Genomic DNA, 55822 nt, shown 5'->3' on the forward strand with positions numbered 1-55822 from the left:
CGGATGTGACCACCGCGCTAACGGAACCGGTCGGGCCCGAAAGCGGTGAGCGAAGACACGGGCCATCCGGATGCGAACGAGCGTTAACCTGTTCCCGCGAACGTGAAGACGAAGGGAACGGCACAGATGCAGATCAACGGCACCGCGGCGCTCGTCACCGGGGGCGCGTCCGGCCTCGGCGGGGCGACGGCGAAGGCCCTCGCGGCCAAGGGCGCGCGGGTGTTCGCGCTCGACCTGGCCGCGTCGATCGAAAAGGCCGAGCAGCTCGACGGCGTCACCTACGTCGAGGCCGACGTCACCGACGTCGAGCAGGTCGAGGCGGCCGTCGCGACCGCGGCCGGGTCGGGTGTGCCGCTGCGGACCGTGGTGAACTGCGCCGGCATCGGGCCGTCCGCGCGCATCCTGTCCAAGAAGGGCCGGCACGACCTCGCGCTGTACGCGAAGGTCATCCAGATCAACCTGGTCGGCACGTTCAACGTGCTCACCATCGCGTCCGAGGCGATCGCCAAGACCGAACCGCTCGACGACGACGCGCGCGGCGTCATCATCAACACCGCGTCGATCGCCGCGTTCGACGGCCAGATCGGGCAGGTCGCCTACTCGTCGTCCAAGGGCGGTGTCGTCGGCATGACCCTGCCGGCCGCGCGCGACCTGGCTTCGCACGGCATCCGCGTGTTGACCATCGCCCCGGGCATCGTCGACACCCCGATGCTGGCCACGGTCAGCGACGAGTTCCGCGCGTCGCTCGCGGCCGGCGTCCCGTTCCCGAAGCGCCTCGCGCGGCCGGACGAGTACGCGCAGCTCGCGCTGTCCCTCATCGACCACGACTACCTGAACGGCGAGGTCGTCCGGATGGACGGCTCGCTGCGGATGGCCCCGCGCTGACCCCCGCAAGGGCGGGCACGTCCACGTGAAAGTGCCCGCCCCTGCGGTCAGCGGGTGAGGCGGACCTCCAAGCCGAGGCCGTCGGTCGTCACCGAGCAGCCGCCGAACGCGCTGTCCGCGGCCAGCGTCTCGAACTGCGCGGCCGTGAACGCGCGGCGCCGCAGCCAGCCGAGCGTCTGCCGCACGGTGAACCCGGCGACCACACCGACGTTCATGCCGGCGACCTCGCGATCGATGTCCGCGCCGGTGGCCTCGTGGTTGAGGTCGTGGATCACCGCGAACCCGCCCGGGCGCAGCACCCCGTGCATCTCGTTCAGCGCGGTCACCGGCTGCCGGAAGTTCTTGAACGCCGCCTGGCAGACCAGGAAGTCGAACGACTCGTCCGCGAACGGTGCGCGCGTGATGTCGCCCTGCCGGAAGTCGATGTCGAGCCCGGCGCCGTTTTCCCGGGCGATCTCCACCATCGTGTGGCTGATGTCGAGCCCGGTGACGCGGTAGCCGCGCTTGGCCAGCTCCACGGCGAAGAAGCCGGGGCCGGGCGCCACCTCGAGGACTTCGGCGCCCTCCGGCCAGCCGGCGGTGACTTCGGCCGCCTGCCGCCGGTACTGCGCGAGCTGGGCCTCGGTCCCCCGGTTCCTGGCGTACCAGCGGGCCTGGAACCCCTCCATCTCGGGCACTTTGTGCTTGCGGGTCGTCTCCATGGATCTCTCCTCTTCGGTTGGACCGAACCGAAGAGCACACCCGGTTTATCCTTGCGGTGCCACCTCGTGGCCGGGCGTGCTCGGTTCGGGGTCGAGGACCCCGGGCGGTGTGCCAGCACCTCCCGGGGTCCGTGCTTCTCCTATTCCGCCGGTTCCCCGAACTCCTCGGGGATCTCGCCGGTCTCGTACCAGCGACGCCAGGCTTCGACGCCCGGCATGCTGCCGCTGGTCAGTTCGTCGAGGAAGCCGCGCACCCAGCGCGCCTCGGCTTCCGTCATCGCGATGTCGTACTCGACCTCGATCAGGAACATCCGCGGCATCACCGGTCGCAGCTCGTCCAGCACGGCCCGCTGCCTGGCGGCCCGCTCGTCGAGCCGGCCGAGCCGCTCCCGCAGCCGGCTGACCGCCTGGTCCGGCCCCAGGACGCCGATCATCGACAGCCCCGACCGGAACCGCGGCGGTTCCGGGTCCACCGTGCCGACGAGCTCGCGGACCCAGTCCTCGTGCTCCTCGCGCCCGGCCGGGGTGAGCCGGTAGACGGTCCGCTCGGGCCGTCCGCCGTCCTTGACGCTTTCCACGGCCTCGACGAAGCCGTGTTTCTCGAGGTTGGCGACCACGGTGTAGAGCGAACCCCACTTGATCGGCATGTCCGCGTCCTTGCCGCGCTCCTTGAGCACGGTCGCCATCTCGTACGGGTGCATGGGCCGCTCCAGCACCACGGACAGCACGGCCAGGCCGAGCAGGTTGCCGACCTTCCGCCGCTTCATCCCCACTCCTCGTCTACGAGTACTCGCAGACGAGTATTACGGATGACACGTCAGCAGGCAAGTGTCTTAGTCGACAAAGCACCTCAGAGGTCGAACATGAACGGGACTTCGGCCTGCGCCCGCTCGTCGATCCACTCGCGCAGCGCCCGCGTCGCCAGGACGTCGTCCTCGTTGTAGCGCAGGAGCCGCTCGCGCTGGTCGTCGTCCGGCTTCTCGCCGTCCATGCCCACGGCGTCGCGGTACCAGCGCATCGACGCCTCGCCACCGGCCTCCGGATCACGCCACGAGAACCCGGCCACCGGCGCGATCACCTTCAGGCCCTTGCCGTGGGAGCACAGGAACTGGTCGGTGACGCTGCGGAAGAGGTCGACCCACTGCGCGGAATCCACAAAGGACTGGATGTCCGTCTTCGACGGGACGCCGGGGTGGTCGCCGAAGCGCTCGACCGAGCCGAACAGCCAGCGGTTCTCGGCGAGGGCGTTGTAGCAGTAGGCGCGGAAGGTCAGGCCGGCCGCTTCGGTGCGCTCGCGGACGTCGGTGAGCCACGCCCAGAACTCGGCGAAGGAGCGGGCCTCGTCGTCGGTCGGCAGCGGGTCCCACGTCGCGAAGGCGCGGTAGCCCTGCGGGACGCCGATGTCGGCACCGGTCAGCAGGCAGCCCCAGAGGTACGCGCCGGCGTCGCCGAAGCTCTCCATGTCGACGTCGACCTCGACGTCGGCGCGCGGCACCTCGACCCGGTCGACGCGGCGGACCAGCGTGAGGTCGGCCAGCCAGGCCCGGGCGAGCACGACGGCGTCCGGGAAGGTGACGCCGGTCCAGTTGACCTCCGGCAGCTCGCCCGCCGGATCGAGCGCGGCCAGCTTGTCCACAGTGGACACGCCGGCCCGGCGCAGCTCGACGGCGTCCTCGCCGCGGACGACGAGGCTGACGTCCCGGGTCTCGGTGAGCACGACCTCGCACGTCGGCCACCAGGGGCAGCGCCGGCACTCCAGCACGCGCGACGGCTCGGCGAGCGGCTCTTCGCCGTTCGCGGCGGCGGTGGCGATGGCCAGCCGGTCGGCGAACCGGGCCTGGTACTCGGTGAGCGCGGTGCGCCCGCCCGGCCAGGTGCCCGCGGTGAGGTCGTGCCAGACGACGACGTCGGCGTCGAGGCCGATGACACCGCCGAGGACGAGGGTCTCGTCGGCCTGCCCGAGCGTCTGCAGCATGCGGCGGATGTGCACCAGGCGGAGCTGGTCACGCGGCTGCGACCGGACCTTGCGGCCTTCGTCGGCGGCGCGGTGCGCCGGGTCGAGATCGGTCAGGTCGGTGACGACGGCGCCGGTGCCGCGGTCGGTGATGCGGTGGCGCACGACGAGCACCGGGACGTAGCCGCGGCCGGTGCGGACGAGCAGGTCGATGCCGCCGCGCCGGTGGCCGGCCGGGTCGACCGGCAGGAGCGCGCCCCAGATGTAGCGCGCGCCGTCGGCGAAGGCCTGCAGCGTCTGCTCGACGCGCTCCTGGGCGGGCAGGTCGCGGCCGACCTTCACCCAGTGGTCGTCGTTGGCGGCCATCAGCCGGGTGACGATGTCCTCGCGGTGGGCGGCGGCGTCGGCGATCCGCTGCTGGGCGGTGGGGTCGGGCGGGGAAAGCGGTACCTCGCGCATGGCGGGGTCGTGCTCGAGGTGCACGCGGCGACGGCAGCGGCTGACCGCGCCCGCGTCGAGTACCACCTCGGTGTTCATGGAGATCACTCTAGATTCCCACGGCCGAGCCGACATGCCCGCCACCCAGGCGACCAGTAAGTTCGACCTCGACACGTCGCAGGAGGTGCCATGGCGCGCAAGGCCAAGGTCGAGGGTGAAGCCAGGTTCACCCCTAAGAGGGCGAAGAACGCGGTCGCGGTGGCCAAGGTGCTCGGCCCGGCGGTGATCCCGGTGGTGGCCCCGCTGGCGGTCCGCGCGGCGGGCGCGGCCCGGGAGGCGTACGACCGCTATCAGGCCCGCAAGCTGGGCGTCTCGGTCGACCGGCTGGGCGAGTACACGGGCCGCGGCGCGGCCCTGCACGCCCGGATCGCGGGGATTGCCGAGGGCTGCCGGGACCTGCAGAAGTCGGAGAAGGCGTCCGACGCGGACCGCGAGTTCGCGAAGGGGGCATTGGGGACGCTGGAGCAGCTGTCGGCTTCGGTCCGGGCCGCGGAGCGGATGCCGACGGCGCGGCGGAAGTCGGTGCACCGGGCGGTGGCCGGGGAATTGGAGCGGCTGGAGGGCCAGCTGCTGCACCGGCTCGGAATCTGACCGGGCAGCGGTCCCCGGCGCCGTTGCACCGGGGACCGCGCCGGCTACTTCACGAAACCCTTCTTGACCATCCAGTCGTGGGCGACCTTCCCCGCGTCCTGGCCGTCGACGTCGACCTGCTTGCACAGTTCGACCATCTGCTCGTTGTCGATCGCCGCGCTCACCTCCTCCAGGGGGCCGCGGACCTCCGGGTGCTGGTTCAGCCACTCCGTTCGCAACGTCGCCACCGCGTTGTACTGGGGGAACGCCTTCTTGTCGTCCTCCAGCACCCGCAGGTTCAGGCCCGAAATGCGGCCGTCCGTCGTGAAGACCTCACCCACCGGGCAGGTTCCGCTCGCCACCGCCGAATAGATCGTGCCGATGCCGAAGTTCTTCACCGTCGGTTTCTGGAAGCCGTACGCCTTGACCGCCGCCGGGAAGCCGTCCTGGCGGCTGGTGAATTCCGTCTCCAGGCAGAACACCGCCTGGTCAGGCTTCTGCTTGATGAACGCCGCCAGGTCGGACGTCGTCTTCAAATTGTTCTGAGCGCCGTACGCCTCCGTCACCGCGAAGGCGTACTGGTCGTTCAGCGGCGAATACTTGAGCCACGTGACGCCGAACTTCTCCGCGTCCGCCTTGGCCGTCGCCTCGTACTGGGCCTGCTCGCCGCCCGGGACCGGGAGCTCGTTGCCCTGGTAGTTGATCCAGCCCGTGCCCGTGTACTCCCACGTCACGTCCGTCTGGCCCGACAGCAGGGCCTGCCGGGAGGAGTTCGACCCCTTGATGTCGGACAGGTCGACGACGTCCGCGCCCGCCGCCGTCAGGGCCATCTCGGCCATGTACGCCAGGATGATGTTCTCGGTGAAGTCCTTCGACCCCACCGTCACCTTCACGCCCTGCAGGGCCGGGATCGGCTGGATCGAGCCCGGCTTGATGTCGTACGGGACCGCCTGGTTGACCGTCAGCCCGCAGGACGACAGCGTCGCGCCCAGCAGCGCCACGACCGCCAAACGACGGAGTTTCATCGCAGCCCCTTCGGTCCGAAGTACTGTTCGGCGACCGCGCCCAGCCAGTCCACCAGCAGCGCCAGCGCCACGGCCAGCACCGAGCCCGTCACCAGGACCGGGGTCAGGTTCAGCTTGTAGCCGGTGTCGATGAGGAGCCCGAACCCGCCCGCGTTGACGAACATGCCGAACGTCGCCGTGCCGACCGCCAGCACCAGCGACGTGCGCAGGCCGGCCAGGATCAGCGGGACGGCCAGCGGGAGCTCGACGCGCCAGAGCACCGCGCCCGCCGACATCCCGATGCCGCGGCCCGCGTCGATCAGGGCCGGGTCGACCTGCTGGATGCCGACCATCGTGTTCCGCAGCACCGGCAGCAGCGAGTAGAACGCCAGCGGCAGCGCGGCCACCCAGATCCCGCCGGTCGCGCCGGTGACGATGAACCACAGCACCAGCACGCCCAGTGCGGGCGCCGCCTGGCCGATGTTCGCGATGGCCAGGAAGACCGGGGCCAGGAACCGTGCCCAGGGCCGGGTCACCAGGATGCCGAGCGGCACCGCGACCAGCACGACGATGGCGGTCACCACGAGCGTCATCAGCACGTGGTCCCCCAACGCCGTGAGCAGCGAAGACGCGTTGAGCGTCGCCCTTTCCGTCGCGGTCAGGTCGCTGGAGAACACCGAGACCAGCGTCACCGCGACGATCACCAGCACCGCGACCGGCTGGGCGAGCAGCCGGACGCGTTCCGCGCGCCGCGAGCCGGACTCGGTGCTGAAGCCGGTGTCGACGGCGGCCGTCATGCCGGCACCTCTTCGTCGTTCGTGTGCTCCTCGCGCAGCTGCTGGATGGTCGCGATCACCGTGTCCAGCTGGATGGTGCCCGCGTACTCGCCGCGCGCGCCGGTGACCGGCACCGAGCCACCCTCGGCGAGCATCGCCTCGAGCGCGTCCTGCAGCGTCGACTGGAGGCTGACGACGTCCCGCAGCGGCTTGCCCAGGTTGGCCAGCGAAGACGCCGACGTGAGCTCGCGGACGTGCACCCACCGCGTCGGACGGCGGCGCGCGTCCAGCACGAGCGCGAAGTGCTTGCGCGACGACTGGAGCTTCTCGCGCACCGAAGCGGGCGACTCGTCGGCGGTCACCGTGAGCGCGTCCTGCTGGAGCTCGACGTCGCGGACGCGCAGCAGCGTCAGCTGCTTCAGCGACGCGCCCGCGCCCACGAACCCCGCGACCGTGTCGTCCGCCGGGTTCGCCAGGATCGCTTCCGGCGTGTCGTACTGCAGGATCGTCGACTGGTTGCCGAGCACGGCGATCTTGTCGCCGAGCTTCACGGCTTCGTCGAAGTCGTGCGTCACGAAGACGATCGTCTTCTTCAGTTCGGTCTGCAGCCGCAGCAGCTCGTCCTGCAGGTTGCCGCGGGTGATCGGGTCGACCGCGCCGAACGGCTCGTCCATCAGCAGCACCGGCGGGTCCGCGGCCAGTGCCCGCGCCACGCCGACGCGCTGCTGCTGCCCGCCCGAGAGCTGGCGCGGGAAGCGGTCGCGGAAGTCGGCCGGGTCGAGCCCGACCAGGTCCATCATCTCCTCGACCCGGTCGTTGACCTTCTTCTTGTCCCAGCCGAGCAGGCCCGGCACCACCGCGATGTTCTGCGCGACGGTGAAGTGCGGGAAGAGCCCCGCCTGCTGGATCGCGTAGCCGATGCGCCGCCGGAGCGTGTCGACGTCCAGCTTCAGCGCGTCGTCGCCGCCGATGGTGATCCGGCCGGACGTCGGCTCGATCAGCCGGTTGATCATGCGCATGGTGGTCGTCTTGCCGCAGCCGGACGGGCCGACGAAGACGACGATCTTGCCGGCCGGGACGACCATCGAGAAGTCGTCGACCGCGGGGGTGCGGGTGCCGGGGTACCGCTTGGTCACGTGCTCCAGCTCGATTTCGACGCCGGAGACTTCCTCGTTCTCAGCCACGGACACCCCTCGAGATGGTGAAGCGCTTGATCAGGACGTAGACGCCGTCGAGCAGCAGGGCGAGGATGACCACCCCGACCGTGCCGGCGACGGCCTGGTTCAGGGAGTTCGTGCTCCCCGCGTTCGTGAGCCCGGAGAAGACCTCGGCGCCGAAGCCCGGGCCCTTCGCGTAGGCGGCGATCACCGCGATGCCCATCAGCATCTGCGTGGCCACCCGCATGCCGGTGAGGATCGCCGGCCACGCCAGCCGCAGCTCGACCCGGGTGAGCACGCCGAAGCGGCTCATCCCGATACCGCGCGCGGCGTCGGTGACCGCGGGGTCGACGCCGTCGAGCCCGACGATGGTGTTCCGGACGATCGGCAGCAGGCCGTAGAGCACCAGCGCGATCACGGCCGTCGTCGGACCGAGCCCCGAGAGGGGGATCAGCAGGCCCAGGAGGGCGAACGACGGGACCGTCAGGATCGTGCTCGCCAGGGCCGTGGCCACCGCCGAGCCGATCGGGCTGCGGTACACCGCGACCCCGATCAGCACGCCGAGGACCGCGGCGATGACGGTGCACTGCACCACCATGCTGGTGTGCAGGTAGGCCTCGAGCCACAGCTTGCCCGCCCGGTCGGAGATGTAGTCGAAGAGGTTCATCCGTGTCCGCTCTCCCGCCCTTCGCGCCGGCTTCACCCGAACGGGCTAGTCCCTGACCGACGGCTCAGTACCCGTGAGTCCGCCGGGCGAAACCCCCGTCTCCGGCCCACCGTGGCCCAGGTCACCGGGATCGGCAACAGATCGCCTGAACCAGGCCGAGCCGTGGGACGTGAACTCGGCGTGTGCTCACTTCACGGGATCACACGCTCACGGCGAGGCAAGTCCCTTAGGCTGCTCGTCATGAGCGATCCGGCCCGGCGTCCCGCCGTGCTGGGTGCTACCCGCGGAGTGTTGCTCGGTGTCAGCGCCGGAGCGCTCTCCGTCACCGCGCACCGGCTCGCCGACGGCGGCCTGCCGGACCCGGCGATGACCGCCCTGCTCGCCGGCCTGTTCGGCTGGACGGCGGCCGCGTTCGCCCGCAAGGCCCGCGGGCCGATCGCCACGATCACCCTGCTGGGGGCCGCCCAGCTGGTGATGCACCTGCTGCTCACCACGCTCGCCGACCACCACGACATGGCCGCGATGCCCGCGCCCACCGGCTTCGGCATGACCGCCGCGCACGCGATCGCGACCGTGCTCACCGCGCTCCTGCTCGCCCGCGCGGACACGATGCTCCTCACGGTGCTGGCCGTGCTGCGCGCGATCCTGCCGCGGTTGCTGACCCCGCTCCCGGTGCCGTCCGCGGCACCCGCACTCGTCCCGGCCCGCGTGGGCGGCCCGGACCACCTCGTCGGCGTCGACCTGCGCCGGATCCGCGGCCGCCGCGGGCCGCCCGGCCACTCCTGAAGCCCAGCTCGTCCCCGAAAACGGCCGGTCCCCGCACCGAGCCGTCCCCTTTTCTTGAGTTTCTCAGGAGTGAACCCATGTCCCAGCACGTCTTCAAGCGCGCCGGTTTCCTCGCCGCCACCGTCGGCATCGCCGGTCTCCTCGGCACGGGCGTCGCGTCCGCGCACGTCACCGCCAACGTCTACGGCTCGCAGCCCACGAAGGGCGGCTACGCGGCGATCGTCTTCCGCGTGCCGAGCGAGGAGAAGGACCCGATCACCACCACGAAGGTCGCCGTCGACTTCAAGGCGGACTACGGCATCGGCTCGGTGCGGACCAAGCCGGTTCCCGGCTGGACCGCCCAGGTGACGAAGTCCAAGCTGCCCGCTCCGATCACCAAGGACAACGGCACGCAGATCACCGAAGCCGTCACCGCGGTGACCTGGACCGCGCAGCCGGGCAACGAGCTCAAGGCCACCGACTACCAGGAGTTCTCGGTCAGCTTCGGGCCCCTGCCGACCAATGTGGACCAGGTCGAGTTCCCGGCCCACCAGACCTACAGCGACGGCAAGGTCGTGGACTGGAACCAGCCGACGCCGGCGAACGGCGAGGAGCCGGAGCACCCGACGCCGACCGTGAAGCTGGCCGCGAAGTCCGAGGGCGACGAGCACGGGATGGCCGCGAACACGGCGTCGACCACCGGCGAGCACACTGAGGCCGCGACATCGAACACGTCGGACAGCACGGCCCGCTGGCTCGGCGGGGCCGGCCTGCTCGTCGGGGCCATCGGCCTCGGCGTCGGGGCCGGCGCGACCATCCGGGCCCGCAAGGCCACGGCCAAGTCGGGAGGCAACAGCTAAATGCGCGGTGTGCCCATCGTTACCAATCCGACCGGCAGTCACGGCGGAAACCCTCGCCTGGCGCGGATCGGCTGCGGACCGTGCCCGCCTGCTTTCGGCCGGATTGGTAAGGCGCTCGTCGCGCTGGCGTTGACCGTGGTGGCCGTGTTCGGCACGGCCACCCCGGCGCTGGCGCACAACGTGCTGGTTTCCTCGGACCCGGCGAACGGCTCGTCCGTCGCCGCCGGCCCGGCGAAGATCAGCCTGACGTTCGACCAGTACGTGCAGGGCGCGGACGTCAACCAGATCGCGGTGAGCGGCCCCGGCGGCGGCCAGTGGGCCGAGGGACCGATCGGCGTGGTGAACAACGTCATCAGCGCGCCCCTGCGGCCGCTCGGGCCGGCCGGGAAGTACACCGTCGGCTACCGGGTGCTGTCCGCGGACGGCCACCCGGTGACCGGTGAGCTCACCTTCACCCTCACGACGGCGGGCACCGGCACGCCGGCCACCGTCGACGCCGCGCGGTCGCCGGGCAGCTCCTCCTCGGCGGCGCCGCAGTCGTCGTCGACCGGGGTGCCGATCTGGGTCTGGATCGCCGGAGCCGTCGTGCTGCTGGCCATCGGGCTGACCGTGGCCCTGCGCTCGGGCGGCACGGTCAGTCAGGAAAACCCGGCGGAGAAGAAGCAGTAGTTCAGATGCCCCAGGCCGAGACCACCGCGAAACCCCGCTATTCGACGCTGCTGTGCGTTGTGACGGCGGGCCTGCTGGGCGCCCTCATCGGCGTCGCGCTCACCGCCACCACCCCGGTCCCCGGCGTGGTGCAGCCCGGCGCGGTGGTCTCGGCCGGCATCCCGGTCGTGCGGGTCCTGCTCGACCTCGCCGCGGTCACGACGATCGGGCTCGCTCTGCTGTCCGTGCTCGTCGGCTACGACCGGCCGAAGCTGACCGAGCCCGTGATGCGGCTGGCGCGCCCGGCCGGGGTCGCGGCCGCACTGGTCTGGGCCACGGCCGCCGTCGTCGCGCTGATCCTGCAGACCGCGGAGTACAAGCCGGGTTCGTCGACGCTCGCGGCGTCCGACATCGGCCGGTACATCGCCGACGTCGGCGCGGGCAAGGCGCTCGTCATCGTCGCCGTGCTCGCGCTCGTCCACGCCGGGATCGGCGCGCTGGCGCTGCGCTTCGGCGAGAAGGTGCCCGCCGAGGTCCGGGTCGGGCTCGGCCTGTTCGCGCTGCTGCCGCTGCCGGTCACCGGGCACGCGTCGAACTGGAACTACCACGACTACACGATGATCTCGATGGAGCTGCACGTCATGAGCGCCGTCGCCTGGACCGGCGGCCTCGGCGCGATGACCGTGCTCCTGATCGCGAACCGGACGCTGCTGGCGCACGCGCTGCCGCGGTTCTCGAAGCTCGCGACGCTCTGCCTGGTCATCTCCGTGGCGACCGGGCTGTTCAACGGCCTGGTCGAGGTCTCGCTCAACCCCACCATCGGCTTCTGGACGGCGATCTTCACGACGCCGTACGGGCAGCTGCTCATCCTGAAGACCCTGTGCACCGGCGTCATCGCCCTGCTCGGCGCCAACGTCCGCTGGCGCCTGCTGCCGCGGATCGTCCGGCACGACCGGACGGCGCTCGCCGCGTGGGCGACGCTCGAGCTGACCGTCATGGGACTGGCGTTCGGGTTCGCCGTCGTGCTGACGCGGGCGCCGGTCGTCGCGTCCTGAGACGTCGTCGTCGCAGGTAGAACCGGCGCAAAGTCACCGCGAGTAGCTGCAAATTGCGCATTGGGATGACTGGTGATCCATTGGGGGTGACTGGTCGGGCAGAACTTTCTACCCAGAGCTGACGGCCTTTCTGATGCGACGAACGGTCATTTGCAGTCGGCGAATGCACGTGCAGACTGTGGTCTCGATCACACCAAGTGACAGATGCCGGTCAGCGGTAACGCGTCCACCGCGTGTCGGTGCGCCCGTTCCGGAGGTCGTCCAGGCGCCGGTGCAGCTCCGGCCGGACCTGCGGGCGGCTGCGCAGGATCGGCAGCACGCTGGTCGTCAGCTTCAGCTCCCGGATGCCACGCAGGACGGCGAAACCCGGCCAGGCCGTCACGTCGAAGCCGTACGCCGCGGCGAACGTCCGGTAGCGCACCGGCGGGTCGCCGAACCGCTCGCGGCCGACCGCCAGCGGCGTCAGGTCCCATTCCGGAGGGCCGACGCACGAAGAGTCGAAGTCGCAGAGGACCGGGCCGTCCGGGCCCGGGATGACGTTGCCGGGGTACGCATCGCCGTGGACCAGGCCCCTGGGCAGCGGAAACTCCAGCTCGGCCAGCTCGGCTTCGAGCTCGGCGCAGCGGTCGAGCAGGAACTCCCGGTCGGCGTCCGCGAGCTCTTCGGCGTCGGAGACCCGGGCCCGCACCGCGGCGAACGGCGCCCACTCGGCAAGGCCCTCCGGCGCCGGCAGGGCGTGCACCTGGCGCAGCAGCCGGGCCAGGTCGGTGGACGTCGCCGGGCGGCCGATGCTCGGCACCTGGTGCCACACGGTCACCAGGTGGCCGCCGACTTCCAGCGGCTGCTCGACGTCGGCGAGCAGCCGGATCGCGGGGACGCCGTGGCGTTCGAAGTGGCGGGCCACCCGCACGACCGTGCCGACGCGGTGCCGCAGCTGCGTCGAGCCGACGATCCGGACGACGAAAGGCGCCGTGACCAGCGCGTACACCGCGTTGTTGGTGAACCGCAGCAACCGCGCGCCCGCCGGGTCGAGGCTCAGCAGCGCGCAGGTTTCGGCCAGCACGCCTCGCAGCTTCCCGGGGGTGAACCGGCCGTCCAAAACCGCGCCGGCGCCTTCGGCGTTATGCGGCGTAGAAAGCGTGGAGGCGGTCGGCGAGGTCACGGGCGTCGGCGTTGTTGCGGCGGCGCTCGGCCTCCTCCTGCAGGGGCCGCATCCGGTCCTTGACCCGCTCGGACTTGATGCCCTCGGCGCAGTCGATGGCCTTGCCGCCGACCTTGGCGCCGTGGTCGAGGTCGCCGTCCAGCAGGTGGTTGGTGGCCAGGGCGCTCAGCATGAACGTCTTGGAGCGGGCCATCTCGTCGTCGTAGGACTCGACGGCCCTGGTCAGTGCGGGAATGGCGTACTTGGTGTGCTCGGCGTTCTTCTGCGCGAGGACCGTGTGGACGGTCCCGACCATGGCGTAGACGTCGGTCTCGGTGAAGAACTTGACCCACGACTCGGCTTCGGCCAGGTTGGCGCGCTCGAACTCGTCCTTGCTCCGGCCGAGCAGCTTCACCGCCTGCTCTTCGTTGCCCATCATCGCGTAGGCCCACGCCTCGTTCGCGCAGAGCACGGAGACGGCGAGCTCGGAACCGCTTTCCTGCGCGGCGATCTGGCCCAGCTGGAACAGCTTCAGCGCGTCGTTCGGAGCGTCCTGGTGCAGGTAGACACGGCCCATGCGGTAGAGGACGTTGGCCACCAGAGGGTGGTTTTCGCCCTGCTTGGCCAGGTCGAGCGCGTTCGCGAAGTGGCCGCGGGCGGAGTCCATCAGGCCCGTGTCGAAGGAGGTCCAGCCGGCGAGCGAGTGGAGGTCGGCGAGCGCCACGTACAGCCGGTTCTTCACCAGGTCGGTGCCGTGCGCTTCGAGCATCTGCTGGCCCCAGGACAGCTGGGCCACGACGGCGTCGCGGCAGAACCCGCCGCCGTACTGGTAGTCCAGCGCCCGGAGCGCGCGCGTGGCGGCTTCGACCTGGCGGACGTCGGTCATGCCGATGCGCCCGGGCGCCGGCGTCCTGGCCGGCCCGGCGGCCCACGTGCCCGACTCCGGACCGAACACCGCCGCACCCATCGTGACCTGGGCGGCGTGCGCGAGGAACCTCCGTCGCTTCACGGACTCGTCCTCCTCAGCCTGCTGGCCGTCGGCGGAGCCGACGACCCGGATCGCCGTGGCCTCGTCGTAGGCGAGGCCCATGTACCCACGGGGGACGCCCAGGCCGTCGGCGATCCTCGTGAGCACGTCGTAGGCCATGACCTGGCGGCCCTTGAGGATCTCCGACACCTCGGACTGGGACTGCCCGGTCATCGCGGCGATCTGGCGCTGCGAGACACCGTGCTTGCGCAGGAGCCGGTAGACGGCGCTGATCTCGCGCGACGCGAGAGCCGTTCTCATCTCCGGCTGCTCCCACGCGTCAGCGGGAACTGCGTGGCTCTGCCGGGCTTCGGCACTGCCACCGTTACTGGCGTCCATCGCGCCCCCTCCACTGTCCGGTCGGGCGTCTGTGAAACAGCGTAGGCAAACCTGCGGAACCGTGTGAACAGCCGGACTGACGCCCTGATCGGTCGGGGCGAAGTCCGTTGACCGCTTACCGTGGAACCGAGCCCAGTCACCGCTATGACCGCGGTTCCACCTTCTATCGCACCCGGTTTCACCTCACTGTAGTTGTCAGATCTCCGTCACCGGCCGCACACCGGTAGCGATCACGGAGAGCTACGAAAACCGCAGCGTTGCGACAAGGCGATGTTGCAGAAGGCATCTTCGGAGACTTTCGACAGAGCGGAGAAGGGCGTGGAGTTCGTGGACTCGTTCGCAGGGGGACATGCCGGCACGGCCACCCGCGCCGTGCGGCCGGCGATGGTCTCCCCCGCCCCTGCCGTCCGCCCCGTCACCCCCGCCGCCGCGGTCGACCCCCGCACCGCGAGCGTCCGCCACTACGAGGGCGGTCAGCTCGTGTGGCGCGTGCAGTGCGGAGACCTCATCAGCCGCGAGCGAGCGGTGACGGTGTTCGTGGAAGACAACCAGGTGGTACTGGTCTCGCCTCCCGGTGAGACCGCGCGGCTGACGTCCGGCCAGCTCGGACAGCTGCGCGCCGCGCTCAACGAAGCCGCCAAGATGGCGGAAAGGTAACGGTGAGCTGACATGGATCAGGTACTCGGGCAGGTCCTCCGCAACGCGGTCTGGGAGCGCCTCGACATGCTGACCGACCTGGCGAACCGCGCCGACGCCCAGTCGCTCGTCTCGGTCGCGCGTTCCGAACTGCCCCGGTTGACCGAGGCGTGGCGCGCGATGCTGAAGATGCACGAGCCCGACGAGCGCGGTGACTGCCCGACCTGCTCGACCCGGTGGCACCGCTGCAAGGCGCCGTGCTCGGTCTGGCAGGTCGCCCACGAACACCTGGTGGCCGGCGGTTTGGCGCCGCAGCAGGCCTCGGCGGACAGCCGCTTCCAGGGCCGCCGCAAGAGCCCGGTCCCGGCGCACCCCGCGCCGCCCACCGCGGCCGAGACCACCGGGCGCCACGCGCTGGTGAACCCGCGCCGAGCGGTCACGGCCTGACCCACAGACCGGCGAGCCGCGACCGGCCGATCGCCCCGTCGGATCCGCGTCTGCACTCGCCCCGGCCGAGGACTGTTTCGCCCGCACCCCCGAGCAGCGCGAACCAGTCCTCGGCCACCACCGGTCCCCGCCGCGATTAATCGAAAAAATTACACGTTAGCCCTAGCCCAGGCGGTAATCCCCCGCTAGATTGATCATCGAAGCCAGCGTTGGATCATGGGTCTGGTCCCGCTGCCACCCCGCCGTTGAGCGGCCCTCGAATTCCGCGGGCCGGTGCCGTTGCACTCCCCTCCCCCGACCGGCACCGGCCCGCGGTTCCAACCCCGTGAAGCAGTGAAGGCCGCACCCGGTTCCCCGGGTGCGGCCTTCACTGCTGTTCGGCTTAGCGGACGGCCTTCACGCGCAGCACGAGGACCGCGGCCGCGAGCGTCGCGACCGCGGACGCCGCGAACAACCCGGGATAGCCGCCGACGTGCGCCAGCAGCAGCGGGGTCAGCAGCGGAGCCACCACCTGCGGCAGCGAGTTCGCGATGTTGATGATCCCGAAGTCCTTGGCCCGGTTCTGCGCCGCCGGCAGCACCTGCGTCAGCATCGCCAGCGCGACCGCCATGTACGCGCCGAAACCGACGCCGAGCAGCGGCGACGCGGCGAGCGCCACCGGCCAGCTCTGCCAAAGGACCAGCAGCAAAGCGGCCAGCGCCATCACGCCGGACGCCGCGAGGACGTACGGCTTGCGCCGTCCGGACTTGTCGGAGAAGTGCCCCGCGAGCACGGCACCGGCCACCAGCGCGACGCCGTACAGGCCCATCATGATCAGCAGGCCGTCTTCCGGGTCCGGGTAGTGCACCGCGTCCTGGAGGAAGAACAACAGGTACAGCGTCCCGAACGCGTTGCCGAGGTTGATCATGAAGTGGCAGCTCCACGCCCACGCGAAGTCGGGGTACTTCCGGGGCGACACCCAGAAGTCGCGCAGCACCCGGCGCAGCGCCCACGGCGGGCGGAACTCGACCGGCAGCCGCGCGTCCGGCGTCCGGAGGACGAAGAGCGCGGCACCGAGCACCACGATCCCGGCGCAGACCGAGTAGGCCGCCGGCAGCCCGGCGATACCGAGCACGATGACCACCACGACCGCGCCGAGGACCGTACCGAGCATCTGCGCGATGCCGACCAGACCGCCGACCACGGCCAGCTGCTGCACCGGCACCCGATCGGGCAGGGCGGCCATGAGCGCGGCGAGCATGCCGTTGAGGCCGCCCTGCACCAGGCACCAGCCGACGATCATCACGGCGACCGTCGGCGCGAACGCCAGCACCACCAACCCGGCGGCGGCGACGAGCGCACCGCCGACGGTCCACGGGTGCCGGCGGCCGAACCGGCCGCAGGTCCGGTCGGACAGCAGCCCGATCGCCGGGTTGGCCACCAGCGCGACCGCCGCGCCGAAGCCCATCACCAACCCGAGCACGGTTTCCTTGTTCACCTGGTCGAGCAGCTCGGCCTGCTTCGGCAGCAGCACCTGGATCGGCGCGTAGACGCCCAGCCAGAGCGCGATGTTCGCCAAGAACAGCAGGCTCATCCAGCCGGGCCGCACGCGTACGACGGGTTCGGCGAGCGCCTCGGGCAGCGCCTCGGTCGTTTCACTCATGCGCCGACCTGATTCGTTCGCAAGCTCACTCATGCCGCACCAGCTTCCGGTACCAGTGGAACGAGTCCTTCGGCGTCCGCCGCAGGGTCTCGTAGTCGACGTGCACCAGGCCGAAGCGCGGCGCGTAGCCCTTGGACCACTCGAAATTGTCCATCAGGGACCAGCAGAAGTAGCCACGGACGTCGACACCGGCGTCCATCGCCTCGCGCAGCGCGACGAGGTGGCTGTGCAGGAAGTCGATGCGTTCGGGGTCGTGCACCCCGCCGTCTTCGGCGACTTCGTCGGCGAAGCTGCAGCCGTTCTCGGTGATCTGGATGGGCGGCAGCCGGTCGCGGTAGCGGTGGTGGAAGTCCAGCAGCAGTTCGCGCAGGGCGTGCGGGACGATCGGCGAGTCGTTCGTCGTCATCGGGTAGCCCTCGATGTCGCGCAGCTCGAAGGGCAGCGGGTTGCCCGGCCCGGGCTTCGCGACGCCCTGCGGCTCGTAGTAGTTGATGCCGTAGAAGTCGAGCGGCTGCGCGATGGCAGGCAGGTCGTCGGCGAAGCCGGCGGGCAGGTGCTCGTGGAGTTGTCCGGGGTAGGTGCCGAGCAGCATGGGGTCGGCGTAGAGCCGGTTGAGCAGGGCGTCGAGGTATTCCGCCGCGTCCTGCGCGTCGTCGTCCGCGGGCCAGATGGGCGAGTGGTTGTTGGCCGTGCCGATGTTCGTCGCCCCCGCCGCCCGGAGGGCCTGGACGGCGAGGCCGTGCGCGAGGTTCTGGTGATGGGCGGTCGGGATGGCGTCGAGCAGGAGCACCTTGCCGGGCGCGTACTCGCCGATGCCGTACCCGAAGATGGACATCACCATGGGTTCGTTGAGCGGAATCCACAGTTTCACCCGATCGGCGAAGCGCTCTCCGAGGATTTGGGCGTACTCGGCGAAGCGCTCAGCGGTCGTCCGGGAGAGCCAGCCGCCCTCGTCTTCGACGGCTTGGGGCGTGTCCCAGTGGTAGAGCGTGACGGCGGGGGCGATGCCGGCCTCGCAAACGGCGTCGATCAGCTTGTCGTAGAAGCCGAGCCCCTCGGGGTTGGCGGCGCCCGTGCCGTCGGGCTGGATGCGCGGCCAGGCGATGGACATCCGGTACGCCCCGACGCCGAGTTCCGCCATCAGCGCGATGTCCTCGGGGTAGCGGTGGTAGTGGTCGGCGGCTACGTTGGCTTGTTCACCGCGGGCGATCTTGCCTTCGGTCGCGGTGAATGTGTCCCAGATGGACGGTCCGCGCCCACCTTCGCGGGTGGCCCCTTCGATCTGGAACGCCGATGTCGAAACACCCCAGAGGAAGTCGGGCGGGAAGTTCGGGTTCTGCACCGGCTGCTGACCCCTTCGTCAGGGCACCCGTACGGGTGAACATGAAAAGTTCTCATATACTAGGTCGTCACTCGTCCGTGGGGAAGCCCGTCGGCACGATAAAGTCCCAGATCAGACGAGGAGGAGCGCCGTGTCCGACATCCAGGCCGCGAAGGTGCCGGCAGAAGCCACCCCCTTACGCCGTCAGCCGGTCCAGCAGCGAAGCGCGAAGAGGGTCGAGCAGATGCTCGACGCGAGCGCGGCGCTGATCGACGAGCTCGGCTACGACGCCCTGACGACGACGTTGATCGCCAAGCGGGCCGGCGTCGCCGTGGGTTCGCTGTACCAGTTCTTCCCGGACAAGCGGGCGGTGGTCCAGGCGCTCACCGCCCGGAACCTGGACCGCTTCGTGAGCGCGGTGAACGACCGGCTGAAGCAGCTGGGCCCGGAGCACTGGTGGGACGTCGTGGACTCGATTCTCGACATCTACCTGGAGATGCACCGGACGGTACCGGGGTTTTCGAAGGTCCACTTCGGCGACATCATCGACCGCCAGCTGCTGGACGAGACCCGCGACAACAACGCGGTGATCGTGGATTCGCTGACCGACCTGGTGTCGACCCAGGTCGACCGCCCGGTGGAGGACCTGCGGTTCGCGATCACGATCGCCAACGAGGTGGCGGACGCGCTGCTGAAGCTGGCTTTCCGGCGCGAGCCGAGTGGGGACGAGAAGATCGTCGCCGAGGCGAAGTACGTGGTGAAGGGGTACCTGGCGGCCCGGTTCGGGGAGCGGTCCTAGTTATCCCCAGAAGTTGTCCACAGGTATGCACAGCTGTGGACAAGTCGGTGGTTCCGGGGTGGGTTGTCGGTGGGGGCCGATAGACTGGAAGTGGGGGGTCCCCCAGGGAGGGCGGGTTCGGCTGGCGGCCGCTCAGCCGAAGTTCTGGTGCTCGCCCCGGTAGGTCGGGACCGTTCGTTCCACCTGGTCGCCCTGGATGAGGTGGTAGTGCGTGAACCGCTCCGCCAGCTCGCCCGCCTTCGCGTGACGCAGCCAGACCCGGTCGCCCAGCTTCAGGCTGCGAGCCGCCTTCCCCGTCACCGGGGTCTGGACTTCGCCCGCTCCCTCGAAACCCAGGAACTTCAAGCCCGCCGGCAGGTACGGCGTCGGCTGGCGGGAGGGGCCCGTCGGGCCCGAGGCGATGTAGCCGCCCGAGTAGAGCGTGGCGATCTTGCGGGTCGGGCGGCGGACCACCGGGAGGGCGAACAGCGCCGCCGGGCGGGGCTTGAAGCGGGAATACCCGTCGAAGAGCGTGGGACCGATCAACCCCGAGCCCGCCGCTATCTCCGTCACCACCGCGTCCGCGCCCGTGGACTCCAGGCTGCCGGTTCCGCCTCCGTTGACGAACTCCAGGTCCGTCACCTCGCGAACCGCCCGGACCACTTCGCCGCGACGGCGGGCCAGTTCGGCCGCCGACCTGCGTTGCATCCAGCCGACCAGGGCCCGGTTCAGGCCGCCGCCCGCCGCGTCGCCCAGGCCCGCGATCTGGCCTTCGTACGCCATCACGCCCACCAGGCGGAAGCCCGGGCGGGCGATGATCCGGCGGGCGAACGTCGACGCCTGCTTCGGGGTGAACACCGGTGAGCGGCGCGTGCCGACGTGGATGCCCGGCAGGGGGCGCCAGGACGCGTCCAGCTCCAGGCAGACCCGGATCTCCGGGTGACCGTGGCCGAGGGCGGCGTCCACCAGGTCGAGGTGCGCAGCCGAGTCGACCATGATCGTGATCGACGAGCGGGCGGGCTCGGAGGCGGCCAGGCGGCGGAGGGCTTCGTGGTCGGCCGTCGGGTAGGCGACGACGATGTCATCGGTCGTGCCGTGCTCCACGTGCCAGATCGCTTCCGCCAGCGAGTAGCACATCAGGCCCTGGAAACCGGGCATCGCGAGCACGCGCTCCAGCAGCGCGCGGCAGCGGACCGACTTGCTGACGACGCGGATCGGCTTGCCCGCGGCGCGGCGGCTGAGGTCGGCGGCGTTCGCGTCGAACGCCGCCAAGTCGACCACGGCCAAGGGTGGATCGAGGTCCTTGGTCGCCAAGTCGTACACCGTCGCACTGGTCACGAGGTCTAAAGTACGACACGAAGGCTTGAAACGCGAATACTGTTCACATACTGTTTCGGGCACTCGACGATGAAGGGTGCGCGCATGACCCGGTGGACCAACTGGGCGGGCACAGCGTCCGCCTCGCCGCAACACGTTCACCAGCCGCGCAGCGTGGCTGAACTCGCGGCGACGGTCGAGCGCATCGCGGCCGCGGGCCGGACCGTGCGCCCGTGGGGCAGCGGGCACTCCTTCACCGCGATCGCCGCCGCCGACTCCGACGCACTCGACCTGCGGCACTGGACCGGCATCGAGCAGGCCGACCTCGAGACCGGGCACGTCACCGTCCGCTCGGGGACGACCCTCCGGGAGCTCAACGCCGCCCTCGACGCGCTCGGGCTGGCCATGACCAACCTCGGGGACATCGACGCCCAGACCGTCGCCGGCGCGATTTCCACCGGCACGCACGGCACCGGCGCGAAGCTCGGCGGCCTCGCCACCCAGATCGCCGCGCTGGAACTCGTCCTCGCGGACGGCTCGCTCGTCACCTGCTCGGCCGACGAAAAGCCCGACCTCTTCGCCGCCGCCCGCGTGGGGCTCGGCGCGCTGGGCGTGATCACGACCGTGACGCTCAAGTGCGAACCGTCGTTCGTCCTGCGCGCGCAGGAACGCCCGGAGCCGCTGGAGCAGGTTCTCGAGGGCTTCCACGACTTCGCCGACGAGAACGAGCACTTCGAGTTCTACTGGTTCCCCTACGGCAAGAACGCCTTGGTCAAGCGCAACAACCGGTGCGAGACGGCCGAGCCGTTGGGCAAGGTGCGCGAGTTCGTCGACTACCGGATCATGGAAAACGTCGCGTTCGGTGGGCTCTGCCGCACTGGCCGGCTGATGCCGCGGCTCGTGCGTCCCCTGAACAGCTTCGCGTCCAACATGCTGTCGGCGCGCGAGTACAGCGACGTCTCCCACCGCGTGTTCGTCACCGCGCGGAACGTCCGCTTCACCGAAACGGAATACGCTGTTCCACGTGAATCAGTGCTCGACGTGCTCGCGGAACTACGCGCGGTGGTGCCGACGCTGAAGAACCCGGTGATGTTCCCGGTCGAGGTGCGGGTCGCCGCGGCCGACGACATCTGGCTGTCGACCGCGCAGGGCCGCGACTCCGCCTACATCGCCATCCACCAGTTCGTCGGCATGCCGTACCGCGAGTACTTCAGCGCGTTCGAGAAGATCGCCGGCGCCGTCGGCGGCCGCCCGCACTGGGGCAAGATGCACGACCTCGACGCCGGCGTCCTCCGCTCGCGCTACCCGCACTTCGACGATTTCCTGCGCGTGCGCAAGGAAACCGACCCGAGCGGCGTCTTCACCAACACCTACCTGGACCGGGTGCTCGGGCCCGTCACCTAAAAGAGCGCCGACACCGATTCGCCGTTGTGGATCCGCCGGATCGCCTCGGCCATGGCCGGGGCGATCGACAGGATCTTCAGCTTCTCGGTGCGCTCCTCTTCGGGCACCGGAACCGTGTTGGTGCAGACGATCTCCAGCACCTCCGGCCGCGCACCGATGCGCTCGATGGCCTTCGCCGCGAACAGCCCGTGCGTGCAGGCGACCCGGATGGACCGCGGTCGCAGCTCGGCCAGCCGGTCCAGCAGCTCGAGCACCGTGCTGCCCTTGGCGATCTCGTCGTCGAGCACGATGACGTCCCGGTCGGTGATCTCGCCGATCACCGACGTGATCTGGACGCGGTCGTCCGGGAAGCGTTCCTTCGCCCCGGCCGCGACCTGCACACCCAGCAGCCGCGCGAAGTGCGAAGCCTCCTTGGCGTTGCCCAGGTCGGGTGAGACGACGGTGGCGCGCGAGAGGTCGTACTGCCGGAAGTGCTTGGCCAGCTCCTGCAGCGCGTGCAGATGGTCCACCGGGACGCTGAAGAAGCCGTGGACCTGCGGCGAGTGCAGGGTCATCGCGAGCACGCGGCTCGCGCCGGCCGTCACCAGCAGATCCGCGACCAGGCGGCCGCCGATCGAGATGCGCGGCGCGTCCTTCTTGTCCGAGCGCGCGTACGAGTAGTGCGGCATGACCGCGGTGATGCGGGACGCCGAGGCGCCGCGCGCCGCGTCGAGCATCAGCAGCAGCTCGACGAGGTGTTCCTGCACCGGCTTGACCAGCGGCTGGATGATGAAGACGTCCCGCTCGCGGCAGTTCGCCTGCAACTGCACCTCGAGGCAGTCGTTGGCGAACCGCTGGATCTCGACCGGCCGCAGCGGCACGCCGAGGTGCTGGCAGATCTCTTCGGCCAGCTCGGGGTGCGCGGTGCCGCTGAAAACGGCGATTTCTCTCGATGCCTGGGTGATCACAGCGTCGCGATCGCCTCGCCGATGGCTTCCTCACCCGAGATCAGCGTCAGGGTGCGGTGCACCGAAGCGGGCGTCTCGAGGAGGCCGATGATCACCGCGGCGACGTCGTCGCGCGGGATCGGGCCGCGGCCGGTCTGCTCGGCCAGCAGGACCAGGCCGGTGCCGGGGTCGTCGGTCAGCGATCCGGGCCGGAGGATCGTCCAGTCGAGGTCGCGGGCCTTGAGGTCGTCCTCCGCCGCGCGCTTGGCGCGCAGGTAGTGCCGGAACTCCTCGGTGACGTCCGGGTTCTCCGGGTTGTCGGCGCCGATCGAGCCCACCTGGAGGTGCCGCCGGACGCCGGCCCGCTCGGCCGCTTCGGCGAACAGCGCCGCGGCGCCACGGTCCACAGTGTCCTTGCGGGCGGTGCCGCTGCCCGGGCCCGCGCCGGCGGAGAAGACCGCGGCGTCCGCGCCCTTCAGCACCTCGGCGACGGCGTCCACAGAGGAGTTCTCCAGGTCGAGGACGACGGCCTGGGCGCCGACGGCTTCGAGGTCCGCCGCGTGGGCGGGGTTCCGGATGATGCCGACCGCTTCGTCACCGCGCGCGGCGAGCAGCCGCTCGAGCCGCAGCGCGATCTGACCGTGTCCACCTGCAATGACGACTCGCATGGTTTCGACCCTAGTGGGGATCGAAGGAGACCGTCAGTCGAGCGACGCGGGGGCCTCGGCGGTGCGCAGCAGGTGGTCGTAGACCAGCTCGTTCACCAGGCGGGAGACCGGGTCCTCGGCCAGCACGACGCGCTCGGTGCGGCCCTCGAGGTCGAGGTCGACGACCGCGTTCGGGTCGGCGGTCACGACGGCGAGGCCGTACGCGCGGGCGCGCGGCAGGCAGTTGCCGACGTAGTCCTCGGTGAGGACGGCCGGCGAGGGAAGGACCATCGCGGCCTCGCCGTAGCGGGCGAACGGAACCGCGGAGGCCATCGCGGTGCGCCAGTGGCGCGCGACGGCCAGGACACCGACGATCTCGGCGGCCGGGGCGGGGGCGGTTCCGGCCAGCTCCGGCCAGGTCCAGGTGTCGACGGTGGCGCGGTCGGCCACCGGGCCGGCACCCATCGCGATGCGTTCGGCGTGGACTTCGGTGCGCAGCTTGGCGACCACGCAGACCTTGCGGCCGAGGATGGTGGTCTCGGGGAGCACGACGCCGTTCCAGCCCAGCTGGGCGGCCGCGGTGCGGGCGAGCTCGTCGACGCTCGCGGGGAGCTCGATCGGCGGCACCACGCGGCTCGGCATCGACCGGCTGCGCTTCGCGCCACCGGCGACCGTCGAGCGCTCGGTGTTCTGAGGTGTAGCCGCCACGAGTCCGCCTCCTTCAGCACTGCACTGCGTCGTGACCGGGGGAAACCGGCACCTCACTTGTCTAACAGCGCGACGGCGCGGCGTCGCCGGGTAGTGCGAGTGGCTGCGATCGGCGGCGCCCAGCGGTCGATGACCGGTCGGTGGGCGGTCATCGGACTTCGGTCGAACGGTGCGGCCAACCGAGTGATCGCGAGTTGAGTGGCATTACGGTCCGGCAACGGACGATTACCCGGGGCACGATCGGCCAAACCCGCCCCTACTAGCCCGTTCGGTGCAACCGGGGCCGGTTCCACAGTGGACGCGGGCCGCTGAGCTGCGGTTGTCCGCCGTCACCCACACGGCGGTGACTTGCGCCGCAGCGGTCACGCTCCGCCGGGACTAAAGTTACCCACCAGTCACTTAGCCGCCGCCGTGGAGGACCGATGCGCTCCCCGAAGGACTTCTTCGCCCCGCTCGCCCTGGGCGCGCCCGCCCCCGTGCGGGAGATCCCGGTGACGCCGTCCCGGATGATCCACTTCTTCGACCCGGGCAACGAGAAGATGGCGGCGAAGGTGCCGGACATCGCGAAGAAGGTCGACGTCCTCCTCGGGAACCTCGAGGACGCCGTCCGCGCCGACCGCAAGGAGGCCGCGCGCGCCGGGCTGGTCGCGATCGCCAAGGCGAACGACTTCGGGAAGACGCAGCTGTGGACGCGCGTCAACAGCCTGGACTCGCCGTGGGTGCTCGACGACCTGGTCACCCTGGTCACCGAGATCGGCGACAAGCTCGACGTGATCATGGTGCCCAAGGTCGAGGGCGCGCAGGACATCCACTACGTCGACCGGCTGCTGGCCCAGCTCGAGGCGCGCGCCGGCCTGACGAAGCCGTTGCTCGTGCACGCCATCCTCGAGACGGCGAGCGGCGTGGCCAATGTGGAGGAGATCGCCGGCGCGAGCCCGCGCATGCAGGGCATCTCGCTCGGCCCGGCCGACCTGGCCGCGAGCCGCCGGATGAAGACGACCCGCGTCGGCGGCGGGCACCCCGGCTACCTGGTGCGCACCGACCCGGCCGGCGACGACCTGACCGATGGCCGGACGACCTACCAGCAGGACCTCTGGCACTACACGGTCGCGCGGATGGTCGACGCGTGCGCGATGCACGGGATCCTGCCGTACTACGGGCCGTTCGGGGACATCCGGGACGTCGTCGGGTGCGAGGACCAGTTCCGCAACGCCTACCTGCTCGGCTGCGTCGGCGCGTGGAGCCTGCACCCGGTGCAGATCGACATCGCGAAGAAGGTGTTCTCGCCGTCGCCGTCCGATGTGGCCTGGGCGCGCCGGGTGATCGCCGAGATGGGTGACGGCACCGGCGCGGTGATGATCGACGGGAAGATGCAGGACGACGCGTCGGTGAAGCAGTGCCGCGTGGTCGCCGAACTGGCCGATGCCCTCGCGGCCGACGACCCCGAACTCGCGGCCGCCTACGACGCCGCCACCAAGGAGGTCCTCGGATGACCGAGCTGCAGCCGAGGCGTTCCGTCCTCTACATGCCGGGCGCCAACGAACGTGCGCTGGAGAAGGCCAAGACGATCCCGGCGGACGCACTGATCCTCGACCTCGAGGACGCCGTCTCCCCCGACGCCAAGGAAGCCGCCCGCGAGCGGGTGTGCGCCGCCGCTTCTTCGGGCGACTACGGTTCCCGTGAAGTGACCATCCGGGTCAACGGCCTGGACACCGAGTGGCACGACGCCGACCTGCGGGCGGCCGCGTCGGCCGGGCCGGCCGCGGTGGTCGTGCCGAAGGTGAACTCGGCGGCCGAGGTGCACAACATCGAACGGGCACTGGAACTCGGCGGGGCCCCGGACCGCACGAAGATCTGGGCGATGGTCGAAACGCCGGTCGCGATGCTGCACGCGGAGGAGATCGCGGCGGCCTCCGAGCGGCTGACCGTGCTGGTGATGGGCACGAACGACCTGGCCAAGGAGCTGCACGCGGAGTTCGTCCCCGGTCGCGGGCCGCTGCTCGGCGGGCTGTCGCTGTGCCTGCTCGCCGCCCGGGCGACCGGCAAGGTGATCCTCGACGGCGTCTACAACGACGTGAAGGACCTCGAGGGTTTCGAGGCGGAGTGCGAGCAGGGCCGTCAGTACGGCTTCGACGGCAAGACGCTGATCCACCCCGCCCAGGTCGAGCCGTGCAACCGGATCTTCGCGCCTTCGGACGCGGAGATCGACCGCTCGCGGCGGATCATCGAGGCCTTCGAGGAAGCGCGGAAGGAAGGCCGTGGCGTGGTGACCGTGGACGGCCGGATGATCGAGAACCTGCACGTCGACAACGCGCGGCGCGTGCTCGCGTTGGCCGAGGCGGTCAAGAACTGAACCCGGTGGCCGGGCGGGCCCGGCCACCGGTGCGGTTCACTTCGGCAGCGAATCCGTCCACTCGGCACTGACTTCCGCGCCCTCCGGGCGGGAGGCTCCGTAGATGGCGCCGTCCGCCGTCACGAACATCGAGGTGTGGCTGATGCGTGCGGTCGCCGGGTCGACGACCAGGCGGTAGTCCCCGGGCAGCAGGAAACCGCGGCCGCCCGGGACCGGGCCGAGGTCGCGGACGCCGGGGTACGCCGCGATCGAACGGAAGGCCGCCGCCCGCACGGCCGGTGGTGCGGGCAACGTCGACACCAGCGACACCATCGACAGCAGCAACTCCCGCTCCCGCTCCTCCGCGGTGAACGGGCCCGCGCTCGTCCGGGCGCCGCTGTGCGCGATCGTGTTGACGAGCCGGTCCCGCAGCGCCGCCGGGTCGGCGGGCAGGGCCCGCAGCTGCTCGAAGGTCACGGTGGTGGCGGCCAGCCGCAACGGGAAGTCGCCCAGCGGCACGACCCGGTTGCCGGACTTCTCGCCGCGGAACCACATGCGGCCGTCGGCGCTGAACCAGTTCTCGTAGACCAGGTTGCCCGTAGCGGTCTTGACGTGCCAGTACTTGCCGGTGCCCGCCGGGGCGTGCTCGGCCACCGTGGCCGCCGCCAGCAGGACCTGGGTGCCGGTCACGACCGGGGCCACCGCCTGCGGCTGCGGCGCGGGAGCGGGGGTGCCGGGCAGGGTGGCCACCACCACGGCGGCCGCGGCCGCGGCGGCCACGAACCCGGCGCCGAGCGCCAGCGGGCGAACCCGGCGGCGAGGGGCCCCGAGCAGCCGGTTCTGCAACCGGTGCCGGCTCCGGTCGACGACGTCCTGGGGCACTTCGCCGTGGGACAGCGCGGCCCGCACGGTCTGCAGGTCATTCATCGGAAACCTCCGGGGAGAGAACGGGGTTGAGCTTCTTGCGGGCGCGGTTGAGCCGGGAGCCGACGGTGCCGGGCGAGATGCCGAGCGCCTCGGCGACTTCCGCGTACCCGAGGTCGCCGAGCGCGACGAGCAGGAGGACATCGCGTTCCCCGGCGGACAGCCGCGACAACGCCTTCCCCACCCGCGCGGCCACGACCGAGTCGACAACGCGGCTTTCGTGCCCTTCGGCGGCTTCGCGCGGGTCGAGCCGCGAGAGCGCGCGGTAGTGCCGGGCCTCCTTGCGGCGGTGCCGCGACACGAGGTTCGTCGCGATGCCGAACAGCCACGCCCGCAGTTCACCGCGGGTGGGGTCGAACGTCTTGCGCCGGTCGAAGGCGACGAGGAAGGTCTCCGCGGCGACGTCCTCCGCGGCCTGGGCGCCGAGCCGGCCGGCGACGTACCGGTGGATGTCCGGGAAGTAGCGGTCGTGCACCTGGGTGAACTGCTCGATGCCGAGCACCGGGGCCGCCGTCATGGGGCTGCCTCTGTCATGGGGTTCCTTCCCGTCGGCGACAGCTTCACCCCCACTTCGCCGCAGGTCCGGAACTTCTTCCCTACCCGATCGGCCAGGGCCGCTGCGGCGGGCGAAGCCGTTCGTACGCCGCCGCGGCCCGCAGGACGCCGAGGTCGTCGAAGCGGCGGCCGGCGAGCTGCAGGCCGATCGGACGGCCGTCGTCGGTGTACCCGCAGTTCAGCGACACCGCGGGCTGGCCGGACATGTTGTACGGCACCGTGAACGCGATGTGCTCGAACGGCCGGGCGGGGTCGTTCGTCGGGGACGCCCACTCCGCGGGCGGCGCCGCGACCGGGCTCGTCGGGGACAGGACGACGTCGAACGCCGAGGTCGCCCGCAGGGCGGCGACACTCATCACGTCGATCTGCGCGAAGCCGCGGTAAACGTCCACTCCGGACGCGTCGGCGCCGCCCGCGGCCCACTCGGCGATGTAGGGCAGGACTTTCGCGCGGCGCTCCGGCGGCAGGTCCGTCAGATCCGACCAGGCGCGCGTGCGCCAGAAGGTGTCGAGGCCTTCGAGCATGGCGCGGGTGAGGAACGGCTCGACCGGCTCGACGACCGCGCCCGCGGCTTCGAACGCCCGGGCCGCGGCGGTGACGGCGTCGCGGATCACCGGGTCCACCGGCAGACCGAGGCCGGCGTCGAGCTGCAGGCCGACGCGCAGGCCGGCCACCGGACGGTCGAGGGCGGACCAGTCGAACTCGGCCGGCGGCAGGCACAGGTGGTCACGCGGGTCCGGGCGCGAGAGCACGCTCATCAGCAACGCCGTGTCGGCGACCGTCCGGGTCATCGGGCCGGCGACGCGGCCGAGGAACGGCGGGACGACGGGCACCCGCCCGAAGCTCGGCTTCAGCCCGGTCAGGCCGCACCAGCCCGCGGGCAGCCGGATCGAGCCGCCGATGTCGGTGCCGACGTGCAGCGGGCCGTACCCCGCGGCGGCCGCGGCGCCCGCGCCCGCGCTGGACCCGCCGGGCGTGGCCGAGAGCAGCCACGGGTTGCGGGCCGTCGCGTGGAAGCTCGACCGCCCGGACGTCAGCATCCCGTAGTCCGGCATGGTCGTCTTGGCCAGCACGACCCCGCCGGACTCGCGGACCCGGGCCGCCACCGGGGCGTCCTCGGTGGCCGGCACCAGCGCCGTCGCCGCCGTACCCAGTGGCACCGGCGTGCCGCGGGTCGCGATGTTCTCCTTGAGCGTCAGCGGGACGCCGTCGATCGGGCCCAGCGGTTCGCCGGACGCCCAGCGCGCTTCGGACGCCTTCGCGCCTTCGAGTGCGGCTGAAGGGTCGTACGCGTACAACGCGTGCAGCTCCGGCTCGCGTGCTTCGATGCGCGCGACAACGGCTTCGGTCACCTCGACCGGCGAGAGCGTCTTCGCGCGGTACTGCGCGACGAGCTCGACGGCGGTGAGGTCGGGCAGCTCGGTCATGAGCGCTCCTTGCTCAGCCGGGCCAGCTCGGCGCGCAGGTTCGGCGCCGCGGCCAGCAGTTCCCGGGTGTACTCGTGCTGGGGTGCGTCGTAGACCTGCGCCACGTCGCCGAGTTCGACGATCTCGCCGCGGCGCAGGACCGCGACCCGGTCGCAGACGTGCCGGACGACCCCGAGGTCGTGGGACACGAAGACCAGGGTCAGCGCGAACCGCTCCACCAGCGAGCCGAGCAGGTCGAGGATCTGGCCGCGCACAGAGACGTCGAGGGCGCTGACCGGTTCGTCGGCGATCAGCACGCTCGGGTTCGGGGCCAGCGCGCGGGCGATCGAGATCCGCTGCCGCTGGCCGCCGGAGAACTGGTGCGGGTAGCGCCGTCCGGCGTCGGCGGGCAGGCCGACGGCGGTGAGCAGCTCGGCGACCCGGTCGGGCGCCCGGTGGCCGAGGGGCTCGGCGATGATGTCCTGCACGCGCATCCGCGGGTCGAGCGAGCCCATCGGGTCCTGGAAGACGATCTGCAGCTCCGACCGCAGGAAGCCGAGCCGGCGTTCCGGCAGGTCGTCGATGCGCTTGCCCTGGAAGAAGACCGTGCCGGACGTCGGCTTGTCGAGCGCGGCCAGCAGCCGGACCAGCGTGGACTTGCCGGAGCCGGACTCGCCCACGATGCCGAACCGCTGCCCCGCCTCGACACCGAAGCTGACGCCGCGCAAGGCGTGGACGTCCCGGCGGGCGTACCGGCGTTCGAGATCGCGGACTTCGATGATCATCGCCGGGCCTCCAGGTCCGAGGCGTCCAGCAGCTTCCGCGTGTACTCGTGCTTCGGCTGCGTCAGCACTTCGCGCGTCGAGCCCGCTTCGACGATCTCGCCGTCCAGCATCACCAGCACGCGCTCGCACAGCGACGCCACGACGGCGAGGTCGTGCGTGATGAAGAGGAGGGCACTTTCACGTGGAAGTGCCCTTTTGATCAACGTGAGGATCTGGGCCTGCACGGTGACGTCGAGTGCAGTCGTCGGCTCGTCGCAGATCAGCAGCGACGGCTCGTTCGCCAGCGCCATCGCGAGGACGACCCGCTGCCGCTGTCCGCCGGACAGCTGGTGCGGGTACGCGCGGGCGGTGCCCGGGAGGCCCACCGCGGCCAGCAGGTCCTCCGCGCGGTGGCGACGGCCGTGGATGCGGCCGGGCTCGGTGACCTGGCGGCCGACGCGCATGGCCGGGTTCAACGCCGTCATCGGCTCCTGGAACACCATGGCCAGCTCGTTGCCGCGCAACCGGGACAAGTCCTTTTCGGACATTCCCAGCAGCTCGCGGCCGCCCAGCCGGATCGAGCCCGACGCGGGCAGCTCCGCCGGCAGCAGGCTCATGATCGACAGCGCCGTCAGCGACTTCCCGGACCCGGACTCGCCGATCAGGCCGACGCGCTCGCCGGCGCCGATCTCGAACGAGACGCCCTTGACCAGTTCACGAACCCGCAACCCGGAGACCGAAAGCGTCATGCGCGGGCCGCCAACCGGGGGTCGAGGCGGTCGCGGAGGCCGTCACCGAGGAGGTTGAACCCGAGGACGGCGACGGCGATCGCGATGCCCGGCACCAGCGCCAGCCGCGGCTGCACGGTCAGCAGCTCCTGGGATTCCTGCAGCATCCGGCCCCACGACGGTGTCGGCGGCCGCGTGCCGAACCCGAGGAACGACAGCGCCGCCTCGGCGAGCACGGCGATCGCGAACGACACCGACGCCTGCACGATCAGCAGGCCGGAGATGTTCGGCAGCACGTGCCGGAGCGCGATGGCCGGCCGCGACCGGCCGCCGGCGCGGGCCGCGAGCACGAACTCGGTGCTCATCACCTGCAGTGTCCCGGAGCGGGCGATCCGCGCGAACGACGGGATCGTCGCGATGCCGATGGCGACCATCGCGGTCAGCGTGTCCGCCCCGAACACGGCACCGAACATGATGGCCAGCAGCAGCGCGGGGAACGCGAGCACGAGGTCGTTGACGCGCATGACGAACTCGCCGAGCCACCGCGGGGACATCCCGGCGAGGACGCCCACCGGCGTGCCGATGACCGCGGCGATGCCGACGGCGACGACCCCGACGTACAGCGTCGTGCGCGCACCGACCATCAGCTGGCTCAGCAGGTCGCGGCCGAACTTGTCGGTGCCGAACCAGTGGGAGCCGGTGAAGCCGAGCAGCCGGTGGGTCGCGTCGACCTTCACCGGGTCGAACGGCGTCCACGCGAACGACAGCAACGCGGCGAGCACGACCAGGCCGACGAGGACCCCGCCCAGGACCAGACTGCGCATCACGAACCCCGCAATCTCGGGTCGAGCACGGTGTAGAGGACGTCGACGACGAAGTTCACCAGCAGCACGCCGACCACCAGCACGAGCACGATCCCCTGCACGGTCAGCAGGTCGCGCGCGGAAACGGCGTCCAGCAGCAGCGAACCCAGGCCCGGCAGCACGAACACGCGCTCGACGACGACCGCGCCGATCAGCAGCGTCGCCAGCTGCAGGCCCAGCACGGTGACCACCGGGACGGACGCGTTGCGCAAGCCGTGCCGCACCAGCGCCTGTCCCGGCCGCAGCCCCTTCGACCGCGCGGTGCGCAGGTAGTCCTGGCCCAGCGTGTCGAGCACCGCGGACCGGACGTAACGCGTGAGCACCGCACCCTGCACGAGTCCCAGCGACAACGCCGGGAGGATCAGGCCGCGGGCGAACTCCCCCGCGTCCTGGTCCGGCGGTGTCCACCCGCCGGAGGGCAGCCAGCGCAGCTGCACGGCGAAGATCTGCACCAGGATGATCCCGGCGAGGAACGCGGGAACCGCGACGCCGATCTGCGACAGGCCCGAGACGCTCGCGCCCGACGCTTTCCGGTGCTTCACCGCGGCGAACGTCCCGGCCGGCACGGCGATCACCAGCGCCACCAGCATTCCGGCGCCGACCAGCCACAGCGTCACGCCGAGGCGGTCGAGCAGCTGCGGGCCGATCGCCTCGCGCGTCACGTACGACCGGCCGACGTCGCCGTGGAGCACACCGCCGATCCAGTCGAAGTACTGGGTGACGAGCGGGCGGTCGATGCCGAACTCCGCGCGCGTCTTGGCCAGCAGCTCCGGGGTCGCGTTGACGCCGAGCGCGACCTGCGCCGGATCGCCCGGCAGCACGGCCATGAACAGGAACACCACGATCGACGCGGCCAGCACGCTGACCACGAAGATCGCCACCCGGCGCAGCACCCGGGCCGTCATCGCGGGGCCAGCCCGGTGAGGTCGAAGGACTCGCTGACCTGGTTCCGGACGAAACCGCCGACCTTCGCCTTCGCGGCGATCACGTTGGGGAACAGGAAGAGCCAGTCCGCGGCCGCGTCGGCGGTCAGCTGCCTGGCCACCTGCTTCATGTCCGCGACCTGCTGCTCCGGCGTCCCGCTGTCGGCCTCGGCCAGCAGCTGCTGGACGCGTTTGCTGTCGTAGCCCCAGTAGTACTTCGGCTTCCCGAACGTCGTGATGTCCCGCGCTTCGACGTGCTGGATGATCGACAGGTCGTAGTCGTGGTCGGTGAACACCTGCTTGAGCCAAACCGCCGGGAAGTCGAGCGGCTCGATCGCGGTCCGCACGCCGATGTCGGCGAGCTGCGACTGGACGACCTGCGCGGCCGACACCGCGTACGGCAGGTTCGGGATCCGCATCCGCAGGCTCAGGTTCGTCGCGCCGGCTTCGGACAGCAGCGCCTTGGCCCGCGCGGGGTCGAACGGGTAGACGTCGGACAGGTCTTCGTACCAGGGGTCGGTCGGCGGCACCATGCTCCCGATCAGCGTGCCGCGGCCCGCCCACGCCGTGTCGAGCAACGCCTTCCGGTCGATCGCGTACGTCAGGGCCTGGCGCACGCGGACGTCGTTCAGCGGCGGCCGAGCGTTGTTCATGGCCAGCGTGACTTCGGAGTTCGTCGTGCCCTGGACGACCTGGAACCGGTCGTCGGCCTGGAACTGCGGGATCGAGTCCGGTGCGGTGATCGCCGAGATGACGTCGATGCCGTTGCTGAACAGCGCGTTGTTCAGCGCGGTCGGGTCCTTGATGTACTTGAGGACGACGGTCGGGTACGCCGGTTTCCGGCCCCAGTACCCGGGATTCGCCGTCAGCACCACGGAATCCCCGCGCTTGCGCGCTGCCACGACGTACGGCCCGGTGCCGACCGGCTTGTTCGCCAGGTCGCCCACGCCGGTCGGGCTGAACATCGCGCCGAGCCGGCTGGTGAGGCTGAACAGCCAGCCGTTCGACGGCTTCGACAGCACCACCCGCGCGTGGTCGGGCGCGACGACGTCGACGTGGTCGACAACGTCCATCGTGGACTTGAGCGAGATCGTCCAGCCGGTCTTCACCCGCAGCAGCGAAAACTTGACGTCCTCGGCGGTGAAGGGCGCGCCGTTGCTGAACTTGACGCCCTGCTGCAGCCGGAAGTCGTACGTGCGACGGTCCGGGCTGACCGTCCACGACTTCGCCAGCAGCGGCACCACCCGGCCCTGCGCGTCGAGCTTCACCAGTCCTTCGTAGACGTTGTAGAGCAACGCCTGCGGGATGGCGGCGCCGTCGGTGCGCGTGAAGTCGAAGTTCGCCGGCTCTGCCGTGAAGCCGACGGAAAGCGTGTCCGGACCGGCGGAAACACTGGCCGACGAGCCGGCCGAGCAGCCGGACACCGCGAGCAGCAGCACCGCTGCCACCAGGGAAATCCGGGCTTTCATTCGGCCTCCGGAACTGTAACAACCGGGGGCTCCGCCACCCGGACCCCCGAAAAAGTTAGTACACTGGTCTGACCAGTAGCCTGCCCCGACCGGACGGCGAGGTCAAGCGATGCGGTTCGAACCGGTGGCTCCGGTCCGCGCGTACGAGCGGGTCGTCGAGCAGATCGAGCAGGCCGTGGTCAGCGGCGTGCTCAAGCCGGGGGAACGGCTGCCGGGCGAACGCGCGCTGATGACGCAGTTCGGCGTCGGCCGTTCGACGATCCGCGAAGCCCTGCGCGTCCTGCAGGCGGCCGAGCTGATCCGGTCGCGGCCCGGGGACCCGCGCGGCCCGGAGGTGCTGGCCGCCTCGCCCGCCGCCCTGCACCGCTCGATGCACCGGCTCGCGCGGGCCGACCACGTCGGGCTGGCCGAACTGCTGCAGTTCCGGATGATCCTCGACGGCTCGGCGCACCTGCTCGCGGCCGGCCTGCGTACCGATGCCGACCTCACCGACCTCGACGCGGCCTTGGCGTCGATGCGCGAAGGCGTCTCCCGCGGTTACGCCGACTTCAGCCGCGCCGACGTCGCCTTCCACGAGGTGATCGCGCGCATCTCCGGCAATCCCCTGCTGGTGGTCAGCGAAGAGGTCGTCCGCGGGATCGTGCTGGAGTTGATCGAAGACAAGCTGGCGCACGCCAGCAACCGGACGTCGCTGATGCGCACGTGGCTCGCGCACCACGCGGAGGTGCTCGACGCGATCCGCGGGGCCGACGGCCCGGCCGCGGCGCACCTGGCCAAACAGGCGTTGTACGACAATTACGCCGAATACGTCCCCGCCGGGCAACGCCCGCTGCTGAAACCCTTGCTGCACGCCTAAACTCGGCCGGGTGGACGCGGCGAAACGGGACGGTGTCGGGCTCGCGCTCTCGGGTGGCGGCTACCGGGCGATGCTCTTCCACGCCGGCGCGCTCTGGCGGCTCAACGAGCTCGGCTGGCTGCCGAAGCTGACCACGGTGTCGAGCGTTTCCGGCGGTTCCATCGCCGCGGGCGTGCTCGCGCACGCCTGGCACAGGCTGTACTTCGGCGAAGACGGCGTCGCGGAGAACTTCGGCAAGGAGGTCGTGCAGCCGCTGCGGAAACTGGCGCGCACGAACCTCGACATCCCGGTGACCTTGAAGTCGCTGTGCCTGCCGTGGCGCAGCGCGGGCGAGGAACTCGCGCGCCGCTACGCGAAGCACCTGTTCGGCGACTGCTGCCTCGCGGACCTCGACCCGGCCGGCCCGAACTTCGTCTTCACCGCCACGAGCCTGCAGGACGGTTCGCTGTGGTGGTTCTTCCGGCAGCCCGGCCCGCACGGGCGGATCTCCCTCGCCACCGCCGTCGCCGCGTCGTCGGCCTTCCCGCCGATGCTCTCGCCGGTCGTCATCCCCGACCCGCACCAGACCGGCCGCAGGATCGTGCTCAGCGACGCCGGCGTGTACGACAACCTGGGCCTCGACCCGATCGAGAACCAGCGGGCCGTCGTCCTGGTGAGCGACGCGGGCAAGAAGATGCGGCACGAGGAACGGCCGAGGCACAACTGGCCGATGCAGCTGCTGCGCGTGCTGACCGTGATGGACAACCAGGTCCGCGAGCTGCGCACCGGCTCGCTGCTGAAGTGCTTCGAGGAGAAGACGTACGCCGGCACCTACTGGGCGACCTACAGCGACATCTCGCACTTCGAGCTGCCGGACGCGCTGCCCGCGCCGGTCGAGCACACCCGGCGGCTCGCCGAGACGAAGACCCGGCTGAGCAGGATGTCCGAGCGGGTGCAGGACAACCTGATCAACTGGGGGTACGCCGTCTGCGACGCGGGCATGCGCCGCTGGGTGTGCCCGGGGACCGAGCTGAAGCCGGAGTTCCCGTACCCCGGCTCAGGCGTCGGCTAGGTTCGCGAACACGATGATGTTGTCCTTGTAACTGTGCTCGGCGTGGTCGAACGCGCCACCGCAGGTGATCAGCCGCAGCTGAGGCTTGTCACTGTTGCCGTACACGGCGTCGCGCGGGAACGTGTCCTTGGGGACCTGCTCCACCCGGTCGACGACGAACTTCAGCTTCTTGCCGTCACTGCGGTCGACGTCCACCTCGTCGCCCTTGGCCAGTTCCTTGAGCTTGAAGAAGATCCCGGGCTTCTTGTCGCCGTCGACGTGCCCGAGCACGACCGACGGCCCGGTCTCGCCGGGCACCGGCGACATCTTGTACCAGGCCGCCTGCATCGGCGTGTGCACCGACGGGACCGAGATCCCGCCGTCGGGCTTCGGCAGCACCGAAACCAGCGAGGACTGCGCGCCGATCTTCGGGATGTTCAGCTGCGTCGGGCGCAGGCCGGCGAACGGCTTGGTCACCGGCGGCGGGGCGGGTACGGACGACGACGGCGCCGCCGCCTGCGGGGTGGAGGTCCCGCAGGCGGCCAGGGTGAAGGACAGCGCCAGTGCGGCCGCGAGCACGCGGCCGCCGCGGCGGAACTGCGTGGTCATGCGGTCAGGACCGGGCCGTCGCGCCGCCGCCGGTCTCGACGCCGCCGCTCTTCGGGGTCACCTTGACCTGGCCGCCGACCGTGGCCGAGCCGCCGCCGTGGGCAACCGGCTTGGTGACCGGCTTGCCCTCGCAGCTCCAGGAGACCGTGGCGTCGGACAGGTGCTTGCCCTCGTTCAGCTGGATCTCGAAGCCCCAGTAGCGGCCGTCCGCGCCGTCCTGGTACGGGCCGTCGACGACGGAGAAGTCGTCGGAGGCGACGTTCTTCGGCTCGCCCGCCGCGCAGGCGATGGCCAGCAGGCCGCGGCCGCCGTCGAACTCCCACGCGTACGCGACGTCGTCGACGTAGTCGTCGCCGTGCGGGAACGGGTCGGTCGGCTCGGTGGTCGGCTCGGTGGTCTTGGTCGGCTTGCCCGACGTGGGTGTGCCGGTGGGCGTGCCGGTGCCGGTCGACGTCGGCTGCTCCGAGGACGTCGCCGTGGTCGTCTCCGAGGACGGCGCCGCGGTGCTCGTGGGCACCTCGGTCGTCACCGGCGCCGCGGTGGTGGTGCTCGGCGCGGCCTCGGTCGTCGAGGTGGCCGGGTCCTCCTGCGCGAACGCGGCCGGCGAAACGGTGAGCGTGAGCAGGGCCCCCGCGAGCACAGCGCCCGCGAGACGGCCCAGGGTCTTCTTCAAGGTGACTCCCAGGGAAGGAAACGCGCAATGACCCCCACTACGCGAGCCGCCCGGTGCCGATGAGCACGAGAACAGGCGACTCGGACATCCTGCCCCATTACTGGTCTATACCGGAACCGGATAAGACGTGAAGAAGACCACTGCGGAAACCGGTAACGTTCCGGCCCGGCGAAATCCACATCGGACAGTCGGGTCGGCGGCGCTTTCAGCCCGCCAGCTTCGCGTAGACGACGATGTTGTCCTGGTAGCTGTGTTCCGCGTGGTCGAACGCGCCACCGCAGGTGATCAGCCGCAGTTCCGGTTTGTCGCTGTTGCCGTAGACGGCGTCGCGCGGGAACGTCTCCTTCGGGACCTGGGTGACGCGGTCGACGACGAACTTCAGCTTCCTGCCGTCGCTGCGGTCGATGTCGACCTCGTCGCCGGGCGCCAGATCCTTGAGCTTGAAGAAGATACCCGGTTTCTTGTCGCCGTCGACGTGCCCCAGCACGATCGCCGGGCCGACGTCACCGGGCACCGGCGAAAGTTTGTACCAGGCCGCCTGCATCGGCGTGTGCACCGACGGGACGGAAATGGACCCGTCGGGTTTCACGGCGACGGCCAGCAGGCTGGACTCGGCGCCGATCTTCGGGATCCGCACCGACGTCGGGCGCAGTCCCTTGAACGGCACGGTCACCGGCACCGAAGACGGGACGGGAGCGGGCGGCGCGGCTTTCGGCGGCTCGGCGGTGCCGCACCCGGCCAGGGCCAGCACGAGGGCGAGCGCGGCGCCCGCCCGGCGGGCCGTCACCAGGCCGTGCCGCCGAAGCCCGTCTCGACCCCGCCCTTGGGCGCGACCTTGACCTGGGCCTTCGGAGCGGCGTTGCCGGCGGGCGCGGAGCTCGTCGCCGAGCTGGTCGCGGTCGGGACCGGCGCCGTACTCGACGCCGGGGCACTCGAGCTCGCGCCCGTGGTGGTGGTCGTGCTCGTCGTCGTGCCCGTCGTGCTCGTCGGGCTCGTCGGGCTCGTGCTCGTCGTCGAGGTGGCGGTCGCCGTCGTGGTGACGGTCGAGGTCGGCGGCTGCTCCTGCGCGAACTCGACGGTGCCGTTGCCCTCGACGCCACCGCAGGTCCAGCTGAACTTCGCGGTCGTGGTGCCCGCCGGGGCGTCGACGACGCGCACGGAGTAGTTCCACAGGCGGCCGTCGGCCTCGTCCTGGTCCGGCCCGCCGGTCACGGTGAGGTACTGCGTGGCGACCTCGCCCGGCCGTCCGGCCGCGCAGGCGATGACCAGGACGCCTTCCCCGCCGAGACCGACGAAGCCGTGCCCGACGTTGTCCTGGTAGTCGTCCTTCGGCGCGGCCTGGACGGGCTTGTCCGGCTGGGCCTTGGGCGCGATCCGCTTCTCCGTGGTCTTGACGTCACCGCCCGTGCGCGGCGACGGCGTGGTCGTCGAAGTGACCGAAGTGGACGGAGGCGCGGTCGTGCTCGTCGTGCTGCCCGAAGTCGGAGTCTCCGAAGTGGACGACGTGGTTTCCCTGGGTGACGCACTGGTTTCGGTCTGTGCCAGCGCCGTGGGCGCGGCGGCGAAGGTGGCGAGCGCACCCGCGAAAACGACCCCGGCGACCCTGCTCAGCGTTCTGCCCACGGCGTGCTCCCAACAGTCTGACCTGCGATGTCGCGACTATCGGCGATTCGGTGGCCCGCGTTACTCCGTGAGGGCGAACGTCAGGTCGTCCCACAGGTCCTCGGGGTCTTCGAGGCCGACGCTGAACCGGATCAGCCCGGGCGGGACGCGTTCCTCGCCCGGGAGCCACGCCCGCCGCTCGACCAGGCTCTCGACGCCGCCGAGGCTGGTCGCCGGGACGATCAGCCGGGTCGACGCGCAGAAGCGGTCCGCCGTCTCGGCGTCGGCCAGCTCGAAGGCGAGCATCATCCCGAAGCCCGGGTAGCGCACCCGCCGGACCGCGGGGTGCTCGCCGAGGCGCGAAGCCAGCAGCGCGGCGGTACGGGACTGCTCCGCCAGCCGGACGGGCATGGTCCGCAGCCCGCGGAGGGCGAGCCAGGCCTCGAGAGCGCCCGGCGTCGACCCCACCCGCGTCCGCGCGCCGCGCAGCTCGGCCGCGACGGCCGGGTCCTTGGCCACGGTGATGCCCAGCAGCAGGTCGCTGTGCCCGCCGATGGCCTTGGTCGCGCTGTGCACGACGATGTCCGCACCCAGCTCCAGGGGCCGCTGCAGCAACGGCGTCGCGAAGGTGTTGTCGACGACGACCCGGCCGCGCGCGGCGGCGGCGATCGTCTCGATGGCCATCACGTCGAGGGTCGGGTTGGTCGGCGACTCCAGCCAGACCAGGTCGGCCGTCGCCGCTTCGGCCACCCAGGCTTCGGTGTCGGTCGGCTCCAGCTCGGTGACGGCGAGCTTGCCGAGCTCCTGCGCGTGGGCCAGCACCCCGCGCGTGACGGCGTAGCTGAACGTCGGGACGACGACCCGCGACCCGACCGGCAACAGGTCCAGTACCGCCGAGAGGGTGGCGACCCCGGACGCGAACGCCGTCGCGTGGCCGCCTTCGAGCGCCCCGACGGCTTCTTCGAGCGCGTGCCAGGTCGGCGTCCCGTCGCCGCGCGCGTACACGAAGTCGCCACCGGCCCGGTAGGTGCTGGTGGCGACGAGCGGGGTGTTCAGCGGCTCGCCGGAACCGTGCGGGCGGCCGGCGGCGATGGCCTTGGTGCGGGGCGTCCAGTCGTCCATGCGGTTCACGGTAACCGCAGGTCATCCCCCGGTCACTGTGACAAAGACGGCCGGTCCGCCCGCGCGTCCACGGGCGAACCGGCCTGGTCTCAGTGCGCGTACACCTCGAACTCGTACAGCGAGTAGCCGTACTTCGTGCCGCGCTGGACACCCTGCATCTTGACGAACCGCGCCGGGGTCGCGGCGAACGCGAGGTTGTCCTGCCCGCCGTCGCCGTCGGTCACCACCGCCGCGTCCGTCCAGTGCACCGCGTCGGGCGAGAGCTGGATCCGGTAGCTCCTGCCGTAGGCGGACTCCCAGCTCAGCAGCACCCGCGAGACCTGCTGGACCGATCCCAGGTCGACGGTGATCGCCTGGTCGTCGCTCCAGTCGCTGGCCCAGCGGGTCGAGGCGTTCCCGTCGATCGCGTTGGCCGCCGGCGAGTTGAAGAAGCCGGTCTCGGCGCTGGTGGCGCTGACCGTCTTCGCCGCCGCCAGGTTCGCGATGTTGTCCCCGCGGTGGGCGGCGTACTCGACGACCTGCTGGAACGTCGGGCGGTTCTGCCAGCTGATCTTGTCCTGCGTGATGCCGCCGAGCGGGTTGTGGATGATCGAGTCGGCGCACCACTGGTCGCCGGCCGAGCAGTTCGCGTCACCGGGGTAGACGGTGCTCGCGGACTGGCCGGCGGCCGTGGTCAGCGAGTCGACGAGCGCCTGGCGGCACGCGGTGACGTCGCCGCCGCCGCAGAACGTCTGCGCGAGCGGGCCCGCGACCGGCTGGCCGAGCACCTGCCGGATGTCCTTGCTGACGTAACCCCACCAGCCGTACTGGAACGACGAGCCCTTGTGGGGCTGGCCGGTGTGCCCTCCGTTGCCGTTCTGCCAGCCGGACGGGCTCTCGTTGATGCCCAGCACGCCGGTCATCGCGTTGTAGGCGTCGTCGCCGAGGGACGGCTTGAACTCGGCCTGCACCAGCAGCGGCCACCAGGCGTCGAGGATGCGGATGGCGTCCGCGTCGGCGTAGGTCTTGCTGCCCGGTGAGGTTTCCGTGCGGAGCTGGCCGTGGGAGAGCCACGCCTTGAGCTTCGCCTCGGCGTCCGCCGCCGCCCCGGTGGTGGGCGTCTTGTCGAGCACCTGCAGCAGCAGCGGCAGCACGCGCTCGGCGCGCAGGTCGGCGAGGGCGGCGTCCGCCATCGCCTGGGTCAGGTTGACCCGGGTGACCTTGGTGCCGCTGCTGATCAGCTTCTTCACCCGCGAGTCGAGCAGGTCGACGCGGTGCACGGCGGACTTGTCCGCACCCGCCGCGGCGTACCCGTTGGCCTGGGCGTTGTTCCAGCTGACGTAGTAGTCCTGGTTGACCGACTGCGGGTGCTGCGACGCCGGCGTGTAGGTCGCGACGTTGCCCGCCGGGTTCCAGCCGACCCAGTCGTGGCCCTGGTCGCCCCACACCGGCATGTTCGGGTCCACATCGGACTGCCGGGCGGGGTTGGCGCCGGAGTTGAAGTAGGCGATGTCCCGGGAGTCGGCGTAGAACCAGTTGAACGTGAAGTTGATGTCCTGCGCGGCCCGCTGGAAGTCCGCGGCGGACTTGACGAAGGTCGGGTCGTTCAGCTCCTGGAAGCCGATCAGCGAGTCGACCTCGTGGAAGTAGGACGACCGCAGCGCCGCGTACGCCACCGGCTTGCCGCCGACGGTCGCCCGGCTCTGCACCGGCCCGTACTTGGTCCGGTAGCTGCGCAGGGTGTAGGACCCGGCCGCGGTGCCGTCGGCCACCGTGGGCTTCCAGGCGTTCTTGACCTCCACGGTCTCCATCGGGACGCACTTGCCCTGGTAGGTGTAGTAGTTCGAGTCCTTCGTCGGCGCGGCGCCGCTCGGGTCGCACAGCTGCAGCGCGTAGGTGTCGATGATGTCCTGCGCCGACGTCGTCGCGCTCCACGAGTAGTCCTGGCCGCGGCCCAGCAGCGTGTACATGCTCAGCCCGGCGAAGGCCGCGCCGCGCGAGCTGATGCCCGGGCCCTGCAGCTCCTGCAACAGCAGCAGCTGCGGCGCGAAGTAGCCGGTCTGCGGGCCGAACACGGCGACCGGGTGGCCGCTGGCGGTCTTGGCCCCGGAGACGAGCAGCGCGTTCGACATGCCGTGCTTCTCGCTCAGCATGTTCGCCGGCAGCACGCCGTTCTCGAACATCCCGCGGGCGGGCGCCAGCTCGGCGGGCGCGGCGACGTCCACAGTGGACGGCGTGGCCGATGCGGCCGAGCCGGTCCGGTCGAACACCAGCGGCTGCGGGGTGACGGAGTTCTTGTCCGGCATGGCCCGGCCGGTCGCGTTGGCCGGGGTCTTGCCGTACGGGAAGGTCTGGCCGTCGTGCAGCGTCTTGACCGCCTCGGGGTCGTCCTCCGAGCGCAGGCTCTGCCACACCTTCTCGCCCTGCACGACGCCGTACTTCTCCTGCATCGCGAGCTTCGCGATGGCGTTCTGGACCTCGCCGCCGCCGCCCGCGCCGAACTCGGCACCGATCAGCGAGGCCAGCGCGACCAGGTCGGTCAGCTTGAACGGGTCGATCGAGCCGGCGTTGGTGATCGAGTCGACGTGCCCGGTCAGCACGTACTCGCCCGGGAAGTACCGGCCGTTGTAGGAGTCGCTGATGTACTTGTTGATGCCGTCGATGTAGGCCTGCGCGTCGGCGAGGCCCTGCGCGCCGCGCGGGCCGCTGGCCGCGGTGCGGTCGATCTGCGCCTGCAGCTCGGCTTCGGTGTACGGCGCGTTCGCGAAGAACTGCTGCTCGAGTTCACGGTTGGCTTCGGCACCACCGGCGAACGAGGTGACCTGGCCGCGGGCGGCGTGCCGCAGCACGTCCATCAGCCACAGCCGGTCCTGCGCGGCCGCGTACCCGGCGCCGAACTCGGTGCCCGCGCGGGTCGTGCCGGTGATGTGCGGGACGCCGAGGGCCTTGTCCCGCACGATCGTGACGTCGGCCCGCGGCTTGGCCGTGCTCGCCACCTGGTCGGCCGGGACGCCGAAGGAGGCGTCGTTGAAGTACTGGCTGATCGCACCGGTGGTCAGCGTCTGGTAGCCGCCGGCCAGCGAGGCGTACTTGCCGAGCTGGTCGGCCGAGTGCGCCGGGCGGGTGCCGAGCAGCTTGTGCGCCAGGATCTCCGCGAGGGTGGCGCTGCCCTGTTCGCCGGGTGGCAGGATGTCGTTGCACTGCCCGCCGCAGTAGTCGTCGGGTGACAGGGCCGCCTCCGCGGCCGGCGCGGTGACGGCGACCTGGGTGAGCCCGGCCACGAGGGCCCCCAGTGCCGTTACGGTCAGGGCGCGGATGCGGCGTCGCATGCCGGGCTCCCCTCAGTCCAGAAAAGTGACGTAGCGCACGCTACCGAGGGGTAGGAGAAGTGTGAAGACTTTTCGCGTTTTTCCCCTCCTTGGGCGTAGTCCGATCGGCGCAGCCGGGCGCGCATCGGTACGGTGAGGGCCATGACCTTGGAAAAGCCCCTCATCGACCGCCCGGACGGACCCGCTCCGGCCGACCTGGAAATCACCGACATCACCGTCGGTGACGGCGCGGAGGCCACGGCGGGCAAGACCGTCACCGTGCACTACGTCGGGGTGTCCCACTCGACCGGCGAAGAGTTCGACGCCTCCTGGAACCGCGGCGAGCCGCTGCGCTTCGGCCTCGGGGCCGGCCAGGTCATCGCCGGCTGGGACCAGGGTGTCGCGGGGATGAAGATCGGCGGCCGCCGCAAGCTGGTGATCCCGCCGCACCTGGCCTACGGCGACCGCGGCGCGGGCGGCGTCATCAAGCCGGGCGAGACCCTCGTCTTCGTCGTCGACCTGGTCGGCGTGAACTAGCGCACAACGCCCAAACCGGCCCCGGCGTACCGCGCCGGGGCCGGTTTTTTGCTCCATGCAGCGCCTTTCCGTCGCGTGCACCGTGGCTACGCTCGAAGGTGATCACCGGCCGTCGACCGCCGGTGCACGACAAGGGGGGATCCACCGATGCGCGTGCGCGCCGTGCTTTCCGCTGCCTTCCTGACCTTGACCGCCGGGCTCGCCACCGCGGCACCGGCTTCGGCCGTGGCCAACGGTTCCGACGTCCCGGCGGGCCAGTTCGGGTTCGCCGCCAAGCTCACGATGACCAACATCCCGAGGCCCGACGGCAGCCGCTACAACAGCGCCTGCTCCGGCTCCCTGATCGCGAAGAACTGGATCATCACGGCCGGGCACTGCTTCCACGACGCGAACCGCAACCGCGTCTCCGGACCGGTGCCGTACCCGACGTCCGTGCTGCTCGGCACGGTCGACCAGAGCACGCCCGGCGTGACGCGCAACGTCGTCACCGTCTACCAGTCGAGCGTAAACGACATCGCGATCGCGACCCTCGACACGGACGTGACGACGATCACGCCGCTCACGGTCAACCGCGTCACCCCGTCGGTGGGCCAGCTGCTGACCCTCGCCGGCTGGGGCAGCCTCACCGCGGTCAACCCGGCGCCCTCGACGAAGCTGCAGCAGGGCACCGTGAAGGTCGGCCAGGTCGCCGCCGCGACGCTCGGCGTCCAGGGCGTCGCCCCGACGTCGACGACGAGCGCCTGCGTCTACGACTCGGGCGCGCCGTACTTCGTCGCCGGCGGCTCCGGCGGCCAGCTCGTGTCGGTGGAGTCCACCGGGCCGGACTGCCCGCACAACCAGCTCGAGACCACTTCGCGGGTGGACGTCATCGCGGACTGGATCGCTTCGCACACCGGCTGACCTCCACCGGGCGTCACCCGATGGTCCACCGGGTGACGCCCGGCCAGGGAATTCCCCGGCCGCGGCGGCGGCCCTAACGTCGAACGTCGACCACCGACTCGACGAAGGGGAGAAATGCGCCTGCGCGCCCTGCTCGCCGCTGCCGTTCTGACCATCTCCACCGCTCCCGCCGCCTGGGCCGTCGCGCACGGTTCCGACGTCCCGCCGGGGCAGGACGAGTTCGTCGCGAAGATCGCGATGACGAAGATCCCGCGCCCGGACGGCTCGACGTACAGCAGCTACTGCACGGGCGCGCTCATCGCGCCCGGCTGGGTCGTCACGACCGGCCACTGCTTCCACGACGCGAGCCGCAACCGGGTCTCGGGCAAGGTCCCGTACCCGACGACGGTGACGCTGGGCCTGACCGACGAAGCGACGGAATCGGGCATCGCCCGCAGGGCGACCGACGTCCTCCAGGCCAAGGAGAACGACGTCGCCCTGATCCGCCTGGATTCCCCCGTCACGGCGGTGACGCCCCTGACGGTGAGCCGAGCCGCCCCGAAGGTGGGCCAGCAGCTGACGCTGGCGGGCTGGGGCAGCCTGACGGCCGCGGCCCCCAAGCCGGCCACCCGCCTCCAGCAGGGCACGGTGGCGGTGGCGAAGGTGGACGCGACGACGCTGGGCGTCCGCGGCGCGGCCCCGGAGATCACGACGAGCGCGTGCACCTACGACTCCGGCGCCCCCTATTTCTCGGGCACCGAACTGGTCGCCCTGGAGGCCACGGGCCCGGACTGTCCCCACGCGGGCATCGAAACAACAAGCCGCGCAGACGTCATAGCGGACTGGCTGGCCACCCACACGGCCTAACTTCGCCGAGAGCGAACAAGGTGACGTAGCCCACCGGCCTGCCCACGGCCGCCTACCGGACCACGCTGGGACGTGAGGGAAGGCACCGTGGGGGGTCCGGGGGGCTCGGCCCCCCGGGGAAAACAAGGCCAACGGGAAGAGGCCCGATCGCGCAAGCGATCGGGCCTCTGAACAGCGTGGGCGAGGAGGGAGTTGAACCCTCACGTCCTTTCGGACACACGGACCTGAACCGTGCGCGTCTGCCATTCCGCCACTCGCCCGAGTGCTTCTCTCTGACAGCGAGGAGAAGACTAGCAGGTCGTTTGAACGGGTTTCACCGGGGGCCGTGTAGAGCCTCGCTCACCCGGATAGGATCGATGCGGAAGCACACGTGTGAGGAGGTTTTCCCCGGTGGGCCGCGCCGAACGATTCGACAGGCGACTCGAGAACCTGGTGGGGAACACTTTCGCGCGCATGTTCGGTGGCAACGTCGTCACGCAGGAAGTGGCGATCGCCCTCGAGCGGGAGAGTGAGGAGAACGTTCGTGAGCTGGCAGGCGGTCGGCAGCTCGCCCCCAATCACTACATCGTGTCGCTGGGGGCGGCTGACCACGAGCGCATGGCCGGTGACGAGCAGCGCGTCACCCAGGTGCTGGCCGAGGCGGTGGCGGAACACCTCGCCGCCGAAGGCCTGGACACCTATGGTGACGTCGTCGTATCACTCGAGCGCAACGAGGCGCTGCATACTGGACAGTTCAAGACCCGTTCGTCCGTCGATCCCGACGCCCGCCCCTCAGGCGCCGGTTCACCGCGGTCGGCACGACCCAGCAACGCAGGAGACCCAGCAATGAGCCAGCCCCCCGGCTACGGCCAATACGACCAGGGTGACCCGTACGGCCAGCAGGGCCAGTACGGCTACGGACAGCAGGGTGGCCAGCAGCCCGGGTACGACCAGGGTTACGGCCAGCAGGGTGGATACGACCAGTACGGCCAGCCGCAGCAGGGTGGTGGCTACGACCAGTACGGCCAGCAGCAGCACCAGGCCGGCTACGACCAGGGCTACGCCCAGCCCCAGGGCGGTGGCTACGACCAGGGCGGCTACGCCCAGCCTCAAGGCGGCGGCTACGACCAGGGCGGCTACGCCCAGCCCCAGGGTGGTGGCTACGACCAGGGCGGTTACGCGCAGCCCCAGGGCGGCGGGTACGACCAGGGCGGCTACCAGCAGGGTGGTTACGACCAGTACGGCGGCCAGCAGCCGGGCGGGTACGACCAGTACGGCCAGCAGCCGGCGTACGGCCAGCCGGCCGCGGACCCGTACGGCCAGCAGGGCGGCTACGGCCAGCCCGCGCCGGGCCGCCAGCTCGCGGCGAGCCTGCAGCTGGACGACGGCTCGAACCGGACGTACTCGCTGAAGCAGGGCGGGAACGTCGTCGGCCGCGGCCAGGACGCGGACTTCCGCCTGCCGGACACCGGCGTTTCGCGCCGCCACCTGGAGATCACCTGGGACGGCCAGAGCGCGACGCTCGCCGACATCGGGTCGACCAACGGCACGACCGTGAACGGCACCCCGGTCCAGACCTGGCAGCTCGCCGACGGCGACGTCATCCGGGTCGGCCACTCGTCCCTCGTGTTCCGTACACAGGGCTGACTGGGGACACGGAATACTGTTCCCGCAGAATTGACGTGCGGGGGGACCGCGGCGTACCCGCGTCGCGGCTGCGCGGAAGAGTCGGGAGCGGACACACCAAGTGCCAGAGCTGGTCGTACAACTCACCAGGGTGGGCTTCCTCGTGCTGCTCTGGCTCTTCGTGTTCGCCGCGCTCCGAGTCGTGCGCTCGGACCTCTACGCGGCGTCGGGCATGCGCGTCCAGGTGCCGACCTTCGGGCGCAAGAAGGAGAAGAGGCCGCGCAACAGCAAGTCGCCGCAGCAGCTGCTGGTGACCCACGGCGCGCTCGCCGGGACGCGCATCGCGCTGGACGGCCGGCCGATCCTGATCGGCCGGGCCGACGACTCCACGCTGGTCCTCGACGACGACTACGCGTCGACCCGGCACGCCCGGATCGCCCAGCGCGGCGAGGACTGGTACGTGGAAGATCTGGGCTCGACGAACGGGACTTACCTGGACCGGGCTAAGGTCACTGCACCCCTCCGGGTCCCGCTCGGAGTCCCCATCCGGATCGGCAAGACGGTGATCGAGCTTCGCCCATGACTCTCGTCCTCCGCTACGCAGCCCGCAGCGACCGGGGCCTGGTGCGTTCGAGCAACCAGGACTCCGTGTACGCCGGCCCTCGCCTGCTCGCGCTCGCCGACGGCATGGGTGGGCACGCGGCGGGTGAAGTCGCCAGCAAGGTCGTCATCGCTTCCCTCGCCCCGCTCGACGACGACGAGCCGGGCGACGACCTGCTCGCCCAGCTGCGCGAGGCGGTGGCGAACGGCAACGCCGCGATCGCCGAGCTGGTCTCGCAGGACCCGGACCTGGACGGCATGGGCACCACGCTCACCGCCGTCCTGTTCGCCGGCACCCGGCTGGGGCTGGTGCACGTCGGTGACTCGCGGGCCTACCTGTTGCGCGGCGGCCAGTTCGCGCAGATCACCCGGGACGACAGCTTCGTCAACGAACTGCTGGAACAGGGCCGGATCACGCCCGAAGAGGCGGCGGTGCACCCGCAGCGGTCGCTGCTGCTGAAGGCGCTCACCGGCCACGAAGTCGAGCCGAGCCTCACCGTGCGCGAAGCCCGCGCCGGCGACCGGTACCTGATCTGCTCGGACGGCCTGTCCGGCATGGTCAGCGACGAGACGCTGGCCGAGGCCGTGCAGATCCCGGACCCGCAGCAGTGCGCGGACCGGATGATCGAGCTGGCGCTCAAGGGCGGCGGCACCGACAACGTCACGGTGATCATCGCCGACGTCGTCGACGTCGACTTCGGCGAGGACGCGCCCATCGTGGGCGGCGCCGCCGGGGACGGCAGCGACGAACGGCACCAGGGCGATTCGCCCGCGGCGCGGGCCAGGGCGCTGACCCAGCCACCGCCGCAGCCGCGCCCGGAACTGCCGCAGCCGCAGGTGGATCCGAAGGCCCGGCGCCGGAAGCGGTTCCGCTGGCTCGCCGGCGCGCTGGTGGTCCTCGTGGTGCTCGCCGCGGCCGCCATCGCGACCCGCTACTTCGTGCTGAGTCAGTACTATGTCGGCGAGGGAGCGGACGGGGAGGTCGTGATCTACCGCGGCGTCCCCGGCAGCATTCTCGGCATCGACCTGCACGCCTACGAGCAGGGGTCCTGCCCGCCGAGCCAGGTGTGCACGGACAAGCTCCGCGTCACCCAGCTCCAGGAGGACGCGCGGCTGGCGGTGCAGAACGGCGTCAAGAAGGACAGCCTCGACGAAGCGCGGAAGTACATCGACGACTTCCTGCAGCTGCGCAAGCGCTTGAACAACTGCGCGCCGGCGGGCGGCCTGCCGTCCCCGACGCCGACCTCGACCCCGGTCACGCCGACGACGACCCCGTCGGCTCCGGCCGGCTCCACTGCTCCGTCGTCGGCGAACCAGCCAGCGGGGAGGGACTGCTCGACGCCGAGTTCGACGGCACCGACGACGGGAGGCGGTAACTGATGAGCCAGCCTGCCGCGCGCGCCGCCGAACCGCTCGCCGCGCAGTTCCAGACGAACCCGCCCCGCGAGGTCCCGACCCGCCGCAACACCGAGCTGGTGCTGCTGGGGTTCGCGACGTTCATCGTCACCATCGCGCTGGTGCTGGTGGAAGCGAACCAGGAGCAGGAGCTGACCTGGTCGATCATCTGGCTGGGCCTCGCCTACCTCGCGATCTTCGCCGCGGCGCACCTGGCTGTCCGCAAGTGGGCGCCGTACGCCGATCCGGTGCTGCTCCCCTGTGTCGCGCTGCTGAACGGCATCGGGCTGGTGATGATCCACCGGATCGACCTGGCCCTGGCCGAACGCGCCACGCAGCAGGGCAAGGACTACACGCCCGCCGTCACCGCGCAGGTGCTGTTCACGGTCATCTCGCTGGTGTTCTTCGTCGTCGTGCTGATCGTGGTCAGCGACCACCGCACGCTGACCCGCTACGGCTACACCGCGGGCCTGGTCGGGATCGGCGCGCTGGCGCTGCCCGCGCTGCTGCCGTCGAGCCTGTCCGAGGTCAACGGCGCGAAGGTGTGGCTGAAGCTGCCGTTCTTCTCGATCCAGCCGGGCGAGTTCGCGAAGATCCTGCTGATGATCTTCTTCGCCTCGTTCCTGGTGTCGAAGCGGGACCTGTTCATGGTGGCGGGCAAGAAGCTCGTCGGCGTCGAGCTGCCGCGCGCCCGCGACCTCGGCCCGATCCTGATCGCCGCGTTCGCCTGCATCGGCATCCTGGTGTTCGAGAAGGACCTCGGCACCTCGCTGCTGTTCTTCAGCGTCATCCTGGTGATGCTGTACGTCGCGACCGAGCGGGCCATCTGGGTCGTCCTCGGGCTCAGCTTCTTCGCGGTCGGCTGCATCATCGCCTACAACCTCTTCTCGCACGTCCAGCAGCGCGTGGCGAACTGGCTGGACCCGCTGGCCACCTACGACCAGGCGGGCGGCGGCTACCAGCTCGCCCAGGGCCTGTTCGGGCTCGGCACCGGCGGCGTCGGCGGTACCGGGCTCGGGGCCGGTCGGCCGGACATGGTGCCCGAGGCCAACACCGACTTCATCACCGCGTCGATCGGCGAAGAGCTCGGCTTCATCGGGCTGGCCGCGGTGCTGATGCTGTACTTGCTGGTCGCGATGCGCGGCATGCGCAGCGCGCTGGCCGTGCGCGACACGTTCGGCAAGCTGCTGGGCGGCGGGCTCGCGTTCACCATGGTCATGCAGATCTTCGTCGTCGTCGGCGGGGTCACGAAACTCATCCCGGAGACCGGTATCACCGCCCCGTTCCTGTCCAAGGGTGGTTCGTCGCTGCTCGCGAACTACATCCTGGTCGCGTTGCTGCTCCGCATCTCCGACGCGGCCCGCAAGCCCGCCGCCCGCCCGAAGCCGCAGCAGCAGCCGCAGGCCCCGATCGCGGAAGCGCACACCGTGCTCGTGCAGCGCCCGCCGGCGGACGGGGGCGCCCAGGCATGAACACCCCGCTGCGCAAGGTCGGCATGGCGATGCTCGTGATGGTCGTCCTGCTGCTGGCCAACGCCACCTACATCCAGGTGGTGAAGGCCGACGACTACCGCACCGACTCCCGCAACGCGCGCGTGCTCTACGACGAGTTCGCCCGCCAGCGCGGCAAGATCGTGTCGCAGGCCAACGGCGAGGTGCTGGCCAGCATCAACCCGTCGAACGACAAGTACAAGTACATCCGGACCTACGCCGACGGCCCGATGTACGCGCCGGTCACCGGCTACTACTCGATCAACTACGGCGCCGGCGGCCTGGAGCGCGCCGAGGACGACGTCCTCAACGGCTCCGACCCGCGGCTGTTCGTGCGGCGGCTGTCGGACATGGTCACCGGCCGGGACCCCAGCGGCGGCAACGTCCGGCTGACCATCGACCCGGCCGTGCAGAAGGCCGCGTACGACCTGATGACGCAGAAGGGCTACACCGGCGCGGTCGTCGCGCTGGAGCCGAGCACCGGCCGGATCCTGGCGATGGTCTCGACCCCGTCGTACGACCCGAACCAGCTCGCTTCGCACACGTCGAAGGCGCAGACCGACGCCTGGACCGCGTTCAACAAGGACCAGAAGAAGCCCATGCTGAACCGGGCGATCTCCGAAACCTACCCGCCGGGGTCGACGTTCAAGCTGGTCACCGCGGCGGCCACGCTCGAGGACGGCAAGGGCCCGGACACCCAGGTCAGCACGGCGCCCAACACGAAGCTGCCCGGCACGAACGTCACGCTGGAGAACTACGCCGGGGAAGCCTGCCCGGGCAACACGTTCCGGGACGCGCTCGCGCACTCGTGCAACGTGCCGTTCGCGGAGTTCGCCGGCCAGCTCGGCCCGGACAAGATGAAGAAGACGGCCGCGAACTTCGGCATCGGGCAGACCGACCTGACCGTGCCGATGAAGGTCGCCCCGTCGACGGTCGGGCCGCTCGACTCCCAGGGCGCGCTCTTCCAGAGCGGCATCGGCCAGCGCGACGTCCGGTTGACGCCGCTGCAGGACTGCCTGCTCGCGGCCACCGTGGCCAACGGCGGGATGGCGATGAAGCCGCAGCTGGTGCAGTCGGTGCTGGCACCGGACCTGTCGACGATCGAGGACTACAGCCCCACCGAACTCACCGGCACCCCGGCGTTGTCGTCGTCGAACGCCGCGATCCTCAAGGACATGATGGTCGCATCCGAGGGCTTCACCAAGGGCGGTGGCAAGCGCGACGACGTGAAGATCGCGTCGAAGACCGGCACCGCCGAGCACGGCACGGACTCCAAGAACACCGCACCGCACGCCTGGTACACCGCCTTCGCCCCGGTCGACAACCCGCAGATCGCGGTCGCCGTGATCGTCGAGGACGGCGGCAACCGCGGCCTCGCGGCCACGGGCGGCACCGTCGCGGCGGAAATCGGCCGCGCGGCCATCAACGCGAAGCTCGGGGGTGGATAGCGCATGCTGTCCTCCGGTCAGCTGCTGGCCGACCGCTACAAGCTGACGAGCCGGATCGCCGTCGGCGGGATGGGCGAGGTCTGGCAGGCCAGCGACACCCGGCTCGACCGGACCGTGGCCGTCAAGATCCTCAAGGCCGAGCTCTCCGGTGACGCCGAGTTCCTGCACCGCTTCCGCACGGAAGCGCGGATGACGGCGTCGCTGAACCACCCCGGCATCGCCGCGGTGCACGACTACGGCGAGACGATCTTCGACGGCGACCTCTCGATCGCGTACCTGGTGATGGAGCTCGTCGACGGCGACCCGCTGGCCGGGTTGCTGGCCAAGCACGGACGCCTGTCGGCGGAGTTCACGCTCGACATGCTCGAGCAGGCGGGCAACGCACTGCAGGCGGCGCACTCCCACGGCCTGGTCCACCGCGACGTCAAGCCGGGCAACATCCTGGTGACGTCGGCCGGCCAGGTGAAGATCACCGACTTCGGCGTGGCGAAGGCGGCCGACGCGGCCCCGGTCACCCGGTCCGGCATGGTCATGGGCACCGCGCACTACATCGCCCCGGAGCAGGCGCTCGGGCAGCCGGCCGAGCCGGCGTCCGACGTCTACTCGCTGGCGGTGTGCGGCTACGAATGCCTCGCCGGGCACCGGCCGTTCCTGTCCGAGAACGCCGTGACGGTCGCGATGATGCACATCCGCGACATCCCGCCGCCGCTGCCGCCGGACGTGCCGCCCGCGGCGCGCGCGGTGATCGAGGCGACCCTGGTCAAGGATCCGCGGCAGCGCTACAACAACGGCGGCGAGTTCGCGGCCGCTGTCGCCGCGGTCCGCGCCGGGCAGCCGCTGCCGACGCCGTCCGGGCTGGTCAACGCCACCTACACGACGGGCCAGCAGCCGGTGGTGCCGCAGCACGTGCCCCAGCAGCCGCCGCCGTCGATGCCGGTGCCCATTCCCCCGCAGCAGCTCCCGCCGCCGCAGCAGATGCCCGTTGGTCCGCCGTCACCGGCGATGAACCCGATGGCCGCCATCGGCCCGCCGTCCCGGCCCGCTCCGCGGCAGGTCATGGTGCCGGCCGCCCGCAAGAAGACGCAGTGGGGCTGGTGGGCGCTGCTCGCGGCGATCCTGCTCGTCGTCCTCGTGGCGGGCATCGTGCTGGTGGCGAAGATGCTGGGCGGCGGCAACGGCTCGCCACCGCACAACGGACAGACGCAGAGCCAGGTGGTCCCGGGCAGACAGGTGCCCGCGGGAGAGCCGGCGGCTTCCGGCGCCGGCTCGGCGAGCCCTCCCGGCACGACCGACGATGGCCGGCACGGCATCATGACCACACCTTGGACGGAATGGAACGGCACCCAGAGATGAGCACACCCAGACTGCTCTCCAACCGGTACGAGCTGGGCGAAACGCTCGGCTACGGAGGCATGTCCGAGGTCCATCACGGCCACGACGTGCGTCTCGGCCGGGAAGTCGCGATCAAGATCCTCCGTGCCGACCTCGCCAGGGACCCGCAGTTCCAGGAGCGCTTCCGCCGCGAGGCGCAGAACGCCGCCGCGCTGAACCACCCGGCGATCGTCGCGGTCTACGACACCGGCGAGGCGAACACCGAGTTCGGGCCGCTGCCGTACATCGTCATGGAGTACGTCGAGGGCCGGACGCTGCGCGACATCGTCAAGACCGAAGGCCCGATGTCGCAGAAGCGGGCGATGGAGGTCATGGCCGACGTCTGCGCGGCCCTGGACTTCTCCCACCGCCACGGCATCGTGCACCGCGACGTCAAGCCGGCCAACGTGATGATCACGAAGAACGGCGCGGTCAAGGTGATGGACTTCGGCATCGCGCGCGCGATGCACGACGGCCAGTCCGCCATGACCCAGACCGCCGCGGTGATCGGCACGGCGCAGTACCTCTCGCCGGAGCAGGCCCGCGGCGAGTCGGTCGACGCGCGTTCCGACGTCTACGCCGCCGGGTGCGTGCTGTACGAGCTGATCACCGGCGAGCCGCCGTTCACCGGGGACTCCCCGGTGGCGGTCGCCTACCAGCACGTCCGCGAAGACCCGAACCCGCCGTCGTCGGTGAACCCGGCGGTGGCGCCGGAGCTGGACGCCGTCGTGCTGAAGGCGCTGGCCAAGGGCCCGGCGAACCGCTACCAGTCGGCGGCGGAGATGCGCTCGGACCTGGTGCGCACGCTTTCGGGCCAGCGCCCGGTGGCGCCGATGGTGATGTCCGAGGACGAGCGCACGCAGGTGATGAACGCCGACCGGCGGCAGCCGCAGCGCTACGACGAATACACCGAGCCGGACGACGAAGACCCGCGGGCCAAGCGCCGTCGCCGCACGATCCTGGCGGCGATCGCGGCGGTGTTCGTGCTGGGCGCCGTCCTGCTCATCATGTGGCTGGCCGGCTCGTTCAAGAGCAACACCAACGCCACGGTCGCGATCCCGGACGTCACGCACCAGACGGTGCCCCAGGCGCGGGAGACGTTGAAGAGCAGGGGCTTCGACGGCACGATCGAGACGAAGAACGTGACCTGCGGTGTGCAGCCGACCGACGGCAACCCGGAGTGCAGCCCGGACGACATCAACAAGGTCATCAAGACCGACCCGTCGGCCGGCGTCTCGGTCGCGACCAACACGAAGATCGCGCTGTACGTCGGTGCCGCGCCGGGCAAGTCCAGCGTGCCGGACCTCAAGGGCAAGACGCAGGACCAGGCGGAGCAGGCCCTCACCGAAGCCAAACTGACCCTCGACCCGAACGTCCAGCAGACCGAGGTCGACGACCCGAGCCAGGTCGGCTTGATCCTGAACCAGACCCCGGCCGCGGGTACCGAGGCCCCGCAGGGCAGCAGCGTCAAGATCACGATCGGCAAGTCCAAGCAGCTCAAGACGGTCCCCGACTTCACCGGCAAGCCGTACTCGCAGGCCAAGGCGGCGCTCGAGAGTGCGGGCTGGAAGACGAAGAAGGTCGACCAGGGGTCGGACTCGGTGGCGAAGGACTCGGTCATCACCCAGAACCCGAACGGTGGTCAGCTGGCGGTCGGCGAGACGATCACGCTGACCGTGTCGACGGGCCCGGCCACCCCGACTTCGACCCAGATCGAGATGCCGCAACTGGTGGGCATGCCGGTCGACGAAGCTCAGCAGAAGCTGCAGAGCATGGGCTGGACCCAAACGCTCAACCAGCAGTCCGACCGGGGCAGCCGGCAGCCGGAAGGCACGGTCACCAAGCAGAGCGTGAAGGCGGGCACCGAGATCAACAAGGACCAGCCGATCACGGTGGCCGTGTCGGAGGGCAACGGCGGCATCTCGCTCCCGACGGGTACGTCGACACCTGGCGCACCCTGACCGATCTCGCGAGGAAGGCCCGCACGGCGAACCGTGCGGGCCTTCTTCGTTGGTCAGGCTTTGTCGAGAAACCCTTGCACGGCCCCGAGAACCTGCTCGGCGTCGCTCGCGGCACCGAAGTCGAGCTCGAGTTCCTCGGCGGCGCCCGAGCGTTTGACCTTCAGGGACACGCGGGCTTCCCGGCCCCGCGTCAGCCACGCGAAGAGCGAGCGGCAGAAGACGCCGGCGGACGAGCTCGAAACGCCGACCACGACGGCGTCGAAGACGTGGACGCGGCCACGAAGCTCGGCTTCGCGACGCAGCCAGGCGGCGAGCTCCGGGAGCTCGCCGTCGGAGTTTGGCACGGTGATCGCGACGATCCCAGCCGTCACCCGATCTCCCTTCGCCCGGAACCGGAGAGGCCCCGAACCTTAGTCGGCCGCGTGCTCCCGCTGGAAGTCCGGGCCGGGAATTGCTTACTGCACCTTGCCGTCAGGAACGCCGTCGGACCAGGGCCGCCACGGCGAAGAAGCTGACGGCCAGCATCGCCACCGCCGTGACCAGCGCCAAGGCGAGCGGGCCGCCGACGGGCTCGTCGTCGGTCAGCGCGTGCAGCAGTGGGTGCACCAGCGGAATCTTCGCCAGCAGCACGACGACGAGCGTGATCACCGCGG

At 70.7% G+C, this 55822-nt stretch carries 55 protein-coding genes and 1 tRNA gene (1 of these 56 running past the window's edge); 24 read left to right on the forward strand and 32 right to left on the reverse strand.

From position 1 onward, the window contains the following. The first annotated feature begins 126 nt into the window (after window positions 1-126). Window positions 127-885, forward strand: coding sequence for an SDR family NAD(P)-dependent oxidoreductase (locus ACLJOU_RS02510; protein ID WP_410564675.1), 759 nt, complete (start codon window positions 127-129; stop codon window positions 883-885). A gap of 47 nt (window positions 886-932) precedes the next feature. On the opposite strand, the gene ACLJOU_RS02515 is transcribed toward ACLJOU_RS02510, so the two are convergent. The 3 genes from ACLJOU_RS02515 to ACLJOU_RS02525 form a co-directional block, all read right to left on the reverse strand. Then, window positions 933-1586 carry a class I SAM-dependent methyltransferase gene (locus ACLJOU_RS02515; protein WP_410562638.1) on the reverse strand — a complete coding sequence of 218 codons (654 nt, stop codon included), beginning with the start codon at window positions 1584-1586 and terminating at the stop codon, window positions 933-935. Window positions 1587-1726: 140 nt separating this feature from the next. Then, on the reverse strand, window positions 1727-2353 hold the full coding sequence (locus tag ACLJOU_RS02520; RefSeq protein ID WP_410562641.1) for a helix-turn-helix transcriptional regulator: 627 nt from the start codon (window positions 2351-2353) through the stop codon (window positions 1727-1729). 83 nt (window positions 2354-2436) lie between these two features. Continuing rightward, on the reverse strand, window positions 2437-4077 hold the full coding sequence (locus tag ACLJOU_RS02525; protein ID WP_410562643.1) for a TM0106 family RecB-like putative nuclease: 1641 nt from the start codon (window positions 4075-4077) through the stop codon (window positions 2437-2439). Between the two features lie 90 nt (window positions 4078-4167). Here ACLJOU_RS02525 and ACLJOU_RS02530 point away from each other — a divergent pair, with 90 nt between their 5' ends. After that, window positions 4168-4629 (forward strand): DUF6474 family protein, encoded by a 462-nt coding sequence (locus ACLJOU_RS02530; protein WP_410562646.1) that lies wholly within the window; start codon window positions 4168-4170, stop codon window positions 4627-4629. 44 nt (window positions 4630-4673) lie between these two features. Here the strand turns inward: ACLJOU_RS02530 and ACLJOU_RS02535 are convergent, their stop codons facing one another. From ACLJOU_RS02535 to ACLJOU_RS02550, 4 genes are read right to left on the reverse strand one after another with little or no spacing between them, the layout of a single operon-like run. Further along, entirely contained in the window at window positions 4674-5633 is a 960-nt protein-coding gene (locus tag ACLJOU_RS02535) for a glycine betaine ABC transporter substrate-binding protein (protein ID WP_410562649.1), read from the reverse strand. Beyond that, window positions 5630-6409: an ABC transporter permease gene (locus ACLJOU_RS02540; RefSeq protein WP_410562651.1), complete on the reverse strand. Its 780-nt coding sequence runs from the start codon at window positions 6407-6409 to the stop codon at window positions 5630-5632. The genes ACLJOU_RS02535 and ACLJOU_RS02540 overlap by 4 nt, the downstream gene beginning before the upstream one ends. Then, on the reverse strand, window positions 6406-7572 hold the full coding sequence (locus tag ACLJOU_RS02545) for an ATP-binding cassette domain-containing protein (protein ID WP_410562654.1): 1167 nt from the start codon (window positions 7570-7572) through the stop codon (window positions 6406-6408). The genes ACLJOU_RS02540 and ACLJOU_RS02545 overlap by 4 nt, the downstream gene beginning before the upstream one ends. Beyond that, window positions 7565-8212: an ABC transporter permease gene (locus tag ACLJOU_RS02550; protein WP_410562656.1), complete on the reverse strand. Its 648-nt coding sequence runs from the start codon at window positions 8210-8212 to the stop codon at window positions 7565-7567. Before ACLJOU_RS02550 ends, ACLJOU_RS02545 begins: the two co-directional genes overlap by 8 nt. A gap of 291 nt (window positions 8213-8503) precedes the next feature. On the opposite strand from ACLJOU_RS02550, the gene ACLJOU_RS02555 reads away from it, so the two are divergent. The 4 genes from ACLJOU_RS02555 to ACLJOU_RS02570 all read left to right on the forward strand — a co-directional run bounded on the left by ACLJOU_RS02555 (window position 8504) and on the right by ACLJOU_RS02570 (window position 11540). Continuing rightward, complete coding sequence (locus ACLJOU_RS02555) at window positions 8504-8998, forward strand: hypothetical protein (RefSeq protein ID WP_410564677.1); 495 nt, start codon at window positions 8504-8506, stop codon at window positions 8996-8998. A 77-nt stretch (window positions 8999-9075) separates the two neighbouring features. Beyond that, window positions 9076-9837 carry a YcnI family protein gene (locus ACLJOU_RS02560; RefSeq protein WP_410562658.1) on the forward strand — a complete coding sequence of 254 codons (762 nt, stop codon included), beginning with the start codon at window positions 9076-9078 and terminating at the stop codon, window positions 9835-9837. A gap of 102 nt (window positions 9838-9939) precedes the next feature. Further along, the gene (locus ACLJOU_RS02565; protein WP_410564679.1) at window positions 9940-10506 is read left to right on the forward strand and encodes a copper resistance protein CopC; all 567 of its coding nucleotides are present in this window, start codon (window positions 9940-9942) and stop codon (window positions 10504-10506) included. Window positions 10507-10511: 5 nt separating this feature from the next. Continuing rightward, window positions 10512-11540, forward strand: coding sequence for a copper resistance D family protein (locus ACLJOU_RS02570; RefSeq protein WP_410562660.1), 1029 nt, complete (start codon window positions 10512-10514; stop codon window positions 11538-11540). Window positions 11541-11751: 211 nt separating this feature from the next. Here ACLJOU_RS02570 and ACLJOU_RS02575 read toward each other — a convergent pair whose 3' ends face one another. Then, entirely contained in the window at window positions 11752-12639 is an 888-nt protein-coding gene (locus ACLJOU_RS02575; RefSeq protein ID WP_410564681.1) for a phosphotransferase enzyme family protein, read from the reverse strand. Between the two features lie 22 nt (window positions 12640-12661). Next, window positions 12662-14047, reverse strand: a complete 1386-nt coding sequence (locus ACLJOU_RS02580; RefSeq protein ID WP_410562661.1) for a tetratricopeptide repeat protein — start codon at window positions 14045-14047, stop codon at window positions 12662-12664. A gap of 318 nt (window positions 14048-14365) precedes the next feature. Between ACLJOU_RS02580 and ACLJOU_RS02585 the strand changes: the two genes are divergently transcribed. Beyond that, window positions 14366-14704 carry a hypothetical protein gene (locus ACLJOU_RS02585; RefSeq protein WP_091305133.1) on the forward strand — a complete coding sequence of 113 codons (339 nt, stop codon included), beginning with the start codon at window positions 14366-14368 and terminating at the stop codon, window positions 14702-14704. Window positions 14705-14716: 12 nt separating this feature from the next. Next, window positions 14717-15130, forward strand: a complete 414-nt coding sequence (locus ACLJOU_RS02590) for a hypothetical protein (protein WP_410562663.1) — start codon at window positions 14717-14719, stop codon at window positions 15128-15130. Window positions 15131-15512: 382 nt separating this feature from the next. On the opposite strand, the gene ACLJOU_RS02595 is transcribed toward ACLJOU_RS02590, so the two are convergent. Continuing rightward, window positions 15513-16772 (reverse strand): MFS transporter, encoded by a 1260-nt coding sequence (locus tag ACLJOU_RS02595; protein ID WP_410562667.1) that lies wholly within the window; start codon window positions 16770-16772, stop codon window positions 15513-15515. A gap of 25 nt (window positions 16773-16797) precedes the next feature. Next, window positions 16798-18114: a GH1 family beta-glucosidase gene (locus tag ACLJOU_RS02600; RefSeq protein WP_410562669.1), complete on the reverse strand. Its 1317-nt coding sequence runs from the start codon at window positions 18112-18114 to the stop codon at window positions 16798-16800. Window positions 18115-18244: 130 nt separating this feature from the next. Between ACLJOU_RS02600 and ACLJOU_RS02605 the strand changes: the two genes are divergently transcribed. After that, the gene (locus ACLJOU_RS02605) at window positions 18245-18892 is read left to right on the forward strand and encodes a TetR/AcrR family transcriptional regulator (protein ID WP_410562671.1); all 648 of its coding nucleotides are present in this window, start codon (window positions 18245-18247) and stop codon (window positions 18890-18892) included. Window positions 18893-19024: 132 nt separating this feature from the next. Here ACLJOU_RS02605 and ACLJOU_RS02610 read toward each other — a convergent pair whose 3' ends face one another. Further along, window positions 19025-20209 carry an amino acid deaminase/aldolase gene (locus tag ACLJOU_RS02610; RefSeq protein ID WP_410562673.1) on the reverse strand — a complete coding sequence of 395 codons (1185 nt, stop codon included), beginning with the start codon at window positions 20207-20209 and terminating at the stop codon, window positions 19025-19027. An 84-nt stretch (window positions 20210-20293) separates the two neighbouring features. Here ACLJOU_RS02610 and ACLJOU_RS02615 point away from each other — a divergent pair, with 84 nt between their 5' ends. Beyond that, entirely contained in the window at window positions 20294-21592 is a 1299-nt protein-coding gene (locus tag ACLJOU_RS02615) for a D-arabinono-1,4-lactone oxidase (RefSeq protein ID WP_410562676.1), read from the forward strand. Here the strand turns inward: ACLJOU_RS02615 and ACLJOU_RS02620 are convergent. The 3 genes from ACLJOU_RS02620 to ACLJOU_RS02630 are packed head-to-tail and all read right to left on the reverse strand — an operon-like array spanning window position 21589 to window position 23873. Beyond that, window positions 21589-22539 carry a ribose-phosphate diphosphokinase gene (locus tag ACLJOU_RS02620; RefSeq protein ID WP_410562679.1) on the reverse strand — a complete coding sequence of 317 codons (951 nt, stop codon included), beginning with the start codon at window positions 22537-22539 and terminating at the stop codon, window positions 21589-21591. The genes ACLJOU_RS02615 and ACLJOU_RS02620 overlap by 4 nt on opposite strands. Beyond that, the gene (locus ACLJOU_RS02625; RefSeq protein WP_410562682.1) at window positions 22536-23186 is read right to left on the reverse strand and encodes an SDR family oxidoreductase; all 651 of its coding nucleotides are present in this window, start codon (window positions 23184-23186) and stop codon (window positions 22536-22538) included. Before ACLJOU_RS02625 ends, ACLJOU_RS02620 begins: the two co-directional genes overlap by 4 nt. Window positions 23187-23219: 33 nt before the next feature. Further along, window positions 23220-23873 carry a hypothetical protein gene (locus tag ACLJOU_RS02630; protein ID WP_410562684.1) on the reverse strand — a complete coding sequence of 218 codons (654 nt, stop codon included), beginning with the start codon at window positions 23871-23873 and terminating at the stop codon, window positions 23220-23222. Between the two features lie 422 nt (window positions 23874-24295). Here ACLJOU_RS02630 and ACLJOU_RS02635 point away from each other — a divergent pair, with 422 nt between their 5' ends. Next, the gene (locus ACLJOU_RS02635; RefSeq protein ID WP_410562685.1) at window positions 24296-25366 is read left to right on the forward strand and encodes an HpcH/HpaI aldolase/citrate lyase family protein; all 1071 of its coding nucleotides are present in this window, start codon (window positions 24296-24298) and stop codon (window positions 25364-25366) included. After that, window positions 25363-26226, forward strand: a complete 864-nt coding sequence (locus tag ACLJOU_RS02640) for an HpcH/HpaI aldolase/citrate lyase family protein (RefSeq protein ID WP_410562688.1) — start codon at window positions 25363-25365, stop codon at window positions 26224-26226. The genes ACLJOU_RS02635 and ACLJOU_RS02640 overlap by 4 nt, the downstream gene beginning before the upstream one ends. Before the next feature lie 36 nt (window positions 26227-26262). On the opposite strand, the gene ACLJOU_RS02645 is transcribed toward ACLJOU_RS02640, so the two are convergent. From ACLJOU_RS02645 to ACLJOU_RS02680, 8 genes are all read right to left on the reverse strand, one after another. Further along, window positions 26263-27132 (reverse strand): CU044_5270 family protein, encoded by an 870-nt coding sequence (locus tag ACLJOU_RS02645; protein ID WP_410562690.1) that lies wholly within the window; start codon window positions 27130-27132, stop codon window positions 26263-26265. Beyond that, window positions 27125-27646 carry an RNA polymerase sigma factor gene (locus ACLJOU_RS02650; RefSeq protein WP_410562692.1) on the reverse strand — a complete coding sequence of 174 codons (522 nt, stop codon included), beginning with the start codon at window positions 27644-27646 and terminating at the stop codon, window positions 27125-27127. The genes ACLJOU_RS02645 and ACLJOU_RS02650 overlap by 8 nt, the downstream gene beginning before the upstream one ends. A 79-nt stretch (window positions 27647-27725) precedes the next feature. Continuing rightward, window positions 27726-29111 (reverse strand): amidase, encoded by a 1386-nt coding sequence (locus tag ACLJOU_RS02655; RefSeq protein ID WP_410562694.1) that lies wholly within the window; start codon window positions 29109-29111, stop codon window positions 27726-27728. Continuing rightward, entirely contained in the window at window positions 29108-29875 is a 768-nt protein-coding gene (locus ACLJOU_RS02660; protein WP_410562696.1) for an ABC transporter ATP-binding protein, read from the reverse strand. Before ACLJOU_RS02660 ends, ACLJOU_RS02655 begins: the two co-directional genes overlap by 4 nt. Beyond that, window positions 29872-30603, reverse strand: coding sequence for an ATP-binding cassette domain-containing protein (locus ACLJOU_RS02665; protein ID WP_410562699.1), 732 nt, complete (start codon window positions 30601-30603; stop codon window positions 29872-29874). The genes ACLJOU_RS02660 and ACLJOU_RS02665 overlap by 4 nt, the downstream gene beginning before the upstream one ends. Further along, window positions 30600-31406 carry an ABC transporter permease gene (locus ACLJOU_RS02670; protein ID WP_410562701.1) on the reverse strand — a complete coding sequence of 269 codons (807 nt, stop codon included), beginning with the start codon at window positions 31404-31406 and terminating at the stop codon, window positions 30600-30602. Before ACLJOU_RS02670 ends, ACLJOU_RS02665 begins: the two co-directional genes overlap by 4 nt. Further along, the gene (locus ACLJOU_RS02675) at window positions 31406-32350 is read right to left on the reverse strand and encodes an ABC transporter permease (RefSeq protein WP_410562704.1); all 945 of its coding nucleotides are present in this window, start codon (window positions 32348-32350) and stop codon (window positions 31406-31408) included. Before ACLJOU_RS02675 ends, ACLJOU_RS02670 begins: the two co-directional genes overlap by 1 nt. After that, window positions 32347-33837, reverse strand: coding sequence for an ABC transporter substrate-binding protein (locus tag ACLJOU_RS02680; protein ID WP_410562707.1), 1491 nt, complete (start codon window positions 33835-33837; stop codon window positions 32347-32349). Before ACLJOU_RS02680 ends, ACLJOU_RS02675 begins: the two co-directional genes overlap by 4 nt. 109 nt (window positions 33838-33946) lie before the next feature. Here ACLJOU_RS02680 and ACLJOU_RS02685 point away from each other — a divergent pair, with 109 nt between their 5' ends. Continuing rightward, complete coding sequence (locus tag ACLJOU_RS02685) at window positions 33947-34693, forward strand: FadR/GntR family transcriptional regulator (protein ID WP_410562709.1); 747 nt, start codon at window positions 33947-33949, stop codon at window positions 34691-34693. Between the two features lie 10 nt (window positions 34694-34703). Then, window positions 34704-35744 carry a patatin-like phospholipase family protein gene (locus ACLJOU_RS02690; protein WP_410562710.1) on the forward strand — a complete coding sequence of 347 codons (1041 nt, stop codon included), beginning with the start codon at window positions 34704-34706 and terminating at the stop codon, window positions 35742-35744. On the opposite strand, the gene ACLJOU_RS02695 is transcribed toward ACLJOU_RS02690, so the two are convergent. The 6 genes from ACLJOU_RS02695 to ACLJOU_RS02720 all read right to left on the reverse strand — a co-directional run bounded on the left by ACLJOU_RS02695 (window position 35730) and on the right by ACLJOU_RS02720 (window position 43037). Next, entirely contained in the window at window positions 35730-36332 is a 603-nt protein-coding gene (locus ACLJOU_RS02695) for a class F sortase (RefSeq protein ID WP_410562713.1), read from the reverse strand. The genes ACLJOU_RS02690 and ACLJOU_RS02695 overlap by 15 nt on opposite strands. Before the next feature lie 4 nt (window positions 36333-36336). After that, a complete protein-coding gene (locus ACLJOU_RS02700; RefSeq protein ID WP_410562715.1) occupies window positions 36337-37005 on the reverse strand; it encodes a hypothetical protein in 669 nt (222 codons plus the stop codon). 205 nt (window positions 37006-37210) lie between these two features. Further along, the gene (locus tag ACLJOU_RS02705; protein WP_410562717.1) at window positions 37211-37792 is read right to left on the reverse strand and encodes a class F sortase; all 582 of its coding nucleotides are present in this window, start codon (window positions 37790-37792) and stop codon (window positions 37211-37213) included. Next, the gene (locus tag ACLJOU_RS02710) at window positions 37789-38628 is read right to left on the reverse strand and encodes a hypothetical protein (RefSeq protein WP_410562719.1); all 840 of its coding nucleotides are present in this window, start codon (window positions 38626-38628) and stop codon (window positions 37789-37791) included. Before ACLJOU_RS02710 ends, ACLJOU_RS02705 begins: the two co-directional genes overlap by 4 nt. 60 nt (window positions 38629-38688) lie before the next feature. After that, the gene (locus ACLJOU_RS02715; protein ID WP_410562721.1) at window positions 38689-39729 is read right to left on the reverse strand and encodes a trans-sulfuration enzyme family protein; all 1041 of its coding nucleotides are present in this window, start codon (window positions 39727-39729) and stop codon (window positions 38689-38691) included. Between the two features lie 89 nt (window positions 39730-39818). Then, the gene (locus ACLJOU_RS02720) at window positions 39819-43037 is read right to left on the reverse strand and encodes a penicillin acylase family protein (protein ID WP_410562722.1); all 3219 of its coding nucleotides are present in this window, start codon (window positions 43035-43037) and stop codon (window positions 39819-39821) included. A gap of 141 nt (window positions 43038-43178) precedes the next feature. Here ACLJOU_RS02720 and ACLJOU_RS02725 point away from each other — a divergent pair, with 141 nt between their 5' ends. The 3 genes from ACLJOU_RS02725 to ACLJOU_RS02735 all read left to right on the forward strand — a co-directional run bounded on the left by ACLJOU_RS02725 (window position 43179) and on the right by ACLJOU_RS02735 (window position 45299). Next, entirely contained in the window at window positions 43179-43553 is a 375-nt protein-coding gene (locus ACLJOU_RS02725) for an FKBP-type peptidyl-prolyl cis-trans isomerase (protein WP_410562724.1), read from the forward strand. A gap of 147 nt (window positions 43554-43700) precedes the next feature. Beyond that, window positions 43701-44453: a S1 family peptidase gene (locus ACLJOU_RS02730; protein ID WP_410562727.1), complete on the forward strand. Its 753-nt coding sequence runs from the start codon at window positions 43701-43703 to the stop codon at window positions 44451-44453. Window positions 44454-44567: 114 nt separating this feature from the next. Continuing rightward, a complete protein-coding gene (locus ACLJOU_RS02735; RefSeq protein WP_410562730.1) occupies window positions 44568-45299 on the forward strand; it encodes a trypsin-like serine protease in 732 nt (243 codons plus the stop codon). Window positions 45300-45476: 177 nt separating this feature from the next. On the opposite strand, the gene ACLJOU_RS02740 is transcribed toward ACLJOU_RS02735, so the two are convergent. Beyond that, a tRNA-Leu gene (locus tag ACLJOU_RS02740) sits at window positions 45477-45559 on the reverse strand. Between the two features lie 130 nt (window positions 45560-45689). Between ACLJOU_RS02740 and ACLJOU_RS02745 the strand changes: the two genes are divergently transcribed. From ACLJOU_RS02745 to pknB, 7 genes are all read left to right on the forward strand, one after another. Further along, complete coding sequence (locus tag ACLJOU_RS02745; RefSeq protein ID WP_410562732.1) at window positions 45690-46925, forward strand: DUF3662 and FHA domain-containing protein; 1236 nt, start codon at window positions 45690-45692, stop codon at window positions 46923-46925. A gap of 100 nt (window positions 46926-47025) precedes the next feature. Next, window positions 47026-47487, forward strand: a complete 462-nt coding sequence (locus tag ACLJOU_RS02750) for an FHA domain-containing protein FhaB (RefSeq protein ID WP_410562735.1) — start codon at window positions 47026-47028, stop codon at window positions 47485-47487. Next, window positions 47484-48884, forward strand: coding sequence for a PP2C family protein-serine/threonine phosphatase (locus ACLJOU_RS02755; RefSeq protein WP_410562738.1), 1401 nt, complete (start codon window positions 47484-47486; stop codon window positions 48882-48884). Before ACLJOU_RS02750 ends, ACLJOU_RS02755 begins: the two co-directional genes overlap by 4 nt. After that, on the forward strand, window positions 48884-50371 hold the full coding sequence (locus ACLJOU_RS02760; protein WP_410562740.1) for an FtsW/RodA/SpoVE family cell cycle protein: 1488 nt from the start codon (window positions 48884-48886) through the stop codon (window positions 50369-50371). Before ACLJOU_RS02755 ends, ACLJOU_RS02760 begins: the two co-directional genes overlap by 1 nt. After that, entirely contained in the window at window positions 50368-51837 is a 1470-nt protein-coding gene (locus ACLJOU_RS02765; RefSeq protein WP_410562743.1) for a peptidoglycan D,D-transpeptidase FtsI family protein, read from the forward strand. The genes ACLJOU_RS02760 and ACLJOU_RS02765 overlap by 4 nt, the downstream gene beginning before the upstream one ends. 3 nt (window positions 51838-51840) lie before the next feature. Then, a complete protein-coding gene (locus ACLJOU_RS02770; protein ID WP_410562746.1) occupies window positions 51841-53190 on the forward strand; it encodes a serine/threonine-protein kinase in 1350 nt (449 codons plus the stop codon). Next, entirely contained in the window at window positions 53187-55169 is a 1983-nt protein-coding gene (gene pknB, locus ACLJOU_RS02775; protein ID WP_410562749.1) for a Stk1 family PASTA domain-containing Ser/Thr kinase, read from the forward strand. Before ACLJOU_RS02770 ends, pknB begins: the two co-directional genes overlap by 4 nt. A gap of 53 nt (window positions 55170-55222) precedes the next feature. On the opposite strand, the gene ACLJOU_RS02780 is transcribed toward pknB, so the two are convergent. Next, window positions 55223-55540 (reverse strand): effector-associated constant component EACC1, encoded by a 318-nt coding sequence (locus ACLJOU_RS02780; protein ID WP_410562751.1) that lies wholly within the window; start codon window positions 55538-55540, stop codon window positions 55223-55225. A 100-nt stretch (window positions 55541-55640) separates the two neighbouring features. Beyond that, window positions 55641-55822 carry the 3' end of a hypothetical protein gene (locus ACLJOU_RS02785; RefSeq protein ID WP_410562753.1) on the reverse strand. 460 nt of this gene lie beyond the right edge of the window, so 182 of the gene's 642 nt are visible here — the last part of the coding sequence; its start codon lies off the right edge, out of view; the stop codon is at window positions 55641-55643.

It is taken from the genome of Amycolatopsis sp. cmx-4-61 (assembly GCF_046548775.1).
Taxonomy (GTDB): Bacteria; Actinomycetota; Actinomycetes; order Mycobacteriales; family Pseudonocardiaceae; genus Amycolatopsis.

Coding starts and splice junctions, on each gene's coding strand:
- ACLJOU_RS02560 (WP_410562658.1), top strand. CDS start 9,076: ATGTCCCAGCACGTCTTCAAGCGCGCCGGTTTCCTCGCCGCCACCGTC.
- ACLJOU_RS02675 (WP_410562704.1), bottom strand. CDS start 32,350: ATGACGGCCCGGGTGCTGCGCCGGGTGGCGATCTTCGTGGTCAGCGTG.
- ACLJOU_RS02730 (WP_410562727.1), top strand. CDS start 43,701: ATGCGCGTGCGCGCCGTGCTTTCCGCTGCCTTCCTGACCTTGACCGCC.
- ACLJOU_RS02660 (WP_410562696.1), bottom strand. CDS start 29,875: ATGATCATCGAAGTCCGCGATCTCGAACGCCGGTACGCCCGCCGGGAC.
- ACLJOU_RS02680 (WP_410562707.1), bottom strand. CDS start 33,837: ATGAAAGCCCGGATTTCCCTGGTGGCAGCGGTGCTGCTGCTCGCGGTG.
- ACLJOU_RS02645 (WP_410562690.1), bottom strand. CDS start 27,132: ATGAATGACCTGCAGACCGTGCGGGCCGCGCTGTCCCACGGCGAAGTG.
- ACLJOU_RS02765 (WP_410562743.1), top strand. CDS start 50,368: ATGAACACCCCGCTGCGCAAGGTCGGCATGGCGATGCTCGTGATGGTC.
- ACLJOU_RS02595 (WP_410562667.1), bottom strand. CDS start 16,772: ATGAGTGAAACGACCGAGGCGCTGCCCGAGGCGCTCGCCGAACCCGTC.
- ACLJOU_RS02715 (WP_410562721.1), bottom strand. CDS start 39,729: ATGGACGACTGGACGCCCCGCACCAAGGCCATCGCCGCCGGCCGCCCG.
- ACLJOU_RS02735 (WP_410562730.1), top strand. CDS start 44,568: ATGCGCCTGCGCGCCCTGCTCGCCGCTGCCGTTCTGACCATCTCCACC.
- ACLJOU_RS02510 (WP_410564675.1), top strand. CDS start 127: ATGCAGATCAACGGCACCGCGGCGCTCGTCACCGGGGGCGCGTCCGGC.
- ACLJOU_RS02515 (WP_410562638.1), bottom strand. CDS start 1,586: ATGGAGACGACCCGCAAGCACAAAGTGCCCGAGATGGAGGGGTTCCAG.
- ACLJOU_RS02615 (WP_410562676.1), top strand. CDS start 20,294: ATGACCCGGTGGACCAACTGGGCGGGCACAGCGTCCGCCTCGCCGCAA.
- ACLJOU_RS02650 (WP_410562692.1), bottom strand. CDS start 27,646: ATGACGGCGGCCCCGGTGCTCGGCATCGAGCAGTTCACCCAGGTGCAC.
- ACLJOU_RS02625 (WP_410562682.1), bottom strand. CDS start 23,186: ATGCGAGTCGTCATTGCAGGTGGACACGGTCAGATCGCGCTGCGGCTC.
- ACLJOU_RS02670 (WP_410562701.1), bottom strand. CDS start 31,406: ATGCGCAGTCTGGTCCTGGGCGGGGTCCTCGTCGGCCTGGTCGTGCTC.
- ACLJOU_RS02720 (WP_410562722.1), bottom strand. CDS start 43,037: ATGCGACGCCGCATCCGCGCCCTGACCGTAACGGCACTGGGGGCCCTC.
- ACLJOU_RS02540 (WP_410562651.1), bottom strand. CDS start 6,409: ATGACGGCCGCCGTCGACACCGGCTTCAGCACCGAGTCCGGCTCGCGG.
- ACLJOU_RS02695 (WP_410562713.1), bottom strand. CDS start 36,332: ATGACCACGCAGTTCCGCCGCGGCGGCCGCGTGCTCGCGGCCGCACTG.
- ACLJOU_RS02635 (WP_410562685.1), top strand. CDS start 24,296: ATGCGCTCCCCGAAGGACTTCTTCGCCCCGCTCGCCCTGGGCGCGCCC.
- pknB (WP_410562749.1), top strand. CDS start 53,187: ATGAGCACACCCAGACTGCTCTCCAACCGGTACGAGCTGGGCGAAACG.
- ACLJOU_RS02580 (WP_410562661.1), bottom strand. CDS start 14,047: ATGGACGCCAGTAACGGTGGCAGTGCCGAAGCCCGGCAGAGCCACGCA.
- ACLJOU_RS02770 (WP_410562746.1), top strand. CDS start 51,841: ATGCTGTCCTCCGGTCAGCTGCTGGCCGACCGCTACAAGCTGACGAGC.
- ACLJOU_RS02725 (WP_410562724.1), top strand. CDS start 43,179: ATGACCTTGGAAAAGCCCCTCATCGACCGCCCGGACGGACCCGCTCCG.
- ACLJOU_RS02755 (WP_410562738.1), top strand. CDS start 47,484: ATGACTCTCGTCCTCCGCTACGCAGCCCGCAGCGACCGGGGCCTGGTG.
- ACLJOU_RS02640 (WP_410562688.1), top strand. CDS start 25,363: ATGACCGAGCTGCAGCCGAGGCGTTCCGTCCTCTACATGCCGGGCGCC.
- ACLJOU_RS02590 (WP_410562663.1), top strand. CDS start 14,717: ATGGATCAGGTACTCGGGCAGGTCCTCCGCAACGCGGTCTGGGAGCGC.
- ACLJOU_RS02525 (WP_410562643.1), bottom strand. CDS start 4,077: ATGAACACCGAGGTGGTACTCGACGCGGGCGCGGTCAGCCGCTGCCGT.
- ACLJOU_RS02550 (WP_410562656.1), bottom strand. CDS start 8,212: ATGAACCTCTTCGACTACATCTCCGACCGGGCGGGCAAGCTGTGGCTC.
- ACLJOU_RS02655 (WP_410562694.1), bottom strand. CDS start 29,111: ATGACCGAGCTGCCCGACCTCACCGCCGTCGAGCTCGTCGCGCAGTAC.
- ACLJOU_RS02535 (WP_410562649.1), bottom strand. CDS start 5,633: ATGAAACTCCGTCGTTTGGCGGTCGTGGCGCTGCTGGGCGCGACGCTG.
- ACLJOU_RS02760 (WP_410562740.1), top strand. CDS start 48,884: ATGAGCCAGCCTGCCGCGCGCGCCGCCGAACCGCTCGCCGCGCAGTTC.
- ACLJOU_RS02570 (WP_410562660.1), top strand. CDS start 10,512: ATGCCCCAGGCCGAGACCACCGCGAAACCCCGCTATTCGACGCTGCTG.
- ACLJOU_RS02520 (WP_410562641.1), bottom strand. CDS start 2,353: ATGAAGCGGCGGAAGGTCGGCAACCTGCTCGGCCTGGCCGTGCTGTCC.
- ACLJOU_RS02665 (WP_410562699.1), bottom strand. CDS start 30,603: ATGACGCTTTCGGTCTCCGGGTTGCGGGTTCGTGAACTGGTCAAGGGC.
- ACLJOU_RS02685 (WP_410562709.1), top strand. CDS start 33,947: ATGCGGTTCGAACCGGTGGCTCCGGTCCGCGCGTACGAGCGGGTCGTC.
- ACLJOU_RS02530 (WP_410562646.1), top strand. CDS start 4,168: ATGGCGCGCAAGGCCAAGGTCGAGGGTGAAGCCAGGTTCACCCCTAAG.